At 74.4% G+C, this 57,074-nt stretch carries 51 protein-coding genes (1 of these 51 running past the window's edge); 23 read left to right on the forward strand and 28 right to left on the reverse strand.

Annotation, left to right across the window (positions count from 1 at the left end; translation table 11 throughout):
- Window positions 1-163 precede the first annotated feature (163 nt).
- Together purD and rsgA are read right to left on the reverse strand one after the other, a co-directional pair.
- Window positions 164-1,435: a phosphoribosylamine--glycine ligase gene (gene purD, locus ASG41_RS21220; RefSeq protein WP_056300334.1), complete on the reverse strand. Its 1,272-nt coding sequence runs from the start codon at window positions 1,433-1,435 to the stop codon at window positions 164-166.
- 11 nt (window positions 1,436-1,446) lie between these two features.
- Window positions 1,447-2,451: a ribosome small subunit-dependent GTPase A gene (gene rsgA / locus ASG41_RS21225; RefSeq protein ID WP_056300337.1), complete on the reverse strand. Its 1,005-nt coding sequence runs from the start codon at window positions 2,449-2,451 to the stop codon at window positions 1,447-1,449.
- Between the two features lie 103 nt (window positions 2,452-2,554).
- On the opposite strand from rsgA, the gene ASG41_RS21230 reads away from it, so the two are divergent.
- The gene (locus ASG41_RS21230; RefSeq protein ID WP_056300339.1) at window positions 2,555-3,595 is read left to right on the forward strand and encodes a glycerophosphodiester phosphodiesterase family protein; all 1,041 of its coding nucleotides are present in this window, start codon (window positions 2,555-2,557) and stop codon (window positions 3,593-3,595) included.
- A gap of 149 nt (window positions 3,596-3,744) precedes the next feature.
- Here ASG41_RS21230 and ASG41_RS21235 read toward each other — a convergent pair whose 3' ends face one another.
- Window positions 3,745-5,034, reverse strand: a complete 1,290-nt coding sequence (locus ASG41_RS21235; protein ID WP_056300342.1) for an adenylosuccinate synthase — start codon at window positions 5,032-5,034, stop codon at window positions 3,745-3,747.
- Window positions 5,035-5,098: 64 nt separating this feature from the next.
- Here ASG41_RS21235 and ASG41_RS21240 point away from each other — a divergent pair, with 64 nt between their 5' ends.
- A complete protein-coding gene (locus ASG41_RS21240) occupies window positions 5,099-5,728 on the forward strand; it encodes a hypothetical protein (RefSeq protein ID WP_056300346.1) in 630 nt (209 codons plus the stop codon).
- Between the two features lie 7 nt (window positions 5,729-5,735).
- Here ASG41_RS21240 and ASG41_RS21245 read toward each other — a convergent pair whose 3' ends face one another.
- Window positions 5,736-6,983 carry an MFS transporter gene (locus ASG41_RS21245; protein ID WP_157519625.1) on the reverse strand — a complete coding sequence of 416 codons (1,248 nt, stop codon included), beginning with the start codon at window positions 6,981-6,983 and terminating at the stop codon, window positions 5,736-5,738.
- Window positions 6,984-7,133: 150 nt separating this feature from the next.
- On the opposite strand from ASG41_RS21245, the gene ASG41_RS21250 reads away from it, so the two are divergent.
- Together ASG41_RS21250 and ASG41_RS21255 are read left to right on the forward strand one after the other, a co-directional pair.
- Window positions 7,134-8,192, forward strand: a complete 1,059-nt coding sequence (locus ASG41_RS21250; RefSeq protein WP_056300352.1) for an ABC transporter permease — start codon at window positions 7,134-7,136, stop codon at window positions 8,190-8,192.
- Entirely contained in the window at window positions 8,189-9,070 is an 882-nt protein-coding gene (locus tag ASG41_RS21255) for an ATP-binding cassette domain-containing protein (protein ID WP_082557206.1), read from the forward strand. Before ASG41_RS21250 ends, ASG41_RS21255 begins: the two co-directional genes overlap by 4 nt.
- A 115-nt stretch (window positions 9,071-9,185) precedes the next feature.
- Here the strand turns inward: ASG41_RS21255 and ASG41_RS21260 are convergent, their stop codons facing one another.
- The 5 genes from ASG41_RS21260 to pyrE all read right to left on the reverse strand — a co-directional run bounded on the left by ASG41_RS21260 (window position 9,186) and on the right by pyrE (window position 14,176).
- Window positions 9,186-9,593: a DUF3151 domain-containing protein gene (locus ASG41_RS21260; protein WP_056300364.1), complete on the reverse strand. Its 408-nt coding sequence runs from the start codon at window positions 9,591-9,593 to the stop codon at window positions 9,186-9,188.
- Window positions 9,590-10,621, reverse strand: a complete 1,032-nt coding sequence (gene fbaA / locus ASG41_RS21265; RefSeq protein ID WP_056300367.1) for a class II fructose-bisphosphate aldolase — start codon at window positions 10,619-10,621, stop codon at window positions 9,590-9,592. The genes ASG41_RS21260 and fbaA overlap by 4 nt, the downstream gene beginning before the upstream one ends.
- Window positions 10,622-10,729: 108 nt before the next feature.
- Window positions 10,730-12,097, reverse strand: a complete 1,368-nt coding sequence (locus ASG41_RS21270; protein WP_056300371.1) for an FAD-dependent oxidoreductase — start codon at window positions 12,095-12,097, stop codon at window positions 10,730-10,732.
- 17 nt (window positions 12,098-12,114) lie between these two features.
- Window positions 12,115-13,584, reverse strand: coding sequence for an FAD-binding oxidoreductase (locus tag ASG41_RS21275; RefSeq protein WP_082557207.1), 1,470 nt, complete (start codon window positions 13,582-13,584; stop codon window positions 12,115-12,117).
- Window positions 13,585-13,624: 40 nt separating this feature from the next.
- Entirely contained in the window at window positions 13,625-14,176 is a 552-nt protein-coding gene (gene pyrE, locus ASG41_RS21280) for an orotate phosphoribosyltransferase (RefSeq protein ID WP_056300374.1), read from the reverse strand.
- 36 nt (window positions 14,177-14,212) lie between these two features.
- Between pyrE and ASG41_RS21285 the strand changes: the two genes are divergently transcribed.
- Window positions 14,213-14,677 (forward strand): TspO/MBR family protein, encoded by a 465-nt coding sequence (locus tag ASG41_RS21285; RefSeq protein WP_056300377.1) that lies wholly within the window; start codon window positions 14,213-14,215, stop codon window positions 14,675-14,677.
- A 69-nt stretch (window positions 14,678-14,746) separates the two neighbouring features.
- Here ASG41_RS21285 and ASG41_RS21290 read toward each other — a convergent pair whose 3' ends face one another.
- Both ASG41_RS21290 and ASG41_RS21295 read right to left on the reverse strand, forming a co-directional pair.
- A complete protein-coding gene (locus ASG41_RS21290; RefSeq protein ID WP_056300382.1) occupies window positions 14,747-15,421 on the reverse strand; it encodes a fasciclin domain-containing protein in 675 nt (224 codons plus the stop codon).
- A gap of 150 nt (window positions 15,422-15,571) precedes the next feature.
- Window positions 15,572-17,266 (reverse strand): molybdopterin-dependent oxidoreductase, encoded by a 1,695-nt coding sequence (locus ASG41_RS21295; RefSeq protein WP_082557226.1) that lies wholly within the window; start codon window positions 17,264-17,266, stop codon window positions 15,572-15,574.
- Between the two features lie 109 nt (window positions 17,267-17,375).
- Between ASG41_RS21295 and ASG41_RS23840 the strand changes: the two genes are divergently transcribed.
- A complete protein-coding gene (locus ASG41_RS23840) occupies window positions 17,376-17,843 on the forward strand; it encodes a hypothetical protein (RefSeq protein WP_157519627.1) in 468 nt (155 codons plus the stop codon).
- A gap of 63 nt (window positions 17,844-17,906) precedes the next feature.
- Here ASG41_RS23840 and ASG41_RS23845 read toward each other — a convergent pair whose 3' ends face one another.
- Window positions 17,907-18,743: a hypothetical protein gene (locus ASG41_RS23845; protein ID WP_157519629.1), complete on the reverse strand. Its 837-nt coding sequence runs from the start codon at window positions 18,741-18,743 to the stop codon at window positions 17,907-17,909.
- Window positions 18,740-21,418, reverse strand: a complete 2,679-nt coding sequence (gene clpB / locus ASG41_RS21315) for an ATP-dependent chaperone ClpB (protein ID WP_082557210.1) — start codon at window positions 21,416-21,418, stop codon at window positions 18,740-18,742. Before clpB ends, ASG41_RS23845 begins: the two co-directional genes overlap by 4 nt.
- A gap of 191 nt (window positions 21,419-21,609) precedes the next feature.
- Here clpB and ASG41_RS21320 point away from each other — a divergent pair, with 191 nt between their 5' ends.
- Together ASG41_RS21320 and ASG41_RS21325 are read left to right on the forward strand one after the other, a co-directional pair.
- Window positions 21,610-22,071: a MarR family winged helix-turn-helix transcriptional regulator gene (locus ASG41_RS21320; RefSeq protein WP_056300395.1), complete on the forward strand. Its 462-nt coding sequence runs from the start codon at window positions 21,610-21,612 to the stop codon at window positions 22,069-22,071.
- A gap of 62 nt (window positions 22,072-22,133) precedes the next feature.
- Complete coding sequence (locus ASG41_RS21325) at window positions 22,134-22,577, forward strand: OsmC family protein (RefSeq protein ID WP_056300397.1); 444 nt, start codon at window positions 22,134-22,136, stop codon at window positions 22,575-22,577.
- A 67-nt stretch (window positions 22,578-22,644) separates the two neighbouring features.
- Here the strand turns inward: ASG41_RS21325 and ASG41_RS21330 are convergent, their stop codons facing one another.
- Window positions 22,645-23,331, reverse strand: coding sequence for a response regulator (locus ASG41_RS21330; RefSeq protein WP_056300401.1), 687 nt, complete (start codon window positions 23,329-23,331; stop codon window positions 22,645-22,647).
- Entirely contained in the window at window positions 23,328-24,938 is a 1,611-nt protein-coding gene (locus ASG41_RS21335; RefSeq protein WP_056300405.1) for a sensor histidine kinase, read from the reverse strand. The genes ASG41_RS21330 and ASG41_RS21335 overlap by 4 nt, the downstream gene beginning before the upstream one ends.
- Window positions 24,939-24,947: 9 nt before the next feature.
- On the opposite strand from ASG41_RS21335, the gene ASG41_RS21340 reads away from it, so the two are divergent.
- The gene (locus tag ASG41_RS21340; protein ID WP_056300726.1) at window positions 24,948-25,931 is read left to right on the forward strand and encodes a tripartite tricarboxylate transporter substrate binding protein; all 984 of its coding nucleotides are present in this window, start codon (window positions 24,948-24,950) and stop codon (window positions 25,929-25,931) included.
- Here ASG41_RS21340 and ASG41_RS21345 read toward each other — a convergent pair.
- The 10 genes from ASG41_RS21345 to ASG41_RS21390 all read right to left on the reverse strand — a co-directional run bounded on the left by ASG41_RS21345 (window position 25,915) and on the right by ASG41_RS21390 (window position 38,388).
- Entirely contained in the window at window positions 25,915-27,108 is a 1,194-nt protein-coding gene (locus ASG41_RS21345) for a glycerate kinase (RefSeq protein WP_056300407.1), read from the reverse strand. The two genes, ASG41_RS21340 and ASG41_RS21345, sit on opposite strands and share 17 nt — an antisense overlap.
- Before the next feature lie 41 nt (window positions 27,109-27,149).
- On the reverse strand, window positions 27,150-28,898 hold the full coding sequence (locus ASG41_RS21350; protein ID WP_200939172.1) for an SLC13 family permease: 1,749 nt from the start codon (window positions 28,896-28,898) through the stop codon (window positions 27,150-27,152).
- 541 nt (window positions 28,899-29,439) lie between these two features.
- Window positions 29,440-31,263, reverse strand: a complete 1,824-nt coding sequence (locus ASG41_RS21355) for an MDR family MFS transporter (protein ID WP_082557211.1) — start codon at window positions 31,261-31,263, stop codon at window positions 29,440-29,442.
- A 64-nt stretch (window positions 31,264-31,327) separates the two neighbouring features.
- Window positions 31,328-31,834: a MarR family winged helix-turn-helix transcriptional regulator gene (locus ASG41_RS21360; RefSeq protein WP_056300411.1), complete on the reverse strand. Its 507-nt coding sequence runs from the start codon at window positions 31,832-31,834 to the stop codon at window positions 31,328-31,330.
- A 156-nt stretch (window positions 31,835-31,990) separates the two neighbouring features.
- Complete coding sequence (locus ASG41_RS21365) at window positions 31,991-32,542, reverse strand: MarR family winged helix-turn-helix transcriptional regulator (RefSeq protein ID WP_235564989.1); 552 nt, start codon at window positions 32,540-32,542, stop codon at window positions 31,991-31,993.
- A 56-nt stretch (window positions 32,543-32,598) separates the two neighbouring features.
- Window positions 32,599-32,958, reverse strand: a complete 360-nt coding sequence (locus tag ASG41_RS21370) for a heat shock protein transcriptional repressor HspR (RefSeq protein ID WP_235565005.1) — start codon at window positions 32,956-32,958, stop codon at window positions 32,599-32,601.
- A gap of 106 nt (window positions 32,959-33,064) precedes the next feature.
- Window positions 33,065-34,294: a DnaJ C-terminal domain-containing protein gene (locus ASG41_RS21375; protein WP_056300418.1), complete on the reverse strand. Its 1,230-nt coding sequence runs from the start codon at window positions 34,292-34,294 to the stop codon at window positions 33,065-33,067.
- Window positions 34,295-34,415: 121 nt separating this feature from the next.
- Complete coding sequence (gene grpE / locus ASG41_RS21380) at window positions 34,416-35,213, reverse strand: nucleotide exchange factor GrpE (RefSeq protein ID WP_056300421.1); 798 nt, start codon at window positions 35,211-35,213, stop codon at window positions 34,416-34,418.
- Window positions 35,210-37,081 carry a molecular chaperone DnaK gene (gene dnaK / locus ASG41_RS21385; RefSeq protein ID WP_056300424.1) on the reverse strand — a complete coding sequence of 624 codons (1,872 nt, stop codon included), beginning with the start codon at window positions 37,079-37,081 and terminating at the stop codon, window positions 35,210-35,212. Before dnaK ends, grpE begins: the two co-directional genes overlap by 4 nt.
- Before the next feature lie 209 nt (window positions 37,082-37,290).
- On the reverse strand, window positions 37,291-38,388 hold the full coding sequence (locus ASG41_RS21390) for a diguanylate cyclase (protein WP_056300436.1): 1,098 nt from the start codon (window positions 38,386-38,388) through the stop codon (window positions 37,291-37,293).
- A 232-nt stretch (window positions 38,389-38,620) separates the two neighbouring features.
- Here ASG41_RS21390 and ASG41_RS21395 point away from each other — a divergent pair, with 232 nt between their 5' ends.
- The 10 genes from ASG41_RS21395 (at window position 38,621) to ASG41_RS21440 (ending at window position 51,512) form a co-directional block, all read left to right on the forward strand.
- The gene (locus tag ASG41_RS21395; RefSeq protein WP_056300438.1) at window positions 38,621-40,975 is read left to right on the forward strand and encodes a (Fe-S)-binding protein; all 2,355 of its coding nucleotides are present in this window, start codon (window positions 38,621-38,623) and stop codon (window positions 40,973-40,975) included.
- A gap of 78 nt (window positions 40,976-41,053) precedes the next feature.
- Entirely contained in the window at window positions 41,054-41,614 is a 561-nt protein-coding gene (locus ASG41_RS21400; protein ID WP_056300441.1) for a hypothetical protein, read from the forward strand.
- Between the two features lie 77 nt (window positions 41,615-41,691).
- Entirely contained in the window at window positions 41,692-42,651 is a 960-nt protein-coding gene (locus ASG41_RS21405; RefSeq protein WP_200939173.1) for a DUF389 domain-containing protein, read from the forward strand.
- 41 nt (window positions 42,652-42,692) lie between these two features.
- Window positions 42,693-43,871 carry an ROK family protein gene (locus ASG41_RS21410; protein WP_235564990.1) on the forward strand — a complete coding sequence of 393 codons (1,179 nt, stop codon included), beginning with the start codon at window positions 42,693-42,695 and terminating at the stop codon, window positions 43,869-43,871.
- Between the two features lie 172 nt (window positions 43,872-44,043).
- Entirely contained in the window at window positions 44,044-45,585 is a 1,542-nt protein-coding gene (locus ASG41_RS21415) for a sugar ABC transporter ATP-binding protein (protein WP_235564991.1), read from the forward strand.
- Complete coding sequence (locus ASG41_RS21420) at window positions 45,582-46,712, forward strand: ABC transporter permease (RefSeq protein ID WP_056300447.1); 1,131 nt, start codon at window positions 45,582-45,584, stop codon at window positions 46,710-46,712. The genes ASG41_RS21415 and ASG41_RS21420 overlap by 4 nt, the downstream gene beginning before the upstream one ends.
- A gap of 132 nt (window positions 46,713-46,844) precedes the next feature.
- Window positions 46,845-47,891: a substrate-binding domain-containing protein gene (locus tag ASG41_RS21425; protein WP_056300452.1), complete on the forward strand. Its 1,047-nt coding sequence runs from the start codon at window positions 46,845-46,847 to the stop codon at window positions 47,889-47,891.
- Window positions 47,892-47,954: 63 nt separating this feature from the next.
- Window positions 47,955-49,124 carry a Gfo/Idh/MocA family protein gene (locus ASG41_RS21430; protein ID WP_056300454.1) on the forward strand — a complete coding sequence of 390 codons (1,170 nt, stop codon included), beginning with the start codon at window positions 47,955-47,957 and terminating at the stop codon, window positions 49,122-49,124.
- A gap of 26 nt (window positions 49,125-49,150) precedes the next feature.
- Complete coding sequence (locus ASG41_RS21435) at window positions 49,151-50,155, forward strand: sugar phosphate isomerase/epimerase (RefSeq protein ID WP_056300458.1); 1,005 nt, start codon at window positions 49,151-49,153, stop codon at window positions 50,153-50,155.
- Window positions 50,156-50,198: 43 nt separating this feature from the next.
- Window positions 50,199-51,512, forward strand: coding sequence for an MFS transporter (locus ASG41_RS21440; RefSeq protein ID WP_235564992.1), 1,314 nt, complete (start codon window positions 50,199-50,201; stop codon window positions 51,510-51,512).
- A 45-nt stretch (window positions 51,513-51,557) separates the two neighbouring features.
- On the opposite strand, the gene dcd is transcribed toward ASG41_RS21440, so the two are convergent.
- Complete coding sequence (gene dcd, locus ASG41_RS21445; RefSeq protein WP_056300465.1) at window positions 51,558-52,145, reverse strand: dCTP deaminase; 588 nt, start codon at window positions 52,143-52,145, stop codon at window positions 51,558-51,560.
- 89 nt (window positions 52,146-52,234) lie between these two features.
- Between dcd and ASG41_RS21450 the strand changes: the two genes are divergently transcribed.
- The 4 genes from ASG41_RS21450 to ASG41_RS21465 all read left to right on the forward strand — a co-directional run bounded on the left by ASG41_RS21450 (window position 52,235) and on the right by ASG41_RS21465 (window position 55,473).
- Window positions 52,235-52,813, forward strand: a complete 579-nt coding sequence (locus ASG41_RS21450) for a PAS domain-containing protein (protein WP_056300468.1) — start codon at window positions 52,235-52,237, stop codon at window positions 52,811-52,813.
- A gap of 1 nt (window position 52,814) precedes the next feature.
- Entirely contained in the window at window positions 52,815-53,771 is a 957-nt protein-coding gene (locus ASG41_RS24980) for a methyl-accepting chemotaxis protein (RefSeq protein WP_056300470.1), read from the forward strand.
- A gap of 70 nt (window positions 53,772-53,841) precedes the next feature.
- Window positions 53,842-55,029 carry a phosphotransferase gene (locus tag ASG41_RS21460; protein WP_056300473.1) on the forward strand — a complete coding sequence of 396 codons (1,188 nt, stop codon included), beginning with the start codon at window positions 53,842-53,844 and terminating at the stop codon, window positions 55,027-55,029.
- 87 nt (window positions 55,030-55,116) lie between these two features.
- A complete protein-coding gene (locus tag ASG41_RS21465; RefSeq protein ID WP_056300476.1) occupies window positions 55,117-55,473 on the forward strand; it encodes a hypothetical protein in 357 nt (118 codons plus the stop codon).
- Between the two features lie 118 nt (window positions 55,474-55,591).
- Here ASG41_RS21465 and ASG41_RS21470 read toward each other — a convergent pair whose 3' ends face one another.
- On the reverse strand, window positions 55,592-56,254 hold the full coding sequence (locus tag ASG41_RS21470; protein WP_056300479.1) for a response regulator transcription factor: 663 nt from the start codon (window positions 56,252-56,254) through the stop codon (window positions 55,592-55,594).
- A protein-coding gene (locus ASG41_RS21475) for a HAMP domain-containing sensor histidine kinase (RefSeq protein ID WP_235564993.1) crosses the window boundary here: on the reverse strand, window positions 56,251-57,074 show its 3' portion. 670 nt of this gene lie beyond the right edge of the window; only the last 824 of its 1,494 coding nucleotides appear in the window; the start codon falls outside the window, past its right edge — the gene reads right to left on this strand; it ends in the stop codon at window positions 56,251-56,253. The genes ASG41_RS21470 and ASG41_RS21475 overlap by 4 nt, the downstream gene beginning before the upstream one ends.

Consider the following 57,074-nt stretch of genomic DNA (forward strand, 5'->3'; position numbering starts at 1 on the left):
CGGGCCGGGAGATCCCTGCGCAGGGCGGCGTTAGCGTGGGACACGAGGGCCTCCGGTCTGTGAAGCGGTTCCTAGACAGCTCCACTTCACACCGGAGGCCCTCCCCGTCTCAACGACAGGCCCCGATCACCTCAGCTCGGGACAACGTCCCTGGACATCACAGCTAGACGGTGATCCGGCCCTCGAGGGCGGCCAGGCCGATGTCGGTGCGCCAGTGCGCGTCGGCCAGCGCGACGCCGGCGACCCGCTCGTAGGCCACCCGGCGGGCGTCGGCCAGGTCGCTGCCCACCGCGGTCACCGCCAGCACCCGGCCACCGGCGGAGTGCACGCTGCCGTCGGCGGCGACCCGGGTGCCGGCGTGCAGCACGCCCTCGCCCTCGGCCCCGGTGACGACGTCGCCCGTGCGCGGCGCCTCGGGGTAGCCGGGCGCGGCGACGACGACGGTCACCGCGGCCCCCTCGGCCCACTCCAGCGGCGGGTGCGCCGCCAGGGTCCCGGTGGCCGCGGCCTGCAGCAGGCCGGCCAGCGGGGTGCGCAGCAGGGGGAGCACGACCTGGGTCTCCGGGTCGCCGAAGCGGGCGTTGAACTCCACCACGCGCACCCCGCGGGAGGTCAGCGCCAGCCCGGCGTAGAGCAGGCCGCTGAAGGGCTCGCCGCGGCGGGCCATCTCGTCGACGGTGGGCTGCAGCACGGTGGCCAGCACCTCCTCGACCAGACCGGCCGGCGCCCACGGCAGCGGGGCGTAGGCCCCCATGCCGCCGGTGTTGGGGCCGCCGTCGCCGTCGTCGCGGCGCTTGTGGTCCTGCGCGGGCAGCAGTGGCAGCACGGTGGTGCCGTCGGTGACGGCGAACAGCGACACCTCGGGGCCGTCCAGGAACTCCTCGACCAGCACCGAGTGCCCACCCGCCAGCACGGCGAGGCCGTGGGCCAGGGCGGCGTCCCGGTCGGGGGTGACCAGCACGCCCTTGCCGGCGGCCAGGCCGTCGTCCTTGACCACGTAGGGGGCGCCCGGGGCGTTGACCGCGGCGACCTCGTCCAGCGCGGTGTGCAGCTCGGCCTCGCCGCCGATGGCCCAGGCCCGGGCGGTGGGGACGCCGGCGGCGTCCATCACGTGCTTGGCGAAGGCCTTGGAGCCCTCGATCTGCGCGGCCTGGGCGGAGGGCCCGAAGCAGGCGATCCCGGCCTCCCGGACGGCGTCGGCGACCCCGGCGACCAGCGGCACCTCCGGTCCGACGACGACCAGGTCCGCGGCCCACTGCGTGGCCAGGGCGGCCACGCCCACCGGGTCGGTGGCCTGCACCGGCAGCGCCTCGGCGAGCGCGACGGTGCCGGCGTTGCCGGGGGCGCAGGCCAGCGCGGTGACCGCGGGGTCGTCGTGGAGGGCCACGCACAGGGCGTGCTCCCGGGCACCGGAGCCGATCACGAGCACGCGCATGGTGGGGCACGCTACCGGGACGGCCGTCGCCGCAGCTCCCGCGCCCGTGCGCGCAGTCGCCCGTGCTCCAGCGCGCGGGCCTTCGCGTCGGCCCGCAGCTCCTGGCGGTGCGCCTGGGCCTGCAGCGTGCGCCAGGCGGTGTAGCGCGCCGGGTCCAGCGTGCCGTCGCTGATGCCGGCGGCGACCGCACAGCCGGGCTCGGTGCGGTGCGCGCAGTCCCGGAACCGGCAGCCGGCGGCCAGCGCGGTGACGTCGGCGTAGGCGGCGCCCAGCCCCGCGTCGTCGTGCAGTGCCAGCTCGCGCATGCCGGGGGTGTCCACCAGCAGGGCGCCGCCGGGCAGCCGGTGCAGCTGGCGCGCGGTGGTGGTGTGCCGGCCCCGGCCGTCCTCCCGGGTGCCCGCGGTGGTGGCGACCAGCTCCCCCGCCAACGCGTTGGCCAGGCTGGACTTGCCGACGCCGGACGGGCCGACCAGCGCGGCGGTCGTCCCCGGGGTGAGCAGGGCGCCGAGGGCGTCCAGGCCCGCACCGGTCACGGCGCTCACCGCCAGCACCTCGACGCCGACCGCGTCCTCGGCGACCGTCGCGACCCCCACCCCGACCTCTGCGCACAGGTCGGCCTTGGTGAGGACGACGACCGGGCGCGCACCGCTGGACCAGGCGACCGCCAGGTACCGCTCGACCCGCCGCAGCCGGGCCGCCCCGGTCAGGGAGTCCACGACCAGCACCAGGTCCAGGTTGGCCGCCACCACCTGGGCGTCCGAGCCGCGGCCGGCGACGGTGCGGGTGAAGGCCGAGGTCCGCGGCAGGACGGCGACCGCCCGGCCCTCGCCGACGGCGACCCAGTCACCGACCGCGACCGGACCCACCGCCCGTCCGGTGGGCAGGCGGGACTCCACGGCGCCGTCGTCCACGGTGAGCAGGCCGCGGTCGACGCGGGTGACCCGTGCCGGGCGCGTGCCGCCCGGCAGGCCGGTCGCGCGGTCCGCCGTCCAGCCCAGCGCTGCGAGGTCCTCCACGGCGGCGATGCTGCCCGCGGCCCAGCCGGCTGTCGCCCTGTTTTCAGGTGGTTGCCAGCCGGCGTTGGCCCGGGCGACACCCGGGCACGGTGTCCTGGGAGTCATGCGTGAGACCGGCCTGCGGGCCGTCCCTGCCCCGCCGCGGACCGTGCCGCGCCGGCACCCGGTGGTCGTCGGCCACCGCGGGGCGCCGGCCCACCGCCCCGAGCACACCTGGTCGGGCTACTCCCTCGCCCTGGACCTGGGCGCCGAGCTGATCGAGCCCGACGTCGTGGTCAGCCGGGACGGCGCCCTCGTCGTCCGGCACGAGAACGAGCTGTCGCTGTCCACCGACGTCGCCGCGCACCCGGGGTTCGCCGACCGGCGGCGCACCCAGGACGTGGCGGGTGAGGTCTACACGGGCTGGTTCGCCGAGGACTTCACCCTCGCCGAGCTGCGCACCCTGCGCGCCGTCGAGCGCTGGCCGCAGCTGCGCCCGGGCAACACCCGCTTCGACCGCACCGAGCCGGTGCTCACCCTGGCCGAGGTGGTCGCGCTGGCGACCTCCCGCGGCGCCCGGGTGCAGGCCGAGCTGAAGAACCCGACCTGGTCGGCGGCCCAGGGCCTGCCGATGGTCGAGCTGGTCGTCGCCGAGCTGCGCGCACTGGGCGCCACCGGCCCGGACTCCCCCGTCGTCCTGCAGAGCTTCGACGTCGAGGGCGTGCAGGCCCTGCGCGCGGCCCTCGGCGCCACCTCGCCACCGCTGGTCCAGCTCGTCGACGGCGGGGCGGTGCACGACCACCTCGTCACCCCCGCGGGGCTGCGCGGCATCAGCACCTACGCCGACGGGATCGGGCCGGCCAAGAGCCGCATCCTGACCCTCGATGACACCGGTGCGCTGACCGGCGTCACCGACCTGGTCGCCCAGGCGCACCGCGCCGGCCTCACCGTCACGCCCTGGACGGTGCGCGCGGAGAACCGGTTCCTGCCCGTGCACCTGCGCCGCGGCACCGACCCCGGCGCGCGCGGCGACGTCGGCGCCGAGACCCGGCTGCTGCTGGCCCTGGGCGTCGACGGGGTCATCACCGACAGCCCGGAGGTCGCCGTCCGGGAGCGCGCCGAGCTGGCCGCCCCCGCCCTGGCCCCGGTACGCCCCCGCGCCTGACGCACCGCACCGCACCCGCTGCCGCTGCCGCTGCCGCTGCCGCCCGAGCGTGGATCAGGGGCGTTCACCAGAGTCCGTCCTCCCACACCACGTGTCGTGTGGGAGGACGGACTCCGATCAGGTCCCCTGATCCACGGTCGGCGGAGGCCTCAGTCGAGCAGGTCGTGGATCAGCACGTTCTCGTCGCGGCCGGGGCCGACGCCGATCACGCTGATCCGGGCGCCCGAGAGCTCCTCCAGCCGCTTGACGTAGGCCTGCGCGTTGGCGGGCAGCTCGTCGAAGGTGCGGCAGTGCGTGATGTCCTCGAACCAGCCCGGCATCTCCTCGTACACCGGCTTGGCGTGGTGGAAGTCGGTCTGGGTCATCGGCATCTCGTCGTGCCGGACCCCGTCGACCTCGTAGGCCACGCAGATCGGCACCGTCTCCAGGCCCGACAGCACGTCGAGCTTGGTGAGGAAGTAGTCGGTGATGCCGTTGACCCGGCTGGCGTACCGGGCGATGACGACGTCGAACCAGCCGCAGCGGCGGTCCCGCCCGGTGGTCACGCCGACCTCGCCGCCCTGCTTGCGCAGGTACTCGCCGTTGCTGTCGAAGAGCTCCGTCGGGAACGGGCCGGAGCCGACACGGGTCGTGTAGGCCTTGAGGATGCCCACCACGCGCTCGATCCGGGTGGGCCCGATGCCCGAGCCCGCCGAGGCGCCACCGGCGGTCGGCGAGGACGACGTCACGAACGGGTAGGTGCCGTGGTCGACGTCGAGCAGGGTGCCCTGCGAGCCCTCCAGCAGCACCCACTCGTCGCGGTCCAGGGCGTTGCCCAGCAGCAGGCGGGTGTCGGTGATCCGGTGCTTGAGCACCTCGGCGTAGCCCGCGTACTCCTCGACGACCTCGTCGACGTCGATGGCCTTGCGGTTGTAGACCTTGACCAGGATCTGGTTCTTCTCCCGGAGCACGGCCTCGAGCTTGTCCCGCAGGATGCCCAGGTCGAGCAGGTCCTGCGCGCGGATGCCCACCCGGGCGACCTTGTCGCCGTAGCAGGGGCCGATCCCGCGACCGGTCGTGCCGATCTTGGACTTGCCCAGGAACCGCTCGGTGACCCGGTCCAGGGCCCGGTGGTGCGGCATGATCAGGTGCGCGTCACTGGAGATGACCAGCCGCGAGGTGTCCACCCCGCGCTCCTCCAGCCCGGCCAGCTCCCCGATCAGGACCTGCGGGTCGACGACGACGCCGTTGCCGATGACGGGCGTGCAGCCCGGCGTCAGGATCCCCGAGGGGATCAGGTGCAGGGCGTACTTCTCGCCGTCCGGGGTGATCACGGTGTGCCCGGCGTTGTTGCCGCCCTGGTAGCGCACGACGTAGGGGACGCGGCCACCGAGGATGTCGGTCGCCTTGCCCTTGCCCTCGTCGCCCCACTGGGCACCGATCAGCACGACAGCCGGCATCGGGTGGATCTCCTTCTCGCTGCGGTACCGGAGGCTCCCGGCTGGCAGGTGGCAGGGTATCGCTGTGCCCGTCGTCCCGTTCGACCTGCGCGGTCTGGCCCCCGGTCAGGGCCCCTCGCGCCGACACGTCGCCTCCGTCGTCGACGCGGTGACCGGCCCCGATGCCGTCGTCGCCGTCCGGGGCCCGGTGCAGGCACTGGCCGCGGTGCTGGCCCGGCTGTGGAAGACCGACCGGCTGCCCGACGTCCCCGTGGCCTGGGAGCCCGTCGACGACGCCGACTGCCGCGGACTGGCCCGGGACCTGCAGCTGGGCACCGGCACGACCCGGGAGCTGTCGCTGGTCCGCGACGACCACGGCGGGGTGCTGCTGCACCACGGCCGGATCGAGGCCGCCGGGGAGCCGCGCCGCGCGCTGGCCCGCCGGTTCGGCGCCCAGGCCCACCACGACGACGCCCGGGTCGCCGACGGCAGCATCACCCGGATCGAGGTCCGGCCACGCTGGGACGCCGTGGACAGCCTGTCGGTCGCCGTCCTCACCGTGCCGCTGCGCCGCCCGGGCCGCACGACCGGGCGGGCCCTGCAGGTGGCCTGCGACCCCGCCCGGGTGGTCCGGGACGGCGTTCCGCTGGAGCGCGACGTCGTCCGGTGGACCTGGTACGCCGACGACCGGGTGCGGTGGCGGCTCCAGCCCTGACCGGGTCTCAGCGGCCGGTCTCGGCCTCCGGGACGAGCACCGGCGCGAGCGGGGCCGCGTGCTCGGCGCCGGCCGCCCGCAACGCCGCCCGCCCGGGGCCCGCGGCGAGCACCATCAGCACCAGGCCGAGCCCGGCCAGCACCAGGACCGGCACCCCGCCGCGCAGCGCGTCCCCGCTGACCAGCGCCAGCACCGTCGGGACGACGAAGCCCGCGTACACCGGCAGGTAGAACGCCGACAGCAGCGCTCCGCGGCGGTCCGGGGGCGCGACCCGGTCGCAGACGGCGACACCCGACGTCATGCCCAGGCCCTCGCCCAGCCCGATCAGCAGGCAGGCCGGCAGCACCCACGGCCATCCCCCGGGCTGCACCGCCAGGTACCCCAGCCCGCAGCCCAGCGCCGCCAGCAGCGCGGCGAGCGGCCCGGCCCGCACCGGGCCCAGCCGGGTGGCCAGCGGCGTCACCAGGGCGGCACTGCCCTGCACCAGCAGCGCCGAGACGCCCACGAGCGCGAACACCGCCCCGAAGCCGGCGTCGGCCACCAGCAGCGGGAAGACCGTCAGCGACAGGACCGCGTAGGTGTAGACGGTCAGCCCGACCGGCACCAGGTACGCCCAGTAGGCCCGCCGGGCCACCCGCGGCACCCCGAGCGCCAACCGGCCCGGACGACGCTCCAGCACCGTCTCCGGCACCCCGCGCAGGCCCAGCAACCCGACCAGCAGCAGCACCGCCGCAGGGGTCAGCGCGACCAGCTGCGGCGCAGGCCCCCACTGCACCAGCAGACCGGCGACCAGCGGCCCCGCGGCGAACCCGGTCGCCATCGCCGCACTGGCCACCGCGGCGGCACCGCGGACCCGGCGGGCGGCGTCCGGACCGTCACCGGCGGACAGCTCCCGCAACCACACCGTGCCCACGGTGAACACCGCGCCGCTGGCCAGGCCCTGCGCGACCCGGCCCACGACCAGCAGCGGCACCCCACCGACGTCGGCGCTGATCAGCACCAGCGTGCACAGCAGCGCCGCCAGCACCCCGCCGACGACGACCCGCCGCCGGCCGTCGCGGTCCGACAGCGGACCGGCCAGCAGCAGCGAGGGCACCAGCCCCGCGGCGTAGGCGGCGAAGAACAGGGTCAGGGTGAGCGCGCCGAGGTCGAGCTCGTCGGCGTAGCGCAGCAGCAACGGGGACGGCGCCTGGGTGCTCACCGCCGTGGCGAAGAGGGCGAGGAGCAACCGGCGACGCTGCCGGGAGGGGGCCATCTGCGCACCGTAGGGGCTCGGCACGCGGGGGGCCCTCGCCGACGGGGCCGGACGGGGTGGAGACTGGGCCGCACCGCCCGCGCCGAGGAGGACCCCGCTGCCCTCGCCCGAACGCACCCCCGGTCCTCCCCCAGCCCCGGGGACGCACCGGTGAGCGTCGAGTCGCCGCCCTTCGGGCCCCGGTCGGCCCCCGCCCGGCGCTCACCGGGACGACGCCTGCTGGACCGCGCCCTCGCCCGGCCCAGCCTGGCCTCGCTGATCGCCACCGTCGCCGTCTCGGTCTTCTTCGCCGTGCAGGCACCGTCGCTGGTGAGCACCGAGGGCCTGGCCACGGTGCTCGACGTCGGCGCCCTGCTGGGGATCGGCGGGGTCGCGGTGGCGATGCTGCTCATCGCCGGGCAGATCGACCTGACGGTGGGCGTCGTCGGGGTGGGCAGCAGCCTGGTCGCCGCGCTCCTGGTGCAGGCCGGCTGGGGGCTCTGGCCCGCCCTGGCGGTCTCGCTCCTGTCCGCACTGCTCGTCGGGCTGGTCAACGGGGTGCTCGTGGTCAGCACCGGCCTGCCCAGCTTCCTGGTCACCCTGGCCACGTTCCTGGTGCTCCAGGGCACCGCGCTCGCCGTCACCGACGCCGTCGCCGGCCGGGCCAGCGTCGGCGGGCTGTCCGCAGCCCCGGACTGGGCGTCGGTGAAGGCCGTCTTCGGGGCCACCCTGGAGGTCGGGGACGGGGTCTTCCGGGTGTCCCTGCTGTGGTGGGTCGGCGTCACCGCGCTGGCCAGCTGGGTGCTGTGGCGGACCCGCTTCGGCAGCGCCGTCATGGGCGTCGGCGGCGCCCCGCGGCCGGCCCGGGAGCTCGGCGTCCCGGTCACCCGGACGACGGTCGTGCTCTTCCTGGTCACCGCCGCGGCCGGCTGGCTCATCGGCACCCTCGGGCTGGTCCGGTTCAGCGGCGTGATGGTCGACCCCACGCTGGGCAACGAGATCGAGTTCCTCGTCGTCGCGGTCATCGGCGGGTGCCTGCTGTCCGGCGGCTACGGCTCGGCAGTCGGTGCCGCGTTGGGCGCGCTGCTCTACGCGGTGGCCCGCGAGGGCATCGTGCTCGCCGGCTGGGACCCCCGCTGGTTCCAGGCGTTCCTGGGCGTCCTGCTGCTGCTGGCCCTGCTGGCCAACGGCGTGGTCCGGCGACGGCTGCTGGCGGTGCCCCGGTCGTGAGCCAGCCCCCGCTCCCGTTCGCGGAGTTCCCCGACGAGCGCCCGGCCCACGACGCCGTCACCGGCGACCCGACCGCGCCCCCCGCGGGCACCCCGGTGCTGGAGCTGCGGGCGCTGACCCGGCGCTTCGGCAGCGTCGCCGCCCTCAACCGGGTGTCGGCGTCCCTGCGGGCCGGCGAGGTCACCTGCGTGCTCGGCGAGAACGGGGCCGGCAAGTCCACCCTGGTCGCCGTCCTCGCCGGGGTGCAGCGCCACGACGAGGGCGAGCTGCTGCTCGACGGCTCCCCGGTGCGTCTCCGCTCCCCCGCCCAGGCCCGCTCCCGCGGCATCGCCACCGTCTGGCAGGACCTCGCCGTCGCCCCGCTGATGAGCGTGTGGCGCAACTTCTTCCTGGGCTGCGAGCCGACCCGCGGGGTCTGGCCGCTGCGCCGGCTGGACCGCGAGGGCGCCCGGGAGACCACCGTGCGCGCCATGGCCCGGGTCGGCGTCGTCGGGATCGACCCCGACCAGCCCGCCAGCGCCCTGGCCGTCGGTGAGCGGCACAGCCTGGCCATCGCCCGCGCCCTGCACTTCGGCGCCCGGGTGCTGGTGGTCGACGAGTCCTCCGCACCGCTGACGGTGTCCCAGCACGCGCTGGTGCTGTCCTCGGTCAGCGCCGCCCGCGACCAGGGCCTCGCCGTCGTGCTGGTCACCCACAACACCCAGTACGCGCACCTGGTCGGCGACCGTTTCCTGCTGCTGGCCGGCGGTGCCGTCGCCGGCAACCTCACCCGCGACGACGTCGACGTCGACGACCTCACCCGCCTCGTCTCCGGCGGCGGCGACCTCGCCGTCCTCACCGAGACCCTCCGCGCCGCCCACCCCGACCTCCGCCGCTGACCCGGCCGGCCGGCGCCGTCGCCTGACGCCCATCCGGTCACCCAGGAGGGACCCGGTCACCGTGTGCGGTGACCGGGTCCCTGCCAGGTGACCGGCTGGAGGCGGGGCGAGCTGTCTACGGGGCGAGGGTGGGGTCGCAGTCGCGGAGGAGCTCGGTGAGGCGCTGGGTCTCGGCGGTCTCGCCGATGGCCTCGCTGGCCTTGGCCAGCTCGGTCACGCAGCGCAGGAAGCCCTGGTTGGGCTCGTGGCGCCACGGGACGGGGCCGTAGCCCTTCCAGCCGTTGCGGCGCAGGGCGTCGAGGCCGCGGTGGTAGCCGGTGCGGGCGTAGGCGTAGGCCTCGATGGTGCGACCGCCGGCGAGGGCCTCCTCAGCGAGGGCGGCCCAGGCTGCGCTGACCGTGGGGTTCGCCGCGGCGACCTCGGCGGCGGGGGTGCCGGCGGCCAGGGCCGCGGTCGCCTCGGGGGTCTCGGGCAGCAGGGTCTCCGGGGGCGGACCGAGCAGGTCCCGGTGGCCGTGGGTCATCCCTGGGACTTCCCGGCCGACAGCAGGTCCTCGCAGGCGACCTGGATGCGGGCGGCCATGCCGATCTCGGCGGCCTTCATGTAGGTGCGCGGGTCGTAGACCTTCTTGTTGCCGACCTCGCCGTCGACCTTCAGCACGCCGTCGTAGTTGCTGAGCATGTGGCCGGCGATCTGGCGGGTGAAGGCGTACTGGGTGTCGGTGTCGACGTTCATCTTCACCACGCCGTAGCTCAGCGCCTCGCGGATCTCCTCCTGCGAGGACCCCGAGCCACCGTGGAAGACCAGGTTGAACGGCTTGCTGCCGGCCTCCAGGCCCAGCTCGGCGACGACGACGTCCTGGCCCTCCTTGAGGATCTCCGGGCGCAGCTGCACGTTGCCCGGCTTGTAGACCCCGTGGACGTTGCCGAAGGTGGCGGCCAGCAGGTAGACGCCCTTCTCACCCAGGCCCAGGGTCTTCGCGGTCTGCACGAAGTCACCGGGGGCGGTGTAGAGCTTGTCGTTGATGTCGTGGGAGACGCCGTCCTCCTCGCCACCGACGACGCCGATCTCGATCTCCAGCACGATCTTCGCCGCGGAGGTCTTGGCGATGAGCTCCTCGGCGATGGACAGGTTCTCGTCCAGGTCGATCGCCGAGCCGTCCCACATGTGCGACTGGAACAGCGGGTCCTGCCCGCGGTCCACGCGCTCCTGGGACAGCGCGATGAGCGGCCGGACGTAGGTGTCCAGCTTCTCCTTCTGGCAGTGGTCGGTGTGCAGCGCGACCTGCACCGGGTACTGCTTCGCGACCACGTGGGCGTACTCCGCGAGCGCGCTGGCGCCCACGACCATGTCCTTCACCCGGGTGCCGGAGATGAACTCCGCGCCGCCGGTGGAGAACTGGATGATCCCGTCGCTGCCGGCGTCGGCGAACCCGCGCAGCGCGGCGTTGACCGTCTCCGAGGAGGTGCAGTTGATGGCCGGGTAGGCGAATCCGCCCTCCTTCGCCCGGCTGATCATGTCGGCGTAGACCTCGGGGGTCGCGATGGGCACGGTGACGCTCCGATCGAAGAGAGGACGAGCTGCTCAGCCCCAGTATCCCGCCCGGGGTGAGGACGACGACAGCGGGCGACCGCCCGGGTGGACCCGGACCGGGCGCCCTCAGCCCCGCTCGGCGCGGCTGACCACCCGCGCGGCGACCGCGACGGCGTCGTAGGTCGGGGAGAAGGGCGGCGCGTAGGACAGGTCGGAGCCGGCCAGCTCGTCGGCGGTCAGGCCGGCCCAGACGGCGGTGGCGATGACGTCGATGCGCTTGCCGGCGCCCAGCCCGCCCACGACCTGGCCGCCCAGCAGCCGCCCGGACGCGGCCTCGGTGACCAGCTTGACGGCGATCTCCTCGGCTCCGGGGTAGTAGCCGGCCCGGGTGGTGGCCTCCACGACGTCGCTGCGGAAGTCGAACCCGGCGGCCTCGGCCTGCGTGGTGCACAGGCCGGTGCGGCCGATCTCCAGCGGACCGACCTTGGTGATCGCGGTGCCCAGCACCCCGGCGAACCGGGCCGGGCGGCCGGCGATGACGGAGCCCGCGACCCGGCCCTGCTTGTTGGCGTGGGTGCCCAGCGCGACGTGGACCGGCTCGCCGGTGATCCGGTGGTGGGTCTGCACGCAGTCCCCGGCGGCGAACACGTCGGGGTGGGTGCGGCTGCGCATGGTGGCGTCGACGTCGATCCCGCCGGTGACGCCGATGCCGAGCCCGGCGGCCTCGGCCAGCCGCGCCTCGGGGCCCATGCCCAGGCCCAGCACGACGATGTCGGCGTCGTGGGTGCCCTCGTCGGTGCGCACGCCGCAGGCGCGCCCGTCCGGGCCGGTCAGCACCTCGCGGACGGCCTGGTCGGTGTGCACCGTCAGGCCCATCGCGCGCATGCCGGCGCACACCCGCTCGCCCATGTCGGCGTCGAGCAGGCCCATCGGCAGCGGGTCGGCCAGCACGACGCTGACGTCCAGGCCGCGGGCCTGCAGCACCTCGGCCATCTCCAGGCCGATGTAGCCCCCGCCCATGACCACGGCCTTCGGCGTCCGGTCGGTGGGGAGGTCGTCGAGGGCGGCGCGGATCGCCTGGCCGTCGTCGAGGCGGTGGACGCCGTACACCCCGGGGGCGTCCAGGCCGGGGATCGGCGGGCGGGTGGGCCGCCCTCCGGTGGCGATCAGCAGCGTGTCGTAGTCGAAGGTCCGGCCGTCGGCGGCGGTGACCCGGTGGGCCTCGAGGTCGATCGCCTCGGCCCGGGTGCCGGTGTGCACGGTGATCCCGCGCTGCTCGTGCTCGGCGGGGGTGCGGGCCACCAGGTCCGACCGGGCCCCCACCAGGCCACCGATCCAGTAGGGGATGCCGCAGGCGGAGAACGAGGTGTCCTGCCCCTGCTCGAGGACGACGACGTCGAGGGAGTCCGCGTCCCGGATCCGCCGCGCCTGGGCCGCGGCCGACATGCCGCCCGCGTCACCCCCGATGACCACCAGTCGTGCGCGCCCCGTCATGGGGCCAGCGTCCCAGGTCAGCGCAGCGAGGCGGCGCCCGCCAGGTCCGACACCGACGCCGGGCCCGTCGAGGGGCGGAACACCTTGCCCGGGTTGAGCAGCCCCTGCGGGTCCAGGGCGGCCTTCACGGCCTGGTGCACCGACAGCGACACCGGGCCGATCTCGCGTTCGAGCCACTCGGTCTTGAGGTTCCCGACGCCGTGCTCTCCGGTGATGGTCCCGCCCAGGGCCAGCCCCAGCTCCAGGACGTCGTCGAAGGCGACGAAGGCCCGGGTGCGCTGGTCGTCGTCGGTGGGGTCGAAGACGACGGTCGGGTGCATGTTGCCGTCCCCGGCGTGGCCGACGACGCCGATGACCAGGCCCCGCCGGCGGGCGATGGTGTCGCAGCCGTCCAGGAACGCGGCGATCCGGGAGCGGGGCACGGCGACGTCGTCGATGAGCGTGGTGCCCAGCCGCTCCAGGGCGGGCAGCGCCATCCGCCGGGCGGTGAGCAGCAGGTCGCCCTCGGCCGGGTCGTCGGTGACGTGCACCAGGTCCGCGCCGGCGTCCCGGCAGAGCTGGGCGAGCACCTCCATCTCGGCGACGGCGGCCGCTCCCCCGGCGTCGGACTGGGCCACGAGCAGGGCGTGGGCGTCCCGGTCCAGGTCGGCCTTGAGCATGTCGTCGACGGCGCGGATGCAGGTCCGGTCCATGACCTCCATCAGGCTGGGGACGACGCCGCAACCCACCGCGGCCTCGACGACCTGGCCGGTCTGGGCGGTGGTGGAGAACGTGGCGACCAGGGTGACGGGCACCTGCGGGGCCGGCCGCAGCGACAGCGTCGCCTCGGTGATGACGCCGAGCGTGCCCTCCGAGCCGACGAACAGGCGGGCCAGGTCGTACCCGGCCACGCCCTTGACGGTGCGCCGACCGGTGCGCAGCACCCGGCCGTCGACGAGGACGACCTCCAGGCCCAGCACGTAGTCGGTGGTCACGCCGTACTTGACGCAGCACAGGCCACCGGAGTTGTTGGCCAGGTTGCCGCCGATCGTGCACCAGTCGTAGCTGCTGGGGTCCGGGGGGTAGAACAGCCCGTCACCGGCGACGGCGTCCCGCAGTGCCTTGTTCACCACGCCGGGCTGCACGACGGCCAGCCGGTCGGCGGTGGACACCTCGAGGACGGCGTCCATCCGGGTGAGCACCAGGGTGATCGCGCCGTCGATGGCGTTCGCCGCGCCCGCGAGCCCGGACCCGGCCCCCCGGGGCACGACGGGCACGGCGTGCGCCGAGGCGATCCGCATGACCGCGGAGACGTCGGCGGTGGTCCGCGGCAGCACCACCGCGGCCGGCGTCCCGGAGGGCGCCAGCATGGCCTGGTCCCGGGCGTAGGCGGCGGTGACGTCGGGGGCGGTGAGCACGCTGTCGGCGCCCAGGGCGTCGATGAGCTCGTCGAGCCAGGGCGGGGTGGGCGCGTCCAGCGACGTCGTCGTCGCGGTGATGGCGGTCACGCTGCCACCGTACGACGCCGGGCCACGCGACGCCGGAGGGTCAGGCGAGGCCGAGGTCGGACAGCTCGAAGGCGGCCAGGTAGGTGTAGCCGGCGGCCTCGACGGCGGCGCGGGCCCCGCGGTCCACGACGACGGCGACGCCGACCACCTCGGCCCCGGCCTCGGTCAGCGCCTCGGCTGCGGTGAGCGGGCTGCCACCCGTCGTCGACACGTCCTCCACCACGAGCACCGTCCGGCCGGCGACGTCGGGGCCCTCGACCCGGCGCTGCATGCCGTGCGCCTTGCCCTGCTTGCGGACCACGCAGGCGTCCAGGAAGCCGACGCCGTCACTGGCCGCGTGCAGCATCGCGGTGGCCACCGGGTCGGCGCCCAGGGTCAACCCCCCGACGACGTCGTAGGACAGGTCGGAGGTGAGCTGGCGCATGACGCGCCCGACGAGGGGTGCGCCCTCGTGGTGCAGCGTCAGCCGGCGCATGTCGATGTACCAGTCGGCCTCGCGCCCGGAGGACAGCGTCACCTTCCCGTGCACCACGGCCAGATCGGTGATGAGCTCCTGCAGGCGGGTCCGGTCGGGGTGGTGCGCTGCCGTCATGCGCCCGACGGTATCGCTGGGCGATCATCGACGCCCATGACCACCTCTTCGGACCGCGTCTCCGCCGCCGCCCTCGCGATCGGCTCGGCGGTGGTGGGCGGTCTGGCCACCGACCCGGGCAGCCGCTGGTTCCGGCGGCTGGACAAGCCGGCGTTCTACCCACCGCCGCAGGCCTTCGGGATCGTGTGGAGCGCGCTGTACACGGGCATCGCCTGGGCCGGCGGTGAGGTGCTCAGCCGGGCCGACGCGCAGCAGCGGCACGACTTCGCCCGCGCCTACGCGGTCAACCTGGGCCTGAACACGGCCTGGACGCCGCTGTTCTTCCGGGCGCACCGGCCGTGGCTGGCCACGCTGGAGTCCGCGGCACTGACCGTGTCCACGGTCGACCTGGTCCGCCGGGCCGACCGGGTCAGCCGGCCCGCGGCGGCCGCGCTGGTGCCCTACGCGGCCTGGACGGCGTTCGCCACGGTGCTGTCGGGGGCCATCGCCCGTCGCAACTGAGGCACCGCACGCGACAGGGCCGCCGTCCCACGTGGGGACGGCGGCCCTGTCGGGTCGTGCGGGGTGCGATCAGGCAGCGGCGGGCTTGAGGACCTGGTCGAGGATGTAGACGGTGGCGTTCTCGGTCTGCACGTTGCCGCAGATGACGTTGGCGTCAGCAGCGCCGAGCAGGGTCTGGTCGGCCGAGATGGTGAAGGCCTCGTCCGAGCCGTCGATGGTCACGGTGTCGCCGAGCAGGGTGGTCTGCTCGCCGGCCAGCGCGTCGGGGGCCAGACGCGAGCCGATGACGTGGTGCTGCAGGACCGAGGTCAGCTGCGGGACGTCGGCCAGCAGGCCGTTCAGCGCGTCGGCCGGGACGGCCTCGAAGGCCGGGTTGGCCGGCGCCAGGACGGTGATGTCCTGAGCCGAGTTCAGGGTGTCGCCCAGGTTGGCGGCGGTGACGGCGGCCACGAGGGTCGACAGCACCGGGTTGCCGGAGGCGGCGGTGGCGACGGGCTGGGCGCTCATGGTGTCGAAGGAGCCCTCGCCGTCGGCGGGGACCAGGCTGCAGGCGTCGCCGAAGGGGGCGTCGGCCGAGGCCTCGGTGGTCTCCGCGGCGGAGGACTCGGTGGTCTCGGCGGCCGAGGACGACGAGGTGCCGGCGGCGTCGGTCGACGCGTCGTCGGAGCCACAGGCGGTCATCGTCAGGGCGAAGGCGGAGGTGGCGGCGATCAGGGCGCCACGGGTGAGACGGGTGCTCTTCATGGGGTGGTGCTCCTCGTACTCGTGCGACGGCGTGTCGCGGGTGGGGTGTGTCCCGGCGGGACCGGGGCGCCTCCGGCCGGGTGGCCGTTGACGAGCTTTATGGGTGTGACCAGCGTAAAGACCGCTGAAACACAGATCGGTGGTTCGTGATCAGGTCGAGACCATCCGGATGGAGTGCAACCCGGTGGCACCGTCGGGGAACGGTGCGACCCGCTCCTCGGTCTGCGTGGTGCCCTCGGTGTCGGTCGCCCGGACGGTGAACTGGTGCTGGCCGGGCGCGAGGTCCAGGGGCAGGACCCACTGGCGCCACAGGTCGGCGTTGACCTCGGGGGACAGCTGGGCCTCCACGTAGTCGGCGTCGTCGACCTTGACCTCGACCTTGGCGATCCCCCGGCCCTGCGCCCAGGCCACCCCGGCGACCGGCGTGGGGCCGGCCGGCACGTTGCGGAGGGCAGCCGGGGTGTCGATCCGGGAGAAGACCTTGATGGGGGCGTCGGTGGCCCAGTCGCGCTCGGTCCAGTAGGCGTCGACCGCGTCGTAGGTGGTGGCCTGGATCTCGGTCATCCACTTGCAGGCCGACACGTAGCCGTAGAGGCCGGGGATCAGCATCCGGACCGGGAAGCCGTGCTCCACCAGGAGCGGCTCGCCGTTCATCCCGATCGCGATGAGCGCGTCCTCAACGTTCAGGGCGCTCTCGGTCGGCGTCCCGATGGTCATGCCGTCGGAGGAGCGGCACAGCAGCTGGTTCGAGCTGGACTGCACGCCGTTCTCGCGGAGGAAGTCGCCCAGCGGGATGCCGATCCAGCGGGCGGTGCTGGACAGCCGGCCGCCCACCTCGTTGGAGACGCAGGTCAGGGTGATGTCCCGCTCGACCAGGTCGTCGCGCTCGAAGAGCTCGGCGAGGGTGAAGCTGCGCGGGCTGTCGAACATCCCCGACAGCGTCAGCGTGTACTCCGACGGGCTGATCTGCGGCACGGTGATCGCGGTGTCGACCCGGTAGAAGTCGCGGTTCTCGGTGAACAGCGGCGTCAGGTCGGGCACGTCGGCGGACATGTCCGCGCCGGCCGGCAGGGCGGGGGCCGCGCTGGAGGGCGTGGGCAGGGCCAGGTCGGACCGGGCCCCGGCGACGTCGAATCGGCGCTGCAGCAGGCGACCACCCCCACCGGTGACGACGGCGGCCCCGACGGCCACCCCGCTGGTGAGGAAGAACCCGCGCCGGTCCAGGGCGAAGCCCTTGCGGTCGGTCTTCCCGAGGACGTCGCGCAACCGGGCCACGATGGCCTCGTCGGCGTGCTGGGTGCTGCGGGTGGCGCCACCGGGCGCGCCGTCACCGCTGGAGGGGGTGTGCACCGCAGCCGGGGTCAGGGGCGCGATGAGGTAGAGCAGGGCGACGGCGCCGACCAGGGCGCCCACCAGGGAGGGCAGCCCGTCGAGCAGGCCACCGGCGGGGCGGGTCACCGCGGCGATGACGCCGATGACACCGAAGAGGCCGATGCCGATGAGGCCGAGCAGCCGGCTGCGGAGCGAGACGAGGCCGACCACCAGGGCGTAGAGGGCGATGACCACCAGCACGCCGCCGACCAGGACGATCTTGTCGTCCTCGCCGAACTGCTCGATGGCGAAGCTCTTCAGCGACTCGGGGGTCAGCGTGATGGCCGCGTTGCCCACCGCCACGACGGGGCTGGAGGCGGGACCGACGAGGCCGGCCACCAGCTCCGCGACGCCCAGGGCGACGGCAGCGGCGAGCAGACCGGCGAGTGCCGCCAGCAGGCGGCGCAGGCGACGAGCGCCGCGGGTGGGCTGCACGTCGTCGCCGGCGGCTGCGGCCGGGGACTGCTCGGTCATGGTCACGGTGGGTGTTCGGGCCCAGACGCCGATCGGTTCATCACGAACGTGTAACGACTCTGCGACCGGGCTGGGGATCGGCTGACGGTCCCCGTGCCAGGGTGGCCGGGTGACCTCTTCGGCCGCCTCGACCCCGTCCCCCGCCCCGTCCACGGCCCCGACGTCCGTGCGGGTCGCCGTCGGGCTGCTGGGCGCCGTGGCCGTCCTGCTGCTCATCAGCGCCGGCCTCACCCTGGCCGGCCGGGACACCGTCGTCGAGCAGTTCCTCACCGCCCAACCCGACCTGGCCCGCGACGAGGTCGAGCGAGCGGTGGTGCTGGGCCAGGTCCGCTACCTGCTGGTCGCGGTCGCAGCGGCGGTCGCCGCCGTGTCCCTGCTGCGGCGCCGCTCGTGGGCGCGGTGGCTGGGCGTGCTGGCCGCGGGCTTCCTCGGGCTGCTCACCCTGCTGTCGGTCGTCTCCGCCGGGGGCACGACCGTGTTCTCCCTGCTGGTGGTGGTGCTGTGCGTCGGGGCGGTGAGCAGCCTGCTCGCGCGCACGACGGCGGCCTGGGCACCCGGTCGCCGCGCGGCCGGCTGACCCCACGGACGCGGACGGCCCCACCCGCAGAGAGCGGGTGGGGCCGTCCGGTGGCGACTGGGGTCAGCGGCCCTTCATGGCCGTGTACCACTGGCTGGAGGCCTTCTGGGCCAGGAAGAAGATGCCCACGGCGATCAGCAGCAGCTGGAGGACGCCGGTGATGGTGATCAGCGCGACCCCGGTGCTGGCGATGTTGAACACCGACAGCAGGCTGAGCCCACCCAGCACGAACAGCGTGATCCGCGCCCAGTTCTTGCCCTGGTACGCGAACCAGATGACCGCGCAGTAGGCGGCGAAGAACACCAGGCCGATGACGGCGGCCGTCGCGCCGACACCTGAGCTGAGCCCGGCCGCCTCGGCGGTCTGCGGGTCCAGGCCGGCGTCCCGGAACGCGTTGTCGGTGATGGTGTCCAGGTTCGCGAAGGTGACGATCGAGCTGATCAGCCCGATGACCGTGGCCGCGGCGAACGCGTAGACGCCGTTGGTCACCGTGGACGGGCGCGGCGGACGGGCACCCGCCGGACCCCAGCTGGCCGGCGGCGCGGCCGGGAACCCGCCCTGCCCGTAGCCGGGCTGCTGCTGGCCGTAGCCCGGCTGCTGGCCGTGGCCCTGCTGCTGCCCGTACCCCTGCTGCTGGCCGTACCCCTGCTGGCCGGGGCCCTGCTGGCCGGGGCCCTGCGGCGGCTGCTGGCCGTACTGCGGGGGCTGCTGTCCGTACCCGGGCTGCTGACCCGGTGCCTGCTGACCCGGTGCCTGCTGTCCCCAGCCGGGCTGCTGGCCCGCACCGGGCTGGCCGGGCTCGCCGCCCTGACCGGGTCGGCCCTGGTCCCATCCGCCTGACGTCACGTCGTCGTCCTCCTCCTCGCCGGGGTGCCGGGGGTCGCCCGGCGTGGTGATCATGGGGCACCCGGCCCACCTGCGCAGCAGGTGACACACCCCTGCCCGGTCGGTCGTGCACGACCGACCGGGCAGGGGGCCCGCCGCACCGTCAGACCCCCGTCGGCCGCACCGACGCCCAGGGACGCGGTGTCGGGCTCGGCGACGTCGACGAGCACCCCGTCGCCGTCCCGGACCTCGCCGGACAGCAGCGCGCGGGCCAGCTGGTCGCCGATCGCCGACTGCACCAGCCGGCGCAGCGGTCGGGCGCCGTAGACCGGGTCGAACCCGTTCATCGCCAGCCACTCCCGGGCCGCGTCGGACACCTGCAGGGACAGCCTGCGGGCGGCCAGCCGGCGGGCCAGCACGCCGACCTGGATGTCCACGATGCCGGTCAGCTCGTCGGTGCCCAGCGAGTCGAAGACGACCACGTCGTCGAGGCGGTTGAGGAACTCGGGCTTGAAGTGCGCCCGGACCACCTCGTCCACGGCCCGCCGCTTGGCGTCGGCCGGGACCGACTGGTCGGCGATGACCTGCGAGCCCAGGTTCGACGTCAGCACCAGGATGGTGTTGCGGAAGTCCACCGTCCGCCCCTGGCCGTCGGTCAGCCGGCCGTCGTCGAGCACCTGCAGCAGGACGTCGAAGACGTCGGGGTGGGCCTTCTCGACCTCGTCGAGCAGCACCACCGTGTAGGGGCGACGACGCACCGCCTCGGTCAGCTGGCCGCCCGCCTCGTAGCCCACGTAGCCGGGGGGCGCCCCGACCAGCCGGGACACCGAGTGCTTCTCGGAGTACTCGCTCATGTCGATGCGGACCATCGCCCGCTCGTCGTCGAAGAGGAACTCCGCCAGCGCCTTGGCCAGCTCGGTCTTGCCGACACCGGTGGGGCCCAGGAACAGGAAGGACCCGGTGGGGCGGTCGGGGTCGGCCACCCCGGAGCGGGCCCGGCGGACGGCGTCGGACACCACCCGGACGGCGGCCGGCTGGCCGACGACGCGGCCGGCGAGCACGTCCTCCATCCGCAGCAGCTTGGCGGTCTCGCCCTCCAGCAGCCGGCCGGCCGGGATGCCGGTCCAGGACTGCACGACCTCGGCGATGTCGTCGGGGCCGACCTCCTCCTTGAGCATCGAGGCCTCCGCGGTCGCGCCGGACGCCTCGGCCAGGGCCTTCTCCAGGCTGGGCAGCTGGCCGTACCGCAGCTCCGCCACGCGGGCCAGGTCGCCGTCCCGCTCGGCACGCTCGGCCTCCTGGCGCACCGTCTCCAGCCGCTCCTTGGTCTCCCGGATGCGGTCGATGGCGCCCTTATCCTGCTGCCAGCGGGCGGTCAGCTCGTCGAGCAGCTCCCGCCGGTCGGCCAGGTCCTCGCGCAGGGCGACCAGCCGGGCGGCGGAGGACTCGTCGTCCTCCTTGGCCAGCGCCATCTCCTCGATCTCCAGCCGGCGGACCACCCGCTCGACCTCGTCGACCTCGACCGGGCGGCTGTCGATCTCCATCCGCAGCCGGCTGGCGGCCTCGTCGACCAGGTCGATGGCCTTGTCGGGCAGGAACCGGGCGGTGACGTACCGGTCGGACAGGGTGGCGGCGGAGACGATGGCGGCGTCGGTGATCCGGACGCCGTGGTGCACCTCGTAGCGCTCCTTGAGCCCGCGCAGGATGCCGATCGTGTCCTCGACGGTGGGCTCGCCGACGAACACCTGCTGGAACCGGCGCTCCAGGGCGGCGTCCTTCTCGATGTGCTCGCGGAACTCGTCCAGCGTGGTGGCACCGACCATCCGCAGCTCACCACGGGCCAGCATCGGCTTGATCATGTTGCCGGCGTCCATGGCGGAGTCACCGGAGGCACCGGCCCCGACGATGGTGTGCAGCTCGTCGATGAAGGTGACGATCTCGCCGTCGGACTCGGTGATCTCGGTCAGGACCGCCTTGAGGCGCTCCTCGAACTCGCCGCGGAACTTGGCCCCGGCGACCATCGCGGACAGGTCCAGGCTCATCAGCCGCTTGCCCTTGAGGCTCTCCGGGACGTCGCCGGCGACCATCCGCTGCGCCAGGCCCTCGACGATCGCGGTCTTGCCGACGCCGGGCTCCCCGATCAGCACCGGGTTGTTCTTGGTCCGACGGGACAGCACCTGCACGACGCGGCGGATCTCGGTGTCCCGGCCGATGACCGGGTCCATCTTCCCGTCGCGGGCCCGCTCGGTGAGGTCGACGGCGTACTTCTCCAGGGCCTCGAAGGTGCCCTCGGGGTCCGCGGAGGTGACCTTGCGCGAACCCCGGACGGTCCGGAAGGCGGCCAGCAGCGAGTCGGCCGAGGCCCCCGCGCCGGTCAGCACCGACCCGGCCTCACCGCCGACGGTGGCCAGCCCGACCAGCAGGTGCTCGGTGGAGACGAACTCGTCGCCCAGCGCCGAGGCCTGTTCGCCGGCGGCGTTGACCACCCGCAGGAGGTCCCGGGACGGCGCGGGTGCCGGCACGCTGGACCCGGACACACTGGGCAGCCGGCGCACGGCGGCCTCGGCCTTGGCGCGGACCTCCCCCGGGATCGCCCCGGTGGCCTGCAGCAGCGGAGCGGTGATGCCGTCGGCCTGGTCGAGCAGGGCGACGAGCAGGTGCAGCGGCTCCAGGCTCGCCTGGCCGCGGTCGACCGCCAGCCGCTGGGCCGCGGCGATGGCCTCCTGCGATCGGGTGGTCAGCTTGTCCATGGTCGGGACGGGGTCCTCTCGGTCAGGTGGTGTCAGTGGGGTGGTGTCGGTGGGGTGGTGTCGGTGGGTGGTGCTCGCTGACTCCGTCAACGGAGCAGGACTTGAGTCTGTTCCGCTCAACTCTGTCCGTCCAGTCCGGACCCGGGACATTCCGGAACGCAATCCGGTGGTCCACGACTTAGGCTTGCCCGATGTCGGACTCCCCGTCGCCGAGCGTCGCTCTGGACGACCAGCTCTGCTTCGCGCTCTACGCCGCTTCCCGGGCCGTGACGGCCCGCTACCGTCCGATGCTGGACCAGATGGGGCTGACCTATCCCCAGTACCTGGTGATGATGCTGCTCTGGGAGACCGACGGACAGACCGTGGGCCAACTCGGTTCCCGACTGGCCCTGGACTCCGGGACGCTGTCCCCGCTGCTCAAGCGGCTCACCGCCGCCGGCCTGGTCACCCGGCACCGCCGCGTGGACGACGAGCGTTCGGTCTCCATCCAGCTCACCGACGCCGGCAGGGCACTGGAGTCCCAGGCGATGGACGTGTCGACCGAGATGATCGGGGCACTGGGCATGGCGATCAGCGAGTTCGACCACCTCAAGGCCGAGCTGCGGGCCCTCACCGAGCGGGTCGTCGAGGACGGGAACAAGGCCCGGACCTGATCAGTTGTGTACAACTGACTGTCGTCGACACCACGGCGACCCCTCACACGCCAGGAGGCACGATGCCCACGCGCACCGCACGCACCGCATGGAACGGCACCCTCGAGGAGGGCTCCGGACAGGTCGAGCTGTCCAGCAGCAAGGTCGGCACCTACGAGGTGTCCTTCCCCAAGCGAGCCGCTGACGAGGCCGGTGGCACCACCTCCCCCGAGGAGCTCATCGCCGCGGCGCACTCCTCCTGCTTCGCCATGCAGCTCTCGGCCCTGATCGCCCAGGCCGGCGGCACCCCGGAGTCCCTCGAGGTCGCAGCCGACGTCTCCCTCGGCCCGGACTCGGCCAACGGCGGCTTCAAGCTCACCGGCATCGCGCTCACCGTCCGCGGCGAGGTCACCGGCCTCGACGCCGCCGGCTTCGAGAAGGCCGCCCAGGACGCCAAGGCCGGCTGCCCGGTCAGCAAGGCCCTGACCGGCGTCGAGATCACCCTGGACGCCGCGCTCGTCTCCTGAGCCCCGGCACACGGCCCCGTCTCCCCCCGGGAGGCGGGGCCGTCGTGCGTCCAGGGCCGTCGTGGGTTCAGGGCCGCCAGGCGTAGCGGCGCTCGGGTCGGCCGGTGGAGCCGTAGCGCAGGTGCACCCCGACCCGGCCGGTCGCGGCGAAGTGCTCCAGGTACCGGCGTGCGCTCACGCGGGAGGCACCGAGGGACTCGGCGCACTCGGTCGCCGACAGGCCCTCCTCCCCCGCCGCCCGCAGCGCCTGCTCCACGCGCTGCGCCGTCTCCCGGGACAGCCCCTTGGGCATGCCCCGCGCCAGCAGCGCCTCCGAGGGCCCGGTGAAGGCCCGGTCGACGTCGGACTGCTCGGCCGCGGCCACCGAGGACAGGTGCTCCCGCACCTGCCGGTAGTGCAGCAGGCGCACCCGCAGGTCCTCCGCGGTGAACGGCTTGAGCAGGTAGGACACCGCACCGCCCCGGACCGCGGCCTGCACGGTGTCCACCTCGCGGGCCGCGGTCACCATCAGCACGTCCAGGTCCGGGGTGCCCTCCCGCAGCCGGCGCAGCACCTCGGTGCCCGGGACGTCGGGCAGGTGCACGTCCAGCAGCACCAGGTCCACCCCGCCGTGCCCGACCCGGTCCAGCGCGTCCTGCCCGGTCCCGGCGACGCCGACCGTGCGGAAGCCCTCGACGCGGTCCACGAAGCCCTTGTTCACCGCGGCCACCAGCGGGTCGTCGTCCACCACCAGCACCCGGACCGGGCCGGTCACGCGGCACCGACCGGGGCGGCCAGCTCGTCGGCGTGCACCGGCAGCCGCGCGGTGAACACCGCCCCGCCGCCCGCCGGGGAGTCCACCCGCACGTCGCCGCCGCGCCGCCCGCAGACCAGCTGCACCAGCGCCAGGCCGTGCCCACGACCCTCGCCGTCCTTGGTGGACACCCCGCGCCGGAACACCGAGTGCAGGACGGCGGGGTCCACCCCCGGCCCGTCGTCGGCGACCTCGACCAGCACGTCGTCCCCCTCGACCAGCGCGGTGAGCAGCACGTGCGCGCCCGGGGTCGGGCCGACGGCGTCCAGCGCGTTGTCGACCAGGTTGCCCAGCACCGTCACCAGGTCCGCGGCCAGGCCCGGGGCCACCCGCGGCAGCCCGGAGTCCGCCGAGACCTCCAGCACCGCGCCGCGCTCCCGGGCCAGGCTGGCCTTGGCGACGACCAGGGCCGCCACCGTGGGGTCGGCGAGCTGCCGGCCCACCCCGGCGTCGGCGGCCGCGCTGTCCCGGCCCAGCGCCTCGATGAAGCCGACCACGTCGTCGTGCAGGCCCAGCTGCACCAGCCCGGAGATCGTGTGCAGCCGGTTGGCGAACTCGTGGGTCTGCGCGCGCAGCGTCTCGCTGACGTCGCGGCTGGTGACCAGCTGCTGCTGCAGCGCCACCAGCTCGGTGTGGTCCCGCAGCGTCGTCACCGAACCCAGCGCCCGGCCCCCACGCTCCAGGTCGGTGCGGGTGAGGACCAGCAGCCGGCCGGAGCGGACCACCATCCGGTCGGGTTCCGGCGTCCCGGACCGGCCGGTGAGCAGGCCCAGCAGCGGTTCCTCGGGCACGTGGTCGGCCAGCGGCGTCCCCACGCAGTCCTCGGGCAGGTCCAGCAGCTCCACCGCGGCCTCGTTGACCAGAGTGACCCGACCCTCGACGTCCAGGCCGAGCACGCCCTCGCGGATGCCGTGCAGCATCGCCTCGCGGTGCTCGGTGAGCGAGGCGATCTCCGCCGGCTCCAGGCCCAGGGTCTGCCGCTTGACCCGGCGCGCCAGGAACACCGATCCGGCGACGCCCAGCACCCCGGCCACCACCAGGTAGGTCAGCAGGTCCGGCAGCGCGGTGACCAGCAACGCCGCGGTGCTGGGGTCGTCGATGGCGACGACGACGGTGCCCAGCAGGGCGCCGTCGTCCCCGAGCACGGGGGCACGTGCGGCTCGGACGTCGCGGTCCCCCAGCGTCGTCCCACCGCTCCAGCCGGCCGCGGCGTCGCCGTCCCCGGGGGTGAGGGTGGTGCGCAGCAGCCGGGGGTCGTCGGGGGCGGCCAGCACCAGCCCGGCGGCGTCGGTGACCACGATCGAGTCGACGTCGCTGGTGGTGCGCAGGTCCTCCACGACCGGGGCGATCTGGGCCCCGTCGGCGGCCACCTCGGTCAACTCGAAGCGCAGCACCGGGACGCTGGCCGCGTACTCCGCGACGGCCCGGGCGCGCCGGTCGGCGCCGGCCTCCGTGGCGTACCGGCTCTGCGCGACCGACACCGCCGCGACGCCGAGCACGACGACCGCGACCAGCCCCAGCTGGAAGGCCAGCAGCCGCCCGGCGAGGGAGGTCGGACGGCGGGCCACCCCGCCATGATGGCCCTCCCGGTGTCGTGGGCCACCATGGGCGCCATGCGCGCCGTGGCCGGACTGCTCGTCGTCCTGGCCGTGCTGACCGGGTGCAGCGGGGGTCGCGACCCCGTCACCGACCTGCGGGTCATGGTGCCCAACACGGTCGGGGGCGGCTACGACGTCACCGCCCGGACGGCGGTGCGGGTGCTGGAGGAGACCGGCCTGGCCGAGGGCGTGGAGGTCTTCCAGCTGCCCGGGTCCGGCGGGACGGTCGGGCTGGCCCGGCTGTCCGGCGAGGCCGGCAACGGGGACCTGCTGATGAGCATGGGACTGGGCCTGCTGGCGGCGTCCCGGGCCGGGGAGGTGCCCACCACGGTCGCCGACGTCACCCCGGTGGCGCGGCTGCTGGAGGAGTCCGGCGCGGTCCTGGTCGCCGCGGACTCCCCCTACCGCTCGATGGACGACCTGGTCGCCGCCTGGACCGCCGACCCCGCGTCCTTCGTCGTCGGTGGCGGGTCCGCACCGGCCGGCCCGGACAGCCTGCTGGCGCTGCGGCTGGCCGCAGCACTCGGCATCGCCCCCGCGGACGTGGACTACCTGGGCTTCGACGGCGGCGGGGACCTGGTGCCCGCCCTGCTGTCCGGGCAGGTGCAGGTGGCGCTGTCGGGCAACGCGGAGTTCGCCGACCAGCTGGCCGGCGGCGAGGTCCGGGCGCTGGCCACCACGGGCGCCGAGCGGGTGCGCGCGGTGGACGCCCCGACCCTGCGCGAGCTGGGCATCGACGTCGTGTTCAGCAACTGGCGTGGCCTGGTCGCCCCGCCCGGCCTGACCGAGGCGGAGGTCCGGCGGCTGACCGACCTGGTCCTCGCCCTGCACGACACCCCGCAGTGGCGGGCCGCGCTGACCACGAACTCCTGGACCGACGCCCTGCTCACCGGCCCGGAGTTCGCCGCCTTCCTCACCGGACAGCAGCAGCTGGTGGACGACACCCTCACGCAGCTGCGCTGAGCACCGGGACGGCGCGCAGCTGCTCACCCAGCAGGACGGTGCGCAGCAGGGACTCGGCCGCCCCGGTGACCAGCGGCGCGGCGTCCGTCATCGCCTGCGCGAGGGTCATCGGCCCGGTGACGATGCTGGCCACCGCACCGATGCCCAGGTCGTAGACCGCCGGCCAGCCCTCGCCCAGCGTGCCGGCCAGGGCCACCACCGGGGTGCCGGCGGCCCGGCAGCGGCGGGCGACCTCGGCGGGCACCTTGCCGCGCGGGGTCTGGGCATCCAGCTGGCCCTCCGCGGTGACGACGAGGTCGGCGGCGGCGATGAGCTCGTCGAGCCGGGCGCCGGCGAGCCGGCTGTCGAAGAACACGTCGAACCGGCAGGCCAGCTCGGCGCCGATCGCGGCCAGCCCCGCGCCCAGCCCGCCGGAGGCGCCGCTGCCCGGGAGCGTCGCGAGCTCCCGGCCGCTGACCCGGGACAGCACCGCCGCCCAGCGCTCCAGACCGGCGGCCAGCTGCTCGACCTGCTCGGGGGTCGCACCCTTCTGCGGGCCGAACACCCGGGCCACCCCGCGCGGGCCGGTGAGCACGTTCGTCAGGTTCCCGGCGACCACCAGCTCGACGTCGGCCAGCCGGGGGTCCAGCCCGGACAGGTCGACGTCGGCGACCTCACCGAGGGCGGCGGCACCCCGGCCCAGCGCCCGGCCGTCGGCGGCCAGCAGCCGGGCGCCGAGGGCCTGCAGGGCGCCGGCACCGCCGTCGCTGGTGCCGGAGTCCCCGCAGCCGACGACGACCCGGTGGCAGCCGGTGTCCAGGGCGGCCAGCACCAGCTCGCCGACCCCGGCGGTGGTGGTGGCCGTGGGGTCGCGCCGGTCCCGCGGGACCAGTGCCAGCCCGGCGGCCGAGGCCATGTCCAGCACCACGGTGCCCCGCGAGGAGCCGCCGAGCACCGCCACGTGCGCGGTCACCGGGAGGCCGACCGGGCCGGTGACCCCACACGGCAGCAGGTGCCCGCCGGTGGCCGCGGCCAGGGCGGCGGCCGAGCCCTCCCCGCCGTCCACCAGGGGGACCCGGTCGATGACGGCGTCGGGCAGTACCCGCCGCACGCCCTCGGCGATGGCGGTGGCCACCTCGCCGGTGTCCAGGCACTCCTTGAAACCGCTGGGGGCGACGAGCACGCGGGTGATCGACATGGTGGGGCTCCTTCGTTCTGGGTGGTCGGGGGCGGGGGGCTTCAGGGCGCGAGGGGGAGGCCGAGGACCGGCCAGACCACGAGGGAGAAGGCGACGACGAGCGCGGCGGTGAGCGGGCCGAGGACGGCCGAGAGCCGGCGCAGCTCGCGCGGGCCGTAGGTGGGCACGCCCTGCACCCGGGCGAAGACGGCGACCGGCTTCGCGGAGGCGGGCAGCGTGTGGCAGAACCCGGCGGCCGCGGTCGAGGCCATCGCGGCCGCGACCGGGTCGACCCCGGCGACCGGCGCGAGGGCCACCACCAGCGGGACCAGGACGGCCGAACGGGCGGTGCGCGAGGCGATGACCAGGTGCGCGGCGGTGGAGACGACGACCACCACGACCAGGAAGGCGACCGGTGAGCCGGTGGCCGGGCCGATGGCGACCCCGGCCAGTGCGGCAGCGGCGCCGGAGCCGACCAGCGCGGAACCCAGCGCCAGGGTGGCGGCCAGGAACAGCAGCAGCGACCACGGCACCTGGACCAGCGCGTCCCCGAGCCGGGTGCGCCCGAAGCCGGGGGCGGTGACGACGAGCGCGGCGCCGAGGGCGACCAGCGCCGGGGACAGCCCGTGCAGCGCCTCGGTGCACCACAGCGTGACGACGACCGCGAGCAGCCCCAGCACCCGGCGCTCCTCCCGGGTGAGCGCGGCCGGGGTGCCGACCTCGGCGGACAGCTCGGCGGCCGACACCCGCAGCGGCGTGGCCCGCTCGGCGCGGTCGGTGCTCAGCAGCAGCACGACCTCGGCGGCCAGGTGCGAGCTGACCAGCGCCAGCGGCAGGCCCAGCAGCACCCAGCGCAGGAAGGACACGCCCTCACCGGTGGCCTCGGTGAGCACGGCGCTGGTGACCAGGTGCGCGCCGGCGCCCAGCAGCGAGCCGACCGCGGACAGCAGCACGACGGTGGGCACCAGCAGCGCCAGCCCCCGCACCAGCTGGGGTCGGTCCCGCAGCACCCGGGCGAGAGCGAGGAACACCGGCAGCGCGAGCGCGGCCCGCCCCGACGTGGAGGGCACCGCGAACGTGGTGGCGACCAGCGCCAGGGTCGTCAGGTGCACCAGTCCGCGCGGGCTGCGGGCCCGGGTCAGCAGCCGGCTCGCGGCGCGGTCGGCCAGCCCGGAGGCGGCGACGGCGACGCCCACCACGAAGGCGGCGACCAGCAGCCAGACGACGTCGGAGCCCAGGCTGGCGAACAGCTCGTCGGCCGGCAGCACCCCGGTCAGTGCCAGCACCAGTGCCGCGGCCAGCGCGACGGCGGTGTCGTCGAGGTCGGTGGCGATCCAGGCCCAGGTGGCGACGGCGAACACCGCCAGCACCAGGGCGGCCGGGCCGGTCAGCCCACCGGTGACCCGGCCGGCCAGCACCGCCAGCAGCACCCCGGCCAGCAGCCCGACGCCGACCAGGTCGCGGCCGCGCAGGCCCACGAGCAGAGCGGCGGCCCGGGCCAGCAGGGCGGTGAGCCTCATGCGCTGCGCGGTGAGCCGGACGCGCAGCGCGATGAGCCGGGCGCCGGGGGTGGTGACCCGGGTGCCCGGTCGGCGGGCGGGGCCGACCAGTGGCTGCTGCGCGGTCGGCTGGTCGGTGCCGGCCTGCGCGGGCCCTGTGTGCTCGAGGGCGGCCTGCGCCGGGTCGGCCTGCTCGGTGGCGGCCTGCTCGGTGGCCTGCCCGGGGGCGGCCTGCTCGGCGGCCACGGCCATCGGCCGGGTGCGGTCGGCGAGGGTCGGCAGCTCGTCCGTGGCGGCGGTGGAGGTGGACACGACGTGAACGGTGTCCGGCGCTCCGGTGCCCTCCGTGAGACCCGGGTGGCAGTCCTCTCATCCCGGCGTCGCGGGTGCGCGCGGTCAGGGGCGCACGGGTCACGGGTCACGGGTGCGCGGGTGCGCGGGTCACGGGTGCGCGGGTCACCGCACAGGCGCGCGGCCCCCGCGCAGGCGCGCGGCGACCGCCCGGGTGCGCGCTCACGCGGCCTCGTCCCGGCCGTCACCGGCCTGGACGCGCACCACCGGCCCGGGTGCGCGTCCAGGCCGGCACGGTCGCGCGGACGTCGGTGTGGGCGCGCAGCCACGACCAGGCTGCGCGCCCGCGCCCGCGCCCGCACCCGCACCCGCACCGCGCCCGCGCCCGGACCGCCCGTGCCCCGTCCCCGGCGGCGGCGCTGGTCCCCCCTCCGGGCGGCGCTGGTCCCCCTCCTCCGGGCGGCGCTGGTCCCCCTCCTCCGGGCGGCGCTGGTCCCCCTCCCCGGGACGACCAGAGGCCCGCCCCCGGGTGGGGACGGGCCTCGCGGTGCTGCGGCCGGGCTCAGCGGCGGGCGTCGGCCCGCTCGTGGGCGCCGGCGTCGGACTCGTGCCGGCCGTGCTGGTCCTCCAGCTCGATGCCGGTGAACTCGGTGACCCGGACCGGCTGCTCTGGGGCCTCCCCGCCGCCGACGGCGTGCCGTCCGGCGAGCTGGGCGTCGACGTCGGCGGTGCTGCCCTCGGCCGGCCGGGCTGCCCGGTGCTGCTCGGCGGGCTCCTGGGTCGGGTCGAGCACCCGGTCGCCGGAGGCCATCCGCTCGTCGCCGCTCTCGGTGCGCAGCGCGACCTCGCGGATGAACACCACGGCCAGGAACGTGATGACCGACAGCAGCGCAGCGATCAGGAAGATCCGGCCGGTCGCGTCGCCGTAGGAGACCCGGATCAGGTCCTGGATCTCCGGTGGCGCGGTGCTCAGCGTCGCCAGTCCGACGTCCCCACCGCCGGCCTGACCGGCCGCGCCGGCGGGCAGCCCGTCGGTGATCAGCGTGGTCACCCGGGCGCTGAGGACGGCGCCCAGCACCGAGACGCCGATGGTGCCGCCCAGGCTGCGGAAGAAGGCCACCGCGGAGCTCGCGGCACCCAGGTCCGAGGCCGCAACCGTGTTCTGCACGGCGAGCACCAGGTTCTGCATCGTCATGCCGATGCCCAGGCCCAGGACGGCGAGGAAGAACCCGAGCAGGACCATGTCCGTGGTGTGGTCGATGGTCGACAGCAGGCCGAACCCGGCGGCGACCAGCACCGACCCGGCGACCAGGTAGGCCTTCCACTTCCCGTACTTGGAGATCAGGATCCCCGACGCGGTGGAGGAGACGAGCAGGCCACCGACCATCGGGATGGTCAGCAGGCCGGCCGCGGTCGGCGAGTAGCCCCGGGAGATCTGCAGGTACTGGCCCAGGAAGACCGTGGAGCCGAAGAGCGCGACGCCGACGGCGACCGAGGCGATGATCGCCAGCGTCGTCGTCCGGTCGCGGAACAGCCGCAGCGGGACGATCGGCTCCTTCGCGCGCATCTCGGTGACGACGAAAGCGACGACGGCGAGCAGCCCGCCGCCGACCATCAGCAGGGTCTCCAGCGACATCCAGGCAAAGGTGTCCCCGGCCAGGGTGACCCAGATCAGCAGCGCGGAGACGCCGGCGGTCAGGAACGCCGCGCCCAGGTAGTCGATGGTGACGTCGCGCTTGACGGTGGGCAGGTGCAGCGTGCGCTGCAGCAGCACCAGCGCGACGACGGCGAACGGGACGCCGACGAAGAAGCACCAGCGCCAGCCCAGCCAGCTGGTGTCGACCAGCAGCCCACCGATCAGCGGGCCGCCGACGGTCGCCACGGCCATCACGCCGCCCAGCAGGCCGGAGTACCGGCCGCGCTCACGGGGGCTGATCATCGCGGCCATCGCGATCTGCACGAGCGCCTGCAGGCCGCCCAGGCCCAGGCCCTGCAGCACGCGCCAGCCGATCAGCGTGGGCACCGACTGCGCGAGTCCGGCGAGCATCGAGCCGACGACGAAGACGACGATGGCGATCTGGATGAGCAGCTTCTTGCTCATCAGGTCGGCGAGCTTGCCCCAGATCGGGGTGGAGGCGGTGCTGGCCAGCAGCGTCGCGGTGACGACCCAGGTGTACTGGCTCTGGCTGCCGCGCAGGTCGGTGATGATCGTGGGCAGGGCGTTCGAGACGACCGTCGAGGACAGGAACGCCACGAACAGCGCCAGGAGCAGCCCGGACAGGGCCTCCAGGATCTGCCGGTGGGTCATCCGGCCCTGCTGCTCGACCGCGGGCGCGGCGGCGGGGGTCTTCCCCGAGACGGTCCGCTCGGTGGTGGTGCTGGCCATGCTGGGTTCTCCCGGGTGGTGCGGAGGGGTGGGGGCTGGGCGCGCCGGGCGGGCCGGCGCCCGGTCAGCCGGGTGCGGTGGCTCGATCGGTGGCAGCCCGGTCGGTGGCGGCCCTGTCGGTGGCGGCGAGGTCGGTGGTGAGGTCGGTGGTGAGCCGCTCCAGCAGGCGGGTGAGCTGCGCGGCCTCCTCCTCGGTCCAGTCGGCGAGGGCGGCCTGGGCCCACTGGCCGCGCACGCTGCGGGTGCGTTGCAGGGCGGCGGTGCCCTCGGCGGACAACGAGATGAGGCTGGCCCGGCCGTCCTGCGGGTCGGGCCGACGGTGGACGTACCCCGAGCGCTCCAGGGCCGCCACCTGCCGGCTCGCGACGGACACGTCGACACCGAGGCTGCAGGCCAGCGTGCTGAGCCGCTGCTCCCCCGAGATCTCCAGCGGCGCCATCACGGCCCAGCCGAAGGAGGGCAGGTCGCCGTACAGCTCGTGGGCGGCGCGGTGCGAGAGCTGCCGGCCCACGCGCAGCAGCTGGCCCATGCCGGCGGTCAGCCGGTCGGTGGTGTCCTGCGTGATGCCCACGGGGTGCCTCCTGCGTTGCTTGTAGACCTCAACCATCTTCTGTCAGTTGGTTGTTGTCTGCAACTGCACCCGCTGTGAACCCCGGCACCCCACGACGACAGCAGGCCCGGCCGAGTCGGCCGGGCCTGCTGTCGTACTGGCTGGTGCGGTGCCGGGTCAGCCCTCGGGCTGGACGGACTGCTGCGAGGCCTGGGCCTCACGGGCCTCCCCGAGCCGGTTCAACCGGCCCAGCAGCTCGGCCATGGTGGCCACGTCCCGGGTCTGCCAGTCGGCGAGGTCGGTCTCCCAGCGGGAGCGGCGGGCGTCCCGAATCTCGGACAACCGGCGGTGGCCCTCCTCGGAGGTCGACAGCACCTGCGCCCGGCCGTCGTCGGGGTCCGCGGCCCGGTCCACCAGGCCCAGGTCGACCAGCGAGGCCACCTGCCGGCTCACCGTGGACTTGTCCAGCCCCAGCCGGGTGACGACGTCGCTGGCGCGCAGCGGGCCGGCGTCGTCGAGCAGCACCAGCAGGCCGTAGGCGGCGCCGTCGAGCCCGCGGTGCAGCTCACTGGCCAGCCGGCCGTGGATGGCCCGCGCCCGGCGCAGCAGCAGCGCCACCTCGCGCTCGAGCATCACGTAGGCGGCGTGCGCGTCCAGCTCGTCGCCGGGCCGGGACCCGGCGGGGTCGCGGTCGACGGTCGTCCCGGCGGCGGTCTGCTGTGCGCTCACGTTGTCCTCCACGTCTGCGACCTGCGGTGGGTTCCCGACAGCGCCCGTGCCGGTGGTCACCGGGCGCCCCGCGGTGGCCGCGGCCGCCAGACGACGAGGGCCGAACCGGGCACCGGGTGGGTGAGGTCGGGCCGGAACCCGGCCGCCACCGCGGACTCCGCGGCCATCGCCCGACGCTGTGCGCCGTCGAGCTCGGCGAGCAGCTCGTGCACCCGCTCCTGCAGCGCCTCGACCTGGGACTCCAGCTCGATGATCCGCTTGATGCCGGCCAGGTTGACGCCGTCCTCCTGGCTCAGCCGCTGGACCTCGCGCAGCAGGGCGACGTCCCGGGGGCTGTAGCGGCGTCCGCCCCCGGCGGTGCGACCCGGGCGGACGAGGCCCAGCCGGTCGTACTGGCGCAGTGTCTGGGCGTGCATGCCGGCCAGCTCGGCGGCGACGGAGATGACGAAGACCGGGGCGTCCTCGGCCACCGACCGGGGTTCGCTCACCGGACCGCCCTCCCCCGACGGGTCACCGGCCCCCTCACGAGGGGCTCCCGCCGCGGACCGCGGTCGTCACCCGCGGCCGGGGGTCCTCGACGAGCTCGGCACTCAGCTTCTCCACGGCCTCGCGGGCGCCGGGGGTCAGCGTCGTGGGCACCGCGACGGTCACCGTCACCAGCAGGTCACCCGCCTTCGCCTTGCCCTGCACGCCCCGGCCGCGGACCCGGAAGGTCCGGCCGCTCGCCGTGCCCGGCGGCACCCGCAGGGACACGTTGGCGTCCAGCGTCGGCACCGTCAGGGCCGTGCCCAACGTCGCCTCGGCGAAGGTGATGGGCACCTCGAGAGTGAGGTCGTCCCCGCTGCGCCCGAACAGCTCGCTGCCCGAGACGTGCACGACGACGAAGAGGTCGCCGGCCGGTCCACCGCGGCGGCCCGGAGCACCCTTGCCGACCAGCCGGATCCGCTGGCCGTCCTTGACCCCCGGCGGGATCCGGACGGTGATGGTCCGGGTCTGGTCGGTGATCCCGCTGCCCTTGCAGGTGGGGCAGGGGTCCTCGACGACCGAGCCGCTGCCGCGGCACTCCCGGCAGGGCTCGGAGAAGGCGAACGCGCCCTGGCTGCGGCTGGTCACCCCGGCGCCGTGGCAGACCGGGCAGGTGTGCGGGCTGGTGCCGGGCTTGGCACCACTGCCGTGGCAGGTCGCACAGGAACCCGGGCTCTGCATGCGCAGCGGGACGGTGACCCCGAGGACGGCCTCGTCGAAGGCGAGCGTCGCCTCGGTCTCCACGTCCTGGCCGCGGGCCGGGCCCGAGGCGGCCTGGCTGCGGCTGCGGGCTCCTCCGCCACCTCCGCCGGCGTTGCCGAACAGGCCACCGAACAGGTCGCCGATGCCGCCGGCACCGCCGGCTCCACCGGCCCGGCCGGCGCCCTGGTTGAACAGGTCGCCGAGGTCGAAGGGCTGGTTCCCACCGGCCGCGCCGGGGAAGCCGCCCGGGAAGCCCCCGCCGCCGCCACCGGGACGGAAGCCCCCGGAGCCGAACAGCCGGCGGGCCTCGTCGTACTCGCCGCGGCGCTTGGGGTCCGACAGCACGTCGTAGGCCTCGGACACGTCCTTGAACCGGGCCTCGGCCGCGGCGTTGCCCGGGTTCTTGTCCGGGTGCAGGTCGCGGGCGAGCGCGCGGTAGGCCTTCTTGATGGCGGCGGCGTCGGCGTCCTTCGCGACGCCCAGCGCGGCGTAGTAGTCCTTCTCGATGAAGTCCCGGGTGCTCATCGGGCGCCCCCTCCCTGCTCGGTCCGAGTGTCGGTGCTGGTGCCGGTGCTGCTGCCCGCGGGCGCGTACCGACGGGTGCGGCCGGGGCGACGTGGCGTCGCCCCGGCCGTCGACCCGTGGGTCAGCTCGCGGGCTGGTCGCCGTCCGCGGCCTGCTCGGACGGCTGGGCCACCGGCGCCGGGTTCTCCGGGTCGGTCACCCCCACCATCGCGGTGCGCAGCACACGCTCGCCGCGCCGGAAGCCCGGGCGCAGCACCGTGGTGGCGGTCGGGACCGTCACCTCGGCCGACGAGTCGTGCAGCACGGCCTCGTGCAGCGCCGGGTCGAACGGGTCGCCCGGCGCACCGAAGGTGGTGACGCCGAGACCGTCCAGCAGGCCCAGCACGCGGTCGGCGACGACCTTGAAGGCCCCCGTCAGGTCCCCGTGCTCCCGGGCCCGCTCGATGTCGTCGACGACCGGGATCAGCTGACCGGCGAACCGCTCGGCCGCCTGGTCGACGACCAGGGCGCGGTCGCGGTCGACCCGCCGCCGGTAGTTGGCGTACTCGGCGCTGACCCGCTGCAGGTCCTCCGTGCGCTCGGCCAGCTGCCGGGCGTCCTCGGTCTGCGGCTCGGCCGACGTCCCCGACTGCTCGGTGGACGCCGCCGACTGCTCGGTGGGCACCTCGGTGGCGACCGCGTCGGGCTGGTCGACCTCGGGTCCGGTCTGCTCGCTCATCTGCTCCCCTGGGGTGGCCGTCGGTGCGTGCTGGGGGGTGTCCGACCCGGGGGCCTGGGCACCGGGTCCGGCGGTGCCGGCCGGCACGTCCGCGGGGGACGCGCCGGCCGGCTGCCGGGCCTGGCCGCTGGTCGGGTCGATCCTGCGCCTGTCACGGATGACGACGCGCGGGGTCTCCTCGTCCTGCGGTCGGTCGCTCACTTCTTGTCGGTGTCCTCGTCCACGATCTCGGCGTCGACGACGTCGTCGTCGTTGCCCGGGGTCGCGCCCGCAGACCCGGCGGCACCCGCGGCGCCGGGCTGGCCCTCGGCACCGGCGGCGTTCTCGGCCTGCTGGGCGTAGAGGGCACCGCCGACCTCCTGGGAGATCCGGGCGACGTTCTCCTGGGCGGTCTTGATCGCCGCGGTGTCCGAGCCACCGAGGGCGGAGCGCAGGTCGGTCAGCGCCGCACCGAGCTCCTCCTTCTTGTCCTCGGGGATCTTGTCGCCGTTCTCCGCCAGGAACTTCTCGGTCTGGTACTGGAGGGACTCGGCCAGGTTGCGGGTCTCGGCCTCGTCGCGGCGCTTCTTGTCCTCCTCGGCGTGGGCCTCGGCGTCGGCCATCATCCGGGCGATGTCGTCCTTGGGCAGCGCCGAGCCGCCGGTGATCGTCATCGACTGCTCCTTGCCCGTGCCCAGGTCCTTGGCGTGGACGTGCACGATGCCGTTGGCGTCGATGTCGAAGGCGACCTCGACCTGCGGGACACCGCGGGGGGCCGGGGGCAGGCCGGTCAGCTCGAACATGCCGAGCTTCTTGTTGTAGGCGGCCATCTCGCGCTCGCCCTGGAAGACCTGGATCTGCACCGAGGGCTGGTTGTCGTCGGCGGTCGTGAAGATCTCCGAGCGCTTGGTCGGGATCGTGGTGTTCCGCTCGATGAGCTTGGTCATGATCCCGCCCTTGGTCTCGATGCCCAGGGACAGCGGGGTGACGTCGAGCAGCAGCACGTCCTTGACCTCGCCGCGGAGCACACCGGCCTGCAGCGCGGCACCCACGGCGACGACCTCGTCGGGGTTGACGCCCTTGTTGGGCTCCTTGCCACCGGTCAGCTCACGGACCAGGTCCGAGACGGCGGGCATCCGGGTGGAGCCACCGACGAGCACGACGTGGTCGATCTGGCCGACGGTGATGCCGGCGTCGCGCACGGCCTGGTTGAACGGGGCCTTGGCCCGGTCCAGCAGGTCCTGGGTCAGCCGCTGGAACTCCGCGCGGGTGAGCGTCACGTCCAGGTGCAGCGGGCCGTCGGCGCCGGCGGTGATGTAGGGCAGGTTGACGTTGGTCGACTGGGCGCCCGACAGCTCGATCTTGGCCTTCTCGGCGGCCTCGCGGAGGCGCTGCATGGCCAGCTTGTCCTTGGACAGGTCGATGCCGTTGCTGGCGTTGAAGGTCTTGACCAGGTGGTCCATGACCTTCTGGTCCCAGTCGTCGCCGCCGAGGCGGTTGTCACCGGCGGTGGCCTTGACCTCGATGACGCCGTCACCGATCTCCAGCAGGCTGACGTCGAACGTGCCGCCACCGAGGTCGAAGACCAGGATGGTCTGCTCGGTCTCGCCCTTGTCCAGGCCGTAGGCCAGCGCGGCGGCGGTGGGCTCGTTGACGATGCGCAGGACGTTGAGGCCCGCGATCTCACCGGCCTCCTTGGTGGCCTGGCGCTGGGCGTCCTCGAAGTAGGCCGGCACCGTGATGACGGCGTCGGTGACGGGCTCACCCAGGTAGGTCTCGGCGTCGCGCTTGAGCTTCTGCAGGACGCGGGCGCTGATCTCCTGCGGCGTGTAGTTCTTGCCGTCGATCGCGTCGGTCTTCCACGTCGTGCCCATCTCGCGCTTGACGCTGCGGATGGTGCGGTCGACGTTGGTGACGGCCTGGTTCTTGGCCGACTGCCCGGTCAGGACCTCGCCGTTCTTGGCGAAGGCGACGACCGAGGGGGTCGTCCGCGAGCCCTCGGAGTTGGCGATGACCGTGGGCTCGCCACCCTCGAGGACGGCGACGACGGAGTTGGTGGTGCCGAGGTCGATGCCGACTGCACGTGACATGGAGGAAGAGGCCTTTCCGTTCGGGACTGCGGGGTTCGTGCGGGTCCGGTGGTCTCGCGGTGCCCGGGCCGGCGGTGGTTCACACATGCCTTGCGCCGGGGCCGCTCAACTTTCCTGCCCACCCTAACGGCAGACCCCCCGCGGGTGTTCCCGGCGGTCACCCCGGCGGGCGGGGTGTGCGCCGGGGACCCCGGGGCCGGACCGGACGCTCAGCGCCCGGTGGGCAGCCCGTCGAGGTCCTCGGAACCGGGACGGGGCCGCGGCATCCGGCTGACCACCAGGTCCCGGCCGCCCTCCTTGGCCACGTAGAGCAGCCGGTCGGCCCGCACCAGCACGGCGTCCACGGAGTCGGCGTCGGTGACCACGCTCACGCCGAAGCTGGCCGTCATGGCCAGCCCGCCCGGGAACTCGTGCTCGGAGATGTCGCGACGCAACCGCTGGGCGACGGCCTCCCCGGCCGCCAGGTCGGCACGGGGCACGACGACCAGGAACTCCTCGCCGCCCCACCGGCCGAAGACCGCGCCGGTGCGCAGCGAGCGCCGGACGACGTCGCCGACGCCCTGCAGGACCAGGTCCCCGACGTCGTGGCCGTACCGGTCGTTGACCGCCTTGAAGCGGTCCAGGTCGAACAGGACGACGGCCGTCGAGCCACCCTCCCGGCGGTCCTGCACGGCCCCGCGCAGGGCGTCGATGAGGCTGCGGCGGTTGGGCAGCCCGGTCAGCTCGTCGGTGTGCGCGAGGGTGTGCAGCCGCGCGGCCTCGGCACGACTGAGCGCCAGCGCCTCCTTGCTGCGGGCCATCAGGAAGGCCAGCATCGCCAGCACCGCGACGTAGCCCAGCGCGGCGACGAGCTCGGCCGCGTACCCCCGACTGCCGGGCTGGGCGGGCACGAAGCGGACCAGTCCGATGACCATCGCCGCCGCCGGCGCCAGCAGCGAGGCCACCAGAGCCCACCGGGTGTCGAACCACAGGTGGGCCAGCACGACGAGCAGGCAGAGGTTGGCGAAGACCCCGGGGAACAACGAGGCCCAGGCGGCGTCGTCACTGGGCGCCTCGGCCAGCTGCACGCCCATCGTGGTCAGCCAGACCCCGGCCACCGTGACGTAGCCGCCGACCTCGACGTAGCGGATCCGGCGCGGGGCCCACACCAGCACGGCGACGGCGGAGAGCAGGAAGAGCGCCAGCAGGGGGAAGGAGACCCGGCGCTCGACGTCCGAGGAGCCCCCGGAGGCGATCTGCCAGGCACAGCCGGCCAGACCCACGACGGCGATGGCGAGGTAGACCCGGCGACGCACCTCCCCGCGCACGTCGTCGCCTCCCCTGCCGGCCCCGGCCGGGCTGGGGGATCAGCACGGGCGTGAGCGGTCGCGACAGGTTGGCACGCCCGGGAGCGCAGGGCAAAGCGCCCCCGGTTCCCGCGGACACCCCGGGCAGACCCCCGGGAGCCCGGTTACTCGCCAGTAGCATGTCGGTGCGCTCGGCTAGTGTCCGCGCCAGTTCCCGGGGTCGTCGTCGACCGCCGGGGGGAGAGGGAGTCTCGTGGGCCCGTTGCAGATCGTCCTGGGCACGCTCGCTGTGCTGCTGCTCGTCGTCGCCGTGGTGCTGGCGACCCAGGCGGTGCGGAAGATGCTCGCCGTCATCAAGACCGGGCAGGCCGACGGCACCCGGTTCGGGCCCGTCGTCCCCCGGCTCAAGAACCTGGCCGTGGAGTCCCTGGGGCACACCCGGATGCTCAAGTGGTCGACCATCGGCGCCGCGCACTGGTTCGTGATGGTGGGCTTCTACGGCCTGTTCCTCACCCTGGTCGAGGCCTTCGGCGAGGTCTTCTCCCCCACCTTCCACCTGCCGCTGATCGGCAACTGGGGCGTCTGGAACCTCTTCGTCGACGTCATCGGCCTGGGCACGGTCATCGGCATCCTGGTGCTGATCGTCATCCGGCAGAAGGACCACCCCCGCCGCACCGGCCGCAACGGGCGCTTCACCGGCTCCAACGAGGGCCGCGGCTACTTCGTCGAGGCCGTCGTGCTGGTCATCGGCCTGTGCATCCTGTCCATCCGGGCCGCCAAGATCGCCTCGGGCATCGACGACGCCCCCGGCTGGTCGCACCCGGTCAGCTCGGCGCTGTCCAACCTCTTCCCCGACAGCCCCGACCTGGTCAGCGTCATCGCCTTCGTCAAGATCGTCGTCAGCCTGGTCTGGCTGATCGTGATCGCCCGCAACCTGACGATGGGCGTGGCCTGGCACCGGTTCAGCGCCTTCTTCAACATCTACTTCAAGCGCGAGGACGACGGCTCCGTCGCGCTGGGCCCGCTGCAGCCGATGACCTCCGGCGGCGTGCCGATCGACTTCGAGGACCCCGACGAGGACGCGACCTTCGGCCGCGGCAAGATCGAGGACTTCACCTGGAAGGGGATGCTGGACTTCACCACCTGCACCGAGTGCGGGCGGTGCCAGAGCCAGTGCCCGGCCTGGAACACCGGCAAGCCGCTGTCCCCGAAGATGGTCGTGATGGACCTGCGGGACCACCTCTACGCCAAGGCGCCCTACCTGGTCGGCGCCCGCACCGTCGGTGACGGCAAGGGCGACAGCGATGGCGGCGAGTCCACGATGACGCCGGAGGCGCCCTCGGAGGAGCAGACCTGGTACTCCGGGTTCGCCCGCATCCAGGGCACCAACGACGCGCAGGCCGAGCGGCCGCTGGTCGGGACGCTCGAGGAGGGCGGGGTCATCGACCCCGACGTGCTGTGGAGCTGCACCAGCTGCGGCGCCTGCGTCGAGCAGTGCCCGGTCGACATCGAGCACGTCGACCACATCATGGACATGCGCCGCTACATGACCCTGATCGAGTCCAGCTTCCCCTCCGAGGCCGGCGTGATGCTGCGCAACCTGGAGAACCGCGGCAACCCGTGGGGCGTCAGCCCGTCCACCCGGGACGAGTGGATGAAGGACATGGACTTCGAGGTCCGCCAGGTCGAGGGGGCCATCGACGACGACGTCGAGTACCTGTTCTGGGTGGGCTGCGCCGGGGCCATCGACGACCGGGCCAAGAAGGTCACCAAGGCCGTCGCCGAGCTGCTGCACACCGCCGGCGTGGAGTTCGCCGTGCTGGGCTCGGGGGAGACCTGCACCGGTGACCCGGCCCGCCGGATGGGCAACGAGTTCGTCTTCCAGCAGCTGGCCGCGGAGAACGTCGAGACGCTGAACACCGTCTTCGAGGGCCGGGAGACCGGCCGCCGCAAGATCGTGGCCACCTGCCCGCACTGCTTCAACTCGATCAACCGCGAGTACCCCCAGCTGGGCGGGGACTACGACGTCGTGCACCACACCCAGCTGCTGGGCCAGCTCGTGGAGGAGGGCCGGCTGGTGCCGGTCACCCCGATCGACCGCAAGGTGACCTACCACGACCCGTGCTTCCTGGGTCGGCACAACAAGGTCTACACGCCGCCGCGGGAGATCCTGGACAGCGTCCAGGGCCTGCGCACCCAGGAGATGCACCGCTGCAAGGACCGCGGGTTCTGCTGCGGCGCCGGCGGTGCGCGGATGTGGATGGAGGAGAAGATCGGGACGCGGATCAACATGAACCGCACCGAGGAGGCCCTCGAGCTCGAGCCCGACGTCATCTCCACCGCCTGCCCGTTCTGCATCACGATGCTCAGCGACGCGGTGAACACCAAGAAGGAGAAGGGCGAGGCGGCCGAGCACGTCGAGGTCCTCGACGTCAGCCAGATCCTGCTGCGCGCGATGGCGCCGGTGGGTGCCGCCGCGGCGGGCACCCAGTCCGGACCCACGCCGGGTTCCGAGGGCCCGACCGACCGCGGCACGGCGCCCCAGGGCACCGAGCACGGGGAGACCCAGCAGGGCCAGTCCGGCCCGGGTGCGGCCCCGGCCGAGTAGCCCACCGCACGTCGGCAGAGCCCCGGGGACCACGGTCCCCGGGGCTCTGCTGCGTCCGGAGGAGGGGACACTGGGCCGGTGAGCTTCATCTTCGGCGGGGTGCGCGGGCGCGAGGACCCCGAGCTCGCCGCGGGCAACCGTCGCTCGGCGCTGCACTACGCCCGCGACGTCAACGACGAGCGGGTGCTCGCCGACGACCGGCCGACCATCCGCCGCGGCAACCACTGGGTCTGGCTCGCGGTCGCCGTCGTGGTGCTCGGCGTCCTCGGCTTCGCCGGCTCACGGGGCGCGGACGCCGTCCCGCTGACCGCGGACTGCGACACCCCCGCGATCGGGGTGCAGTCCAGCCAGGTCACCGCGGGGCAGACGCTGCGGTACCGGCTCACCGGCCCGGACGACGCCGCCTACGTGGTCACCGTCGACGGCACCCCCGTCCGCGGCGACGCCGGCTCCACGGTCAGCTACACCCAGACCCCGGCCGGCCCGGCGCTGGAGCTGCAGCAGTGCCTGTCCCCCGACCTGGCCATCGCCGCCCCGGCCGGTGACGGGTCGCACGAGATCGCGATGCTGCGGCTGGCCGGGGACGGCAGCACCACCACGGTCGCCACCACCACGGTCCAGGTCACCGGCACCCCGTAGCCCCGCCCTGCGGTGCACCCGGTCGAGCACCCGCCCGGCGGACCGACCCCCGTGCCGCGACCTGGTACTGATCACCCGTGCTGCTCCACCTGCGGATCACCGTCCCGACCGACCGGACCGACGAGGTCCTGACGCTGCTGTCCGACCACGTGGGCGTCACCCACCTGGTGCACCTGCCGGGGGTGGTGCGCCGCCCCTCCGGCGACCTGGTGATGTGCGACGTGGCCCGGGAGTCCGTGGACCACCTGGTCGACGAGCTGCAGCGGCACGGGGTGGAGCGCGAGGGCGGCATCGCCATCGAGAGCGTGGACACCTCGCTGTCGGCGGCCACCGAGCAGTCGGTCCGGGACGCCCCCGGGGACGGTGCGGACGCGGTGGTCTGGGACCAGGTGGTCGCCACCGCCGACGAGGAGTCCCGGCTGACCCTCACGTTCTGCGCGTTCCTGACGATCGCGACGCTGCTCGCGGCGATGGCGATCGTCACCGACTCGGCGGTGCTGCTCATCGGCGGCATGGTCATGGGCCCGGAGTTCAGCCCGCTGGCCGGCATCGCGCTGGGCCTGGTGCACGGCCACCGCGGGATCATCCGGCACTCCCTCAGGGCACTGGGGATCGGCTTCGCCGTCGCCACGCTGCTGACGATCGTCTTCTGCCTGGCACTGCGGGGACTGGGCTGGGCCGACGTGGGCGACCTGCTCGCCGAGCGCCCGGCCACCGGGTTCATCACCCGGCCCGACCGGTGGTCCTTCCCGGTCGCGTTCATCGCCGGGGTGGCCGGGATGCTGGCGCTGACCAGCTCCAAGTCGGCCAGCCTGGTCGGCGTCTTCATCTCGGTGACGACGGTGCCCGCGGCCGCGGCCTTCGCCCTGGGCGTGGCGTTCGGGGACTGGGCGGACTCGGCACGGTCGGTGCTCCAGCTCGGGATCAACGTCGCCGGGATCCTGCTCGCGGCGGTGCTGACGCTGCTGGTGCTCAAGGCGTTCTGGCGGCGCGTGCCGCGGGCCGTGCCGCGCCGGCTCCTCGACACCCCCCGCTGACCCGACGGCCGGGCGGACCCGGTCGTGCCACCATGTCGCCCGTGGTCCAGGTCCCGGCTCAGGTGTCGGCCACCCCGGGTGCCCTGCTGCACCACGTCCGCACCGGCCGGGCCAAGAGCCGCGCGGAGCTCGTGGCGCTGACCGGCGCCTCGCGGAACACGATCAGCAACCGGGTGGACCAGCTGATCGCGGCGAACCTGCTGGCCGAGGGCGGGCGGGGGTGGAGCACCGGCGGGCGACCGCCGACGCTGCTGCAGTTCAACGCCGAGGCCGGCTGCGTGCTGGCCGTCGACCTGGGGGTCACCAGCGTCGACGTCGCCGTCACCGACCTGTCGGCCCGGGTGCTGGCCACCGCGGGGCACCCGATCGACATCTCGGCGGGCCCGGTCGCGGTGCTGGCCGAGGCCGAGCGGCTGGCCCGCGAGGTGCTCACCGAGGCCGGGCTGCGCGACGAGGACGTCCGCTCGGTGGGGGTCGGCGTCCCCGGGCCGGTGGAGTTCTCGACCGGGCGGCCCTCGCACCCGCCGATCATGCCTGGCTGGCACGACCACCCGATCCCGGACGCCTTCGGCCGTTGGGCCGCGCCGGTCTTCGTGGACAACGACGTGAACGTGATGGCACTGGGCGAGATGGGCGTCGGCGGGTCGGTGCAGGACGTGCTGGTCGTCAAGGTCGGCACCGGGGTGGGCTGCGGGATCATCGTCGAGGGCCGGGTCTACCGGGGGGCTCAGGGCAGCGCCGGGGACATCGGGCACATCCACGTCCCGGCCGCCGACGGGCGCAGCGTGCTGTGCCGCTGCGGGAACACCAACTGCCTGGAGGCGCTCGCCAGCGGGGCGTCGCTGCTGCGCGACGCGCTGGCGGCGGGACTGCCGGTGACCACCACCCGGGACGTCGTCGAGCTGGCCGCCCACGGGGACGGCGCGGCACTGGAGCTGGTGCGGGACGCCGGCCGGACCATCGGCACCGTGCTGGCCTCGCTGGTCAACTTCTTCAACCCGCACCGCATCGTGGTCACCGGCGGGGTGGCCCGGGCGGGCCTGCCGCTGCTGTCGGGCATCCGGGAGTCGGTCTACGCCCGGGCGATGCCGCTGGCCGCCCGCACGCTGGACATCTCGGTGAGCGACGCCCCGGACCTGTCGGGCCGCGTGGGCGCCGCGCTGATGGCCATCGAGGGCTACCTGGACGAGGACTCCGTCCGCGAGGCCATCACCTCCTAGGCGCCGTGCGGCCTCTCACGCACCACCGTGCACATCGGTGTCTGTTGCGTTTCGGTAACGACGCCGAGCGACCTTGACCACACCTCTGACAACCCCATAGGTTGACGCCGCAACGCACTAATGCTCAGTGGTGAGCATAAGTCAGGAGGGCGGCGATGTGGCCGGGACCGACGTGAGCGGTCCCCTGCTGGAGATGCAGGGGATCGTCAAGACCTTCCCCGGGGTGCGGGCCCTGGGCGGCGTGGACCTCGACGTCCGGGCCGGGGAGGTGCACTGCCTGCTGGGCCAGAACGGGGCCGGCAAGTCCACCCTGATCAAGGTCCTGGCCGGCGCGCACCAGCCCGACGAGGGCGTGATCCGCTGGCGCGGCGAGCAGGTCCGGCTCAGCGACCCGCAGGCCGCGATGAGCCTGGGCATCGCCACCATCTACCAGGAGCTCGACCTCGTCGCCGGCCTCTCGGTCGCCGACAACGTCTACCTGGGCCGGGAGCGCTCCCGCTTCGGCCTCAGCCGCCCGGCTGCCGACCAGCGCGCCACCGCCGAGCTCATGGCCCGGCTGGGCCACCCGGAGATCCGGCCCGGCACCGAGGTCGGCGCCCTGTCGGCGGCCAGCCAGCAGATGGTCAGCATCGCCCGGGCGCTCAGCCAGGACGCCCGGCTGATCGTCATGGACGAGCCCTCCGCGGTGCTGGACAACGAGGAGGTCGAGCGGCTCTTCGACGTCGTCCGCGACCTCACCGCCCAGGGCGTGGCCGTCGTGTACATCTCCCACCGACTGGAGGAGATCCGCCAGGTCGGCGACCGGATCACCGTCATCAAGGACGGCCGCACCGTCGCCACCGGCCTGCCCGCCCGGGAGACCCCGACCCGCGAGGTCATCTCGCTGATGACCGGCCGCACCATCGAGTACGTCTTCCCCCAGCGCACCGAACGGCCGGCCGCGAGCGCCGCCCCGGTGCTCGAGGTGACAGCGCTCAGCGTCCCGGGCCGGTTCTCCGACGTCTCCTTCACGGTCGCTCCCGGGGAGATCCTGGGCCTGGCCGGGCTCGTCGGCTCCGGCCGGTCCGAGGTGCTCGAGGCCGTCTACGGGGCCCGCCGGCCCAGCACCGGTGAGGTCCGCGTCGACGGCCGCAAGCTGCGCGCCGGCGACGTCGCCGCCGCGGTCGGCGCCGGCGTGGGCCTGGCCCCCGAGGAGCGCAAGAGCCAGGCGCTGCTGCTGGGCGACCCCATCTACCGCAACATCACCCTGTCCAGCCTGGCCCGCTTCTCCCGGGCCGGCTTCCTGTCCGTGCGGGCCGAGAAGGCCGCGGCCATCGAGCAGACCGAGGCACTGGACCTGCGCCCGGTCGACGTGGACCGCGAGGTCCGCACCCTGTCCGGCGGCAACCAGCAGAAGGTCGTGCTGGCCCGCTGGCTGCTGCGGGACTGCCGGGTGCTGCTGCTGGACGAGCCCACCCGCGGGGTCGACGTGGGGGCCCGGTCGGAGATCTACGCACTGGTCCGCGCCCTGGCCGACCGCGGGGTGGCCGTGGTCGTGGTCAGCAGCGAGATCCCCGAGGTCCTGGGCCTCGCCGACCGGGTCCTCGTGTTGGCCGACGGCCGCGTCATGGCCGACGAGCCGGCCACCGCACTGGACGAACACCGGGTCCTGGACCTGGTGATGCAGGGCCTCCCCAGCGGGGCCACCCACACCACCGAGGGGCACGTGGCATGACCGAGCAGACCTCCACCACCACCGCGGCCGGCGCCAGCCCGGCCTCCGACCGGCCCGGGCCGCCCCCGAGCACCCGGGGCAGCTCGGGCGGGGGCTTCCTGTCGGGCTCGGTCGGGCGCAACATGGGCCTCGTCGTCGCGTTCGCCCTGCTCTGCATCGTCGGGATCGTCACCGCCGGCGACCGGTTCGCCAGCACCGACAACGTGGTGACCATCCTGCGGCTGGCCGCCGTCGTCGGCGTCGTCAGCATCGGCATGACCTTCGTGATCATCGGCGGCGGCATCGACCTGTCGGTCGGCGCGCTGGTCGCGCTGTCCTCGGTCTGGGCCACCACCCTGGCCACCCAGGCGATGGCCGCCGACACGCACTGGATCGTCATGGTCGGGACGGCGGTGCTGGTCGGCGCGGTGGCCGGTCTGGTCAACGGGGTGGTGATCGCCTACGGGAAGCTCGTGGCCTTCATCGCCACCCTGGCCATGCTCGCCGCCGCCCGCGGCCTGGCCGAGATCATCGCCAACCGGCGCACCCAGACCGTCCGGGACGAGTCGTTCCTGTCCTTCTTCGGCGCCTCGCCGCTGGGCATCCCGATGCTGGTGTGGATCTTCGCGGTGGTCGCCGTCGCCGGGTGGGTGCTGCTCAACCGCACCACCTTCGGGCGCCGCACGTTCGCCGTCGGCGGCAACGCCGAGGCCGCCCGGCTGGCCGGCATCCGGGTGCAGCGGCACACCGTGGCCCTGTACGTCCTGTCCGGGGTCACCTGCGGCATCGCCGCGGTGATGCTGATGGCGCGCACCACGACCGGCAGCTCCACGCACGGCACGCTGCTGGAGCTGGACGCGATCGCCGCCGTCGTCATCGGCGGGACGCTCCTGGTCGGTGGCCGCGGCACGATCGTCGGCACCGTCCTGGGCGTGCTGATCTTCACCACGCTGAGCAACGTCTTCACGCTGAACAACCTGTCCAGCTCCTCGCAGGCGGTCGCCAAGGGCGTGATCATCGTCGCCGCCGTCCTGCTGCAGCAGCGGGTCGCAGCGGGCCGCCGGCAGAAGCGGTCCGGCAAGGCCCTGCCGCCGACCGCCGCCGAGGGGGCACCGGCCGGCGCGAGCCCCGGCGTCCCCGCCCCCTGACCAGCACCGCCCCCTGACCAGCACCGTCCCCTGAGCACCGCCTCCTGACCAGCTCCCCCAGCTCGTCCCGCACCACCCACCACCCCGATCGACCGGCACCGCGCCGTTCGGCGACCCCGCGAGGAGAACCCCATGTCTGCAACGAGGCAGCGCCGCCTGCTGACCACCGCCGTCGCCCTGGTCGGCGCCGGCGCCCTGGTCGCCGGCTGCACCGGCAACACCCCCGAGGCCAGCAGCTCCGGCGGCGGCGGGAACAACGCCGCCAGCTCCAACGACGACACCGGTGACACCGTCACCATCGGCTTCTCCGCGCCGGCCGCCGACCACGGCTGGATGGCCCAGATCACCGAGGCCGCCCGCGCCGAGGCCGAGGGCTACGACGACGTCGAGCTGATCGTCGCCGAGGGCACCAACGACGTGTCCGCCCAGATCAGCCAGGTCGAGACCTTCATCAACGACGGCGTCGACGCGATCGTGCTGCTGCCCTTCGACGGCGCCGCGATGACCCCGATCGCGCTGGAGGCCATGCAGGCCGGCATCCCGGTCATCAACGTCGACCGCGAGTTCGACGACCCGGACGCCGCCCGCGTCACGATCCTGGGCGACAACTACGGCATGGGCGTCTCGGCCGGGCAGTACGTCTGCTCCCAGCTGGAGGACACCCCCGACGCCGTCGTCGCCGAGGTCGCCGGCATCGACTCGCTGCCGCTGACCCAGGAGCGCAGCCAGGGCTTCTCCGACGCCCTCGCCGACTGCGGCCTGGACGTCGACAACCGGGTCGCCGCGGAGTTCACCGTGGAGTCCGGCGAGGAGGTCACGGCGAACCTGCTGCAGGCCGCCCCGCAGATCGACGCCCTGTGGAACCACGACGACGACCAGGGCATCGGCGTCCTGGCCGCCATCGACAACGCCGGCCGTGACGAGTTCTTCATGGTCGGTGGTGCCGGGTCGGCCAACGCGATGCGCGACATCCAGGCCGGCGACTCGGTCCTGCAGGCCACCGTCATCTACCCGGCCAGCCAGGCCGCGGACGGCGTCCGGCTGGCCCGGCTCGTCGCCCAGGGCAAGGCCCTCTCGGACCTGATCGACGTCGAGGTGCCCCGCCAGATCACCCTGTCGGCCCCCGTCGTCACCGCGGACAACGTCGACCAGTACATCGACAGCGCGTTCGAGTCCTGAGCCGCCGCCGGGGTGCGCGGGTCTCCCCCGCGCACCCCGGCACCCCCTGAGGAGAGGACCGAGATGAGCACCCCCCTGCGTGTCGCGATGGTCGGCCACGCCTTCATGGGCGCCGCCCACTCGCAGGCCTGGCGCACCGCCCCCCGTTTCTTCGACCTGCCGCTGCGCCCGGAGATGTCCCTGCTGGTCGGCCGGGACGCCGAGCGCACCGCGGCCGCCGCCGACCGCCTCGGCTGGGCGGCCACCAGCACCGACTGGCAGGCCGCCGTGCAGAGCCCCGACGTCGACCTGGTCGACGTCTGCACCCCCGGCGACACCCACGCCGAGATCGCGATCGCGGCGCTGGAGGCCGGCAAGCACGTGCTGTGCGAGAAGCCGCTGGCCAACTCCGTGGCCGAGGCCGAGGCGATGACCGCGGCCGCCGAGCGCGCCGCCGAGCGCGGCGTGTCGGCGATGGTCGGCTTCACCTACCGGCGGGTCCCGGCCGTCGCGCTGGCCCGCCAGCTGGTGGCCGAGGGCCGGATCGGCGAGGTCCGGCACGTCCGGGCCGCCTACCTGCAGGACTGGATCGCCGACCCGGCCGCCCCGATGTCCTGGCGGCTGGAGGCCGACAAGGCCGGTTCCGGCGCGCTGGGCGACATCGGCGCGCACGTGGTCGACCTGACCCAGCACATCACCGGCGAGGTCGTCACCGGCGTCAGCGCCGCGCTGGAGACCTTCGTCAAGGAGCGCCCGCTGGCAGCTGCCGGCGGGTCGCTGTCCGGCACGGCCGGCGAGGGCACCGGCACGGTCACCGTGGACGACGCCGCGGTCTTCCTGGCCCGGTTCTCCGGCGGCGGGCTGGCCACCTTCGAGGCCACCCGCTTCGCCCTGGGCCGCAAGAACGCCATCCGGATCGAGGTCAACGGCTCCCTGGGCAGCCTGGCCTTCGACTTCGAGGACATGAACGTCCTGGAGTTCTTCGACGGCGCCGAGCCCGACACGACCGCCGGCTTCCGGCGGATCCTGGTCACCGAACCCGGCCACCCCCACGTCGGCGCCTGGTGGCCGGCCGGGCACGGTCTGGGTTACGAGCACGCCTTCACCCACCAGGTGGTCGACCTGGTCGGCGCGCTGGCCGCGGGCGAGCAGCCCACGCCGTCCTTCGCCGACGGGTTGGCCGTGCAGCGGGTGCTGGACGCCGTCCAGCGCAGCGCCGCCGACCGGTCCACCTGGACCCCCGTCCCCCTCTAGACAGCCCTGTAGAGAGCGAGAGCCCGATGCCCCGCCCCGTCACCCTGTTCACCGGCCAGTGGGCCGACCTGCCCTTCGAGGAGGTGTGCCGACTGGCCTCCGGGTGGGGTTACGACGGCCTGGAGATCGCCTGCTGGGGCGACCACCTCGACGTCGTCCGCGCCACCGAGGACGACGCCTACCTGCAGGCCAAGAAGGACCTGCTGGAGCAGCACGGCCTGTCGGTCTTCGCGATCAGCAACCACCTCAACGGCCAGGCCGTCTGCGACGACCCGATCGACGAGCGGCACGCCGACATGGTCGACCCGCGGGTCTGGGGCGACGGCGACCCCGAGGGCGTCCGCCGCCGGGCCGCCGAGGAGATGAAGGCGACCGCGCACGCCGCGCGGGCGTTGGGCGTGTCCACCGTCGTCGGCTTCACCGGGTCCTCCATCTGGAAGACCGTGGCGATGTTCCCACCGGTGCCCGCGTCGATGATCGACGCCGGATACCAGGACTTCGCCGACCGGTGGAACCCCGTGCTGGACGAGTTCGACGCCGCCGGCGTCCGGTTCGCCCACGAGGTGCACCCCTCGGAGATCGCCTACGACTACTGGACGACGGTCCGGGCGCTGGAGGCCATCGGGCACCGGGAGGCCTTCGGGCTGAACTGGGACCCCAGCCACTTCGTGTGGCAGGACCTGGACCCGGTCGGGTTCCTCTGGGACTTCAAGGACCGGATCTACCACGTGGACTGCAAGGACGCGAAGAAGCAGGTCGGCAACGGCCGCAACGGCCGGATGGGCTCGCACCTGCCCTGGGCCGACCCGCGGCGCGGCTGGGACTTCGTCTCCACCGGGCACGGCGACGTCCCGTGGGAGGCGTGCTTCCGGATGCTGAACACGATCGGCTACGACGGCCCGATCTCCGTCGAGTGGGAGGACGCCGGGATGGACCGCCTGGTCGGCGCCCCCGAGGCACTGGCGTTCGTCCGCAACCTGGCGTTCGACCCGCCCTCGGCGGCGTTCGACGCGGCGTTCAGCCGCAGCTGACCCTCCTGCCGGGCCCCTCCGGGCCGGGTGGACCATGCACCCTGTGAGCAAGACCGTGAGCACGACTCATGACTCCGCACCAGCCCCCGCCGGGACCCCCCGTCGGGGGCTGGTGCTCGTCGCGGTGGCGATCGTGCTCACCGGCTTCAACCTGCGGACGGCGGTCAACGGCGTCGGCCCGGTGCTGCAGGAGATCGAGCGCGGCCTGGGCATCTCCTCCGGCGCCGCCGGGCTGATCACCACGATGCCGCTGCTGTGCTTCGCGCTCATCGGCTTCGCCGGGCCCCCGCTGGCCGCCCGGTTCCGGGACGGCCACGTGCTGGCCGCCGCGCTGCTGGTGATGGCGCTGGGCGTCATCGGCCGGGCCGCGGCACCGTCGTTCTGGCTCTTCCTGCTGGGCACGGTGGCCACGATGGTCGGCGGCGCGCTGGGCAACGTGCTGCTGCCGGGCATCGTCAAGCACTGGTTCCCGCACCGCACCGGGCTGCTGGTGGGCGCCTACAGCACGACCATGGCCATCGGCGGCGCCGTCGCCAGCGTCTCGACCGCCCCGATCGCGGCGGCCGTGGGCACCGACGGCTGGCGCTGGGCACTGGGGGTCTGGGCGGTCTTCGCGCTGCTGGCGGTGGCGCCGTGGCTGCTGGTGCCGCGCCGGTCGGCCGGGACGGGCACGCCGCGGTCCGCCGTCCGGCTGCGGGTGCTGGTGCGCAGCTCGCTGGCCTGGCAGATGGCCGTGTTCTTCGGCCTGCAGGCGATGCAGGCCTACGTGATCGTCGGCTGGACGGCGCAGTACCTGCGTGACGAGGGCATGTCCGCCGCGGCCGCCGGGGTGCTGGTCGGGGTCAACGCGCTGATCGTCATCCCGCTCAACGCGCTGGTGCCCTCGGGAGCGGTCCGGCAGTCCTGGCAGCGGCCCATGCTGGTCGGCTTCATGGCCTGCTACCTGGTGGGCTGGACCGGGCTGCTGCTGGCGCCGCTGACCCTCACCTGGCTGTGGATGTCGATGCTCGGCATCGGCATGGGCACGTTCGCGATGGTGCTGTCGCTGATCGGCCTGCGCGCCCGGACGCCGGAGACGGTGAACGCGCTGTCGACCGTCGTGCAGGGCTGGGGTTACTCGATCGCCGCCGTGGGCCCGCTGCTGGTCGGCCTGCTGCGCGGTCTCACCGGCGGCTACACCGGCATGTTCGTGCTGGTCTACGCCGGCGTCGCCGGGCTGTTCGTCACCGGCTGGCTGGTCTGCGCCGACCGGCAGGTGGACGACGAGGTGCCCGGCCTGCGGGTGGGCCCGCCGACCGGGGAGCCCGGGGTGGAGGCCGCCGGCGTCGAGTCCCCGGTGGCCGTGCCGCGCAGCTGACGGAGTGCCACGGCGCGGATCCCGCGCCCCTCCCACTCCGTGCGGTCAGTCGCGGACGTGGGTGTCCGCGACGCTGAAGGAGCGGTACGAGCGGGACGGCGTCGGACCGCGCTGGTCCTGGTAGCGGGAGCCGTAGACCGAGCTGCCGTAGGGGTGCTCGGAGGGGCTGCTGAGCCGGAACAGGCACAGCTGGCCGATCTTCATCCCCGGCCACAGCGTGATCGGCAGGTTCGCCACGTTGGACAGCTCCAGGGTGATGGAGCCGGAGAACCCGGGGTCGACGAAGCCGGCTGTGGAGTGGGTGAGCAGTCCCAGCCGGCCCAGGGAGGACTTGCCCTCCAGGCGGGCGGCCAGGTCGTCGGGCAGCGAGACGACCTCGAGGGTCGAGCCCAGCACGAACTCCCCCGGGTGCAGCACGAACGGCTCGCCCTCGGCCGGCTCCACCAGGGTGGTCAGGTCGTCCTGCTGCCGGGCCGGGTCGATGTGGGTGTACCGGGCGTTGTTGAAGACCCGGAAGAACCTGTCCAGCCGGACGTCGATGCTCGAGGGCTGGATCAACCCGGGGTCGTGGGGCTCGATGCCCACCCGGCCCTCGGCGATCGCGGCGGTGATGTCGCGGTCGGACAGCAGCATGGCGCGGACCCTACAGATCTCGACTCAAGTCCTGGCGCCACGTTCCGACCACGAGGGTTCCAGCACACCAACGGACGGAAGTCTCCCCGATGCCGAGCACTCTCGAGGCACCCCCGACCGAGCGGCGCACGCGGCCCGCCATCCGACCCACCGGGGTGGAGCGGACGTTCTCCGCCGACGAGCTCATCGTCTCCAAGACCGACCGGCGCGGGGTCATCACCTACGCCAACGACGTCTTCCTGCGGGTCGGCGCCTACTCCCTGGACGAGGTGGTCGGGCAGCCGCACAGCCTCATCCGGCACCCGGAGATGCCCCGCGCCGTCTTCGCCCTGCTGTGGGACACCCTCGGCCGCGGCCAGGAGCTCTTCGCCTACATCAACAACCTGGCCGCCGACGGCGCCAACTACTGGGTCCTCGCGCACGTGACGCCCTCCTGGGACGCCTCCGGGCAGGTCGTCGGCTACCACTCCAACCGGCGTCGCCCCTCGCCCCGCGCCCTGCAGCAGATCCGCCCGCTCTACGAGCGCCTGCTCGCCGAGGAGCGACGGCACCCCAACGCCCGCGCCGCGGTCACGGCCTCCTCGGCGCTGTTCACCGAGCTGGTCACCGAACGCGCCGGCAGCTACGAGGACCTGATCTGGTCCGTCATCGGGTCCGAGGAGAACTGACGTGGCACTGCGATCCCGCTCCCACTCGGCCTCCGACGCCGCCGAGCTCGCCGTCTACCGGGCGTTCGTCCGTCGCCTCACCGAGGACTGCGCCGCCGTCGCCCGCGGTGACCTGGAGGCCCGCAGCCTCCCGGTCGAGGGCTCCGACGACGTCCCCGAGCTGCTCGCGCTGCGCGATGCCGCCAACCGGGCCTTCGACGTCTCCGACGCCTTCGTCCGCGAGGCCAGCGCCGCACTGACCTCGGCCGCGGAGGGCCGCTTCCACCGCAAGGTGCTGCTCACCGGGCTCCCCGGGGCCTTCCGGCGCAGCGCCACGGCCATCAACGACGCCCGCGACGCCATGCGCACGACCGCCGGCCGGGTCGAGACGGCGGCCACCGACCGCCTCGCGCTGGCCGACGAGTTCGAGACGGTCGCGCTGGCCACCAGCGAGGGCCTGGCCACCGCCTCCACCGAGCTGTCGGCCACCGCGTCCGGGCTGACCGACGCCGCCCACGCCGCCAGCTCGGAGGTCGTCGCGGCCCGCGAGACGCTGGGCTCGCTGACCCGGTCCTCGGTGGAGATCCAGACCGTCATCGCGCTCATCGACTCCGTGGCCGCCCAGACCCGGTTGCTGGCGCTCAACGCGACCATCGAGGCCGCCCGCGCCGGCGAGGCCGGCCGCGGCTTCGCGGTCGTCGCCAGCGAGGTCAAGGACCTCGCCGACCAGACCGGCCGGGCCACCGAGCAGGTCGCCAAGCAGGTGCAGGGCATCCAGCGCTCCTGCGACGACGTCGCCGCGGTGATGACCGGCGTCGGGGACACCGTCGGTGCGATGACCGCGCTGGTCGACGGGATCGTGGCCGCCGTCGACGGCTCGGCCTCCCTTGGTGGCCCGCGCGACCAGACCGGGCTGTCCCGGATGGCCGAGCGGCTGCAGTCGGAGATGGCCGGCTTCCTGGGCGCGATGCGCAGCTGAGCCGGGGCGGATGAGGCTGCTCTCATCCGCCCCTCACGGGGGCGTCACCGTCGGGCGGGACCGTCCGACGGTGACCACCTCCCTGCTCACCCCGGCCGCCACCCCGGTGCTGGCCGACCGCTGGCCGGACTCGCTGCAGCTGCTGCTCGGCGAGGCGGCCGTCGACCTGTGGTCGGCGGTGCTGGCCCCGACCGGTGCCACGCTGCGCTCGCTGCGGGCCACCTCGGTCACGTTGCGCACCGACGGCGCCGCCACCGTGCAGTACGCCGCCGCCCTGGTCGACGCCGCGGGCCGCCCGGCCCGGGACACCCTGGCTGCCACCACCGGCAGCCGGGTCCCCGAGGGTGCCGCCGTCGTCGAGGGCGGGGGGGACGACGGCCCGGTGCGGGTGGGGCTGTGGCGCTGGCCGCACGACCCGGCGCTGCCCGGCCTGGCCTGGGCCACCTCCGCGGCCGCGGTCCGCCGCCGACTGCCCGCGCTGGGCCTGCCCGCGCAGGACGCCGTGCTGCGGCTGCGCGCCTACCGGCCCGGCCGACGCGCGGTCGTCGAGGTCACCGCACCGGGTGGCCGGTGGTTCCTCAAGGTGCTGCCACCGGCGCAGACCCCGGCGCTGGCGACACGGCACGCACTGCTGGCCGGGGCGGTGCCCGCTCCCCCGGTGCTGGCCACCACCGACGACGGCGTGCTCGTGCTCCCCGCCCTGCCCGGCACCCCGCTGCGCGAGCTGCTCGGCGGGCCGGTGCCGTGGGCCGCCGTCGACCGGGTGCTCGACGACCTGCCCGCCGCGCTGGCCGGACTGCCGCCGGTGCGGACACCGCTGGACCGGGCCGCCGGCCACGCGACCGTGCTGGGCCTGGTGACGCCGCACCTGCGACCCCGGCTGGACCGGCTGGCGCGGACGCTGGCCGACACCGAGGTCGGCGAGCACCCCGTCGTCCCGGTGCACGGGGACCTGTACGAGGCGCAGCTGCTGCTCACCGGGGACGCCGTCACCGGGCTGCTGGACGTCGACGGCGCCGGGGCCGGGCACCGGGTGGACGACTGGGCGAACCTGCTGGGCCACCTGGCCGTCTCCGGCGCGCACGCCGCGTGCGCCGAGGTGACCGCCCGGCTGCCGGTGCCCGCTGCGCAGCTGGCCCCCCGCGTGGCCGCGGTCGTGCTGGGCCTGGCCACCGGCCCGTTCCGGGTGCAGCAGGCCGGCTGGCCGCGCCGCACGGAGGCCCGGCTGGCGCTGGCCGAGGCCCTGCTCGCCGGATGAGAGACCGCTCATCGCGCTCTCCCGGTGGGCTCACCCGCCGCGGACACAGTGGTCCCTGACAGCACGAACCGACCGAGGAGGACCACCGTGAACCGCCCCGCCACCTGGAAGACCGTCACCTTCGGCGTCGCCCTCACCGGCCTCGGCATCGCCGGTGCCGGCGTCGCCACCGCCGACGACGACACCACCAGCGCCCCCGCCACCTCGGTGACCGCCGTCGACGGCGACGACACCCCCGGCGACGCGACCCCCGACGCCACGCCCGACACGACGCCCGACACCACGCCCGACACCGCCCCGGACGACGCGACGCCCGACACCGCGACCCCGGACGACGCCACCCCCGACGACGCCACCCCCGACGACGCGACCCCGGACGACGCGACGCCCGACACCGCGACGCCCGACGACACCACCCCGGACGACACCACCCCCGACGACTGACCTCCCCCGGCCCGCCCCGCGGCGCCGGGACCGCAGGACCGCAACGCCGACACGCCGTCCCAGGGCGTGTCGGCGTCGTCGTCCTGCAGGGTCGACGCCGACGGGGCGCAGGACGGGGTCAGACCGCCAGGCGGTAGCCCATGCCGCGGACGGTCTCGATCCGGTCGGCGCCCAGCTTCTTGCGCAGGTACCGGACGTAGACGTCCACCACGTTGGAGCCGGGGTCGAAGTCGTAGCCCCAGACGTGGGAGAGCAGCTGCTCTCGGGCCAGCACCTGGCCGGGGTGCCGCAGGAAGGTCTCGGTGAGCGCGAACTCCCGGGCGGACAGGTCCACCAGTCGGCCGCCGACGTCGGCCCGGCGGGTGCGCAGGTCCAGTGACAGGTCGCCCGCGGTGAGCACGGTGACCTCCCCGCCGGCCCGGTCCGGGGCCAGCCGCAGCCGCACCCGGGCCAGCAGCTCCTCGAACCGGAAGGGCTTGGGCATGTAGTCGTCGGCGCCGCCCTCGAGGCCGGCGACGGTGTCGGTGACGGAGTCCCGGGCGGTGAGCACGATGACCGGGATGGTGCAGCGCTCGGCGCGCAGGGCCTTGAGGACGGCGAACCCGTCCAGCACCGGCAGCCCGATGTCGAGCACCATCAGGTCGTGCTCGCCGCTGCGGGCGGCGTCCCGGGCGGCCAGCCCGTCACCGACGACGGTGACGCTGAAGCCGTTGGCCTCCAGGCCCTTGCGGACGAAGGAGGCGATCCTCGGCTCGTCCTCGGCGATCAGCACGCGGCTCACGGGTGGCCTCCAGCGGGTTCGGGGACGTCGGCGGTGCGCGAGGAGTCGTCGACGGTGCCGTCGGGCGTGGCGACGTCGGGGGACGGCGGTGCCAGCTGCGCGGGCAGCACCAGGGTGAAGGTGGCGCCGCGGCCGGGCACGCTGTCCAGCGCGACCCGGCCGCCGTGCGCGACGGCGATGGCGGTGACGATCGACAGCCCCAGCCCGGCACCGTCGGTGCGGCGCGCCCCGGCCTGGCCGCGGCTGAAGCGCTGGAAGACCCGTTCGCGGTCCTCCTCGGCGACGCCGGGGCCGGTGTCGGCGACCCAGATGCGCAGCTCGTCGCCGGTGAGCCGGCTGCCGATGCCGATCCGGTCGCCGGGCTCGGTGACGTGCACGGCGTTGTCGGCGAGCGCCACCACGGCCTGGGTGACGCGCTGGGGGTCCAGCAGCACGTCGGCGTCGGCGACGGTCTCCAGCACCCACTGCCGGTCACCGAGCTTGCGGACCTTGTCCACGACGTCCACGGTGAGGGCCCCCACGTCGACGGGCTGCGGGCGGACGAAGGCGGGCTGCTCGGCCCGGGCCAGCAGCAGCAGGTCGGACACGATCCGGTTCATCCGGTCCAGCTCGTCGTCGACGAGGGCCACGGTCTCCCGGACGTCGGCGGCGTCGGCGGGGTCGAGCACCTCGAGGTGGCCGCGGACGATGGTGATCGGGGTGCGCAGCTCGTGCCCGGCGTCGTCGAGGAACCGGCGCTGGGCGGCGACGCCGTTCTCGACCCGGTCGAGCATCGCGTTCACCGAGTGCGCGAGGTCGGCGAGCTCGTCGCCGGGGCCCT

The organism is Modestobacter sp. Leaf380, from assembly GCF_001424485.1.
In the GTDB taxonomy this organism is placed as follows: domain Bacteria; phylum Actinomycetota; class Actinomycetes; order Mycobacteriales; family Geodermatophilaceae; genus Klenkia.

Coding starts and splice junctions, on each gene's coding strand:
- dnaK (WP_056300424.1), bottom strand. CDS start 37,081: ATGTCACGTGCAGTCGGCATCGACCTCGGCACCACCAACTCCGTCGTC.
- ASG41_RS21420 (WP_056300447.1), top strand. CDS start 45,582: ATGACCGAGCAGACCTCCACCACCACCGCGGCCGGCGCCAGCCCGGCC.
- ASG41_RS21370 (WP_235565005.1), bottom strand. CDS start 32,958: ATGCACGCCCAGACACTGCGCCAGTACGACCGGCTGGGCCTCGTCCGC.
- ASG41_RS21425 (WP_056300452.1), top strand. CDS start 46,845: ATGTCTGCAACGAGGCAGCGCCGCCTGCTGACCACCGCCGTCGCCCTG.
- ASG41_RS21435 (WP_056300458.1), top strand. CDS start 49,151: ATGCCCCGCCCCGTCACCCTGTTCACCGGCCAGTGGGCCGACCTGCCC.
- ASG41_RS21260 (WP_056300364.1), bottom strand. CDS start 9,593: ATGACCCACGGCCACCGGGACCTGCTCGGTCCGCCCCCGGAGACCCTG.
- ASG41_RS21325 (WP_056300397.1), top strand. CDS start 22,134: ATGCCCACGCGCACCGCACGCACCGCATGGAACGGCACCCTCGAGGAG.
- ASG41_RS21340 (WP_056300726.1), top strand. CDS start 24,948: ATGGCCCTCCCGGTGTCGTGGGCCACCATGGGCGCCATGCGCGCCGTG.
- ASG41_RS23845 (WP_157519629.1), bottom strand. CDS start 18,743: ATGATCACCACGCCGGGCGACCCCCGGCACCCCGGCGAGGAGGAGGAC.
- ASG41_RS21285 (WP_056300377.1), top strand. CDS start 14,213: ATGACCACCTCTTCGGACCGCGTCTCCGCCGCCGCCCTCGCGATCGGC.
- dcd (WP_056300465.1), bottom strand. CDS start 52,145: ATGCTGCTGTCCGACCGCGACATCACCGCCGCGATCGCCGAGGGCCGG.
- clpB (WP_082557210.1), bottom strand. CDS start 21,418: ATGGACAAGCTGACCACCCGATCGCAGGAGGCCATCGCCGCGGCCCAG.
- ASG41_RS21270 (WP_056300371.1), bottom strand. CDS start 12,097: ATGACGGGGCGCGCACGACTGGTGGTCATCGGGGGTGACGCGGGCGGC.
- ASG41_RS21430 (WP_056300454.1), top strand. CDS start 47,955: ATGAGCACCCCCCTGCGTGTCGCGATGGTCGGCCACGCCTTCATGGGC.
- ASG41_RS21375 (WP_056300418.1), bottom strand. CDS start 34,294: ATGAGCACCCGGGACTTCATCGAGAAGGACTACTACGCCGCGCTGGGC.
- ASG41_RS21245 (WP_157519625.1), bottom strand. CDS start 6,983: ATGGCCCCCTCCCGGCAGCGTCGCCGGTTGCTCCTCGCCCTCTTCGCC.
- purD (WP_056300334.1), bottom strand. CDS start 1,435: ATGCGCGTGCTCGTGATCGGCTCCGGTGCCCGGGAGCACGCCCTGTGC.
- ASG41_RS21320 (WP_056300395.1), top strand. CDS start 21,610: ATGTCGGACTCCCCGTCGCCGAGCGTCGCTCTGGACGACCAGCTCTGC.
- ASG41_RS21290 (WP_056300382.1), bottom strand. CDS start 15,421: ATGAAGAGCACCCGTCTCACCCGTGGCGCCCTGATCGCCGCCACCTCC.
- ASG41_RS21450 (WP_056300468.1), top strand. CDS start 52,235: ATGCCGAGCACTCTCGAGGCACCCCCGACCGAGCGGCGCACGCGGCCC.
- ASG41_RS21230 (WP_056300339.1), top strand. CDS start 2,555: ATGCGTGAGACCGGCCTGCGGGCCGTCCCTGCCCCGCCGCGGACCGTG.
- ASG41_RS21295 (WP_082557226.1), bottom strand. CDS start 17,266: ATGACCGAGCAGTCCCCGGCCGCAGCCGCCGGCGACGACGTGCAGCCC.
- pyrE (WP_056300374.1), bottom strand. CDS start 14,176: ATGACGGCAGCGCACCACCCCGACCGGACCCGCCTGCAGGAGCTCATC.
- ASG41_RS21235 (WP_056300342.1), bottom strand. CDS start 5,034: ATGCCGGCTGTCGTGCTGATCGGTGCCCAGTGGGGCGACGAGGGCAAG.
- ASG41_RS21345 (WP_056300407.1), bottom strand. CDS start 27,108: ATGTCGATCACCCGCGTGCTCGTCGCCCCCAGCGGTTTCAAGGAGTGC.
- ASG41_RS21355 (WP_082557211.1), bottom strand. CDS start 31,263: ATGGCCAGCACCACCACCGAGCGGACCGTCTCGGGGAAGACCCCCGCC.